51 protein-coding genes, 1 tRNA gene and 1 other RNA gene are annotated in these 57,671 nt (G+C 48.8%); 50 read left to right on the top strand and 3 right to left on the bottom strand.

What is annotated here, in order from left to right; translation table 11 throughout:
• The first annotated feature begins 58 nt into the window (after positions 1-58).
• The 20 genes from A4U59_RS01980 to A4U59_RS01885 all read left to right on the top strand — a co-directional run bounded on the left by A4U59_RS01980 (position 59) and on the right by A4U59_RS01885 (position 22,771).
• Positions 59-928, top strand: a complete 870-nt coding sequence (locus A4U59_RS01980; RefSeq protein WP_066175655.1) for a YitT family protein — start codon at positions 59-61, stop codon at positions 926-928.
• Positions 929-997: 69 nt separating this feature from the next.
• A complete protein-coding gene (gene cccB / locus A4U59_RS01975) occupies positions 998-1,426 on the top strand; it encodes a cytochrome c551 (RefSeq protein ID WP_066175522.1) in 429 nt (142 codons plus the stop codon).
• 296 nt (positions 1,427-1,722) lie between these two features.
• Positions 1,723-2,409 (top strand): cell division ATP-binding protein FtsE, encoded by a 687-nt coding sequence (ftsE, locus tag A4U59_RS01970; protein WP_066175519.1) that lies wholly within the window; start codon positions 1,723-1,725, stop codon positions 2,407-2,409.
• On the top strand, positions 2,399-3,292 hold the full coding sequence (ftsX, locus tag A4U59_RS01965; protein WP_066175516.1) for a permease-like cell division protein FtsX: 894 nt from the start codon (positions 2,399-2,401) through the stop codon (positions 3,290-3,292). Before ftsE ends, ftsX begins: the two co-directional genes overlap by 11 nt.
• A 76-nt stretch (positions 3,293-3,368) precedes the next feature.
• Positions 3,369-4,679 carry a murein hydrolase activator EnvC family protein gene (locus tag A4U59_RS01960; RefSeq protein ID WP_066175513.1) on the top strand — a complete coding sequence of 437 codons (1,311 nt, stop codon included), beginning with the start codon at positions 3,369-3,371 and terminating at the stop codon, positions 4,677-4,679.
• Between the two features lie 259 nt (positions 4,680-4,938).
• The gene (locus tag A4U59_RS01955; protein WP_066175653.1) at positions 4,939-6,402 is read left to right on the top strand and encodes a S41 family peptidase; all 1,464 of its coding nucleotides are present in this window, start codon (positions 4,939-4,941) and stop codon (positions 6,400-6,402) included.
• A gap of 275 nt (positions 6,403-6,677) precedes the next feature.
• Complete coding sequence (locus tag A4U59_RS01950) at positions 6,678-7,880, top strand: PDZ domain-containing protein (RefSeq protein ID WP_066175510.1); 1,203 nt, start codon at positions 6,678-6,680, stop codon at positions 7,878-7,880.
• Between the two features lie 51 nt (positions 7,881-7,931).
• On the top strand, positions 7,932-8,705 hold the full coding sequence (locus A4U59_RS01945; RefSeq protein ID WP_066175507.1) for an SH3 domain-containing protein: 774 nt from the start codon (positions 7,932-7,934) through the stop codon (positions 8,703-8,705).
• A gap of 850 nt (positions 8,706-9,555) precedes the next feature.
• On the top strand, positions 9,556-11,535 hold the full coding sequence (uvrB, locus tag A4U59_RS01940) for an excinuclease ABC subunit UvrB (RefSeq protein WP_066175505.1): 1,980 nt from the start codon (positions 9,556-9,558) through the stop codon (positions 11,533-11,535).
• A gap of 7 nt (positions 11,536-11,542) precedes the next feature.
• Positions 11,543-14,419: an excinuclease ABC subunit UvrA gene (gene uvrA / locus A4U59_RS01935; protein ID WP_066175503.1), complete on the top strand. Its 2,877-nt coding sequence runs from the start codon at positions 11,543-11,545 to the stop codon at positions 14,417-14,419.
• A 307-nt stretch (positions 14,420-14,726) separates the two neighbouring features.
• Positions 14,727-15,569: a pyrroline-5-carboxylate reductase ProI gene (proI, locus tag A4U59_RS01930; protein ID WP_066175501.1), complete on the top strand. Its 843-nt coding sequence runs from the start codon at positions 14,727-14,729 to the stop codon at positions 15,567-15,569.
• 419 nt (positions 15,570-15,988) lie between these two features.
• On the top strand, positions 15,989-17,095 hold the full coding sequence (locus tag A4U59_RS01925) for a DUF4097 family beta strand repeat-containing protein (RefSeq protein ID WP_066175498.1): 1,107 nt from the start codon (positions 15,989-15,991) through the stop codon (positions 17,093-17,095).
• Between the two features lie 58 nt (positions 17,096-17,153).
• On the top strand, positions 17,154-17,357 hold the full coding sequence (locus A4U59_RS01920) for a PspC domain-containing protein (protein ID WP_066175497.1): 204 nt from the start codon (positions 17,154-17,156) through the stop codon (positions 17,355-17,357).
• The gene (locus tag A4U59_RS01915) at positions 17,354-17,713 is read left to right on the top strand and encodes a phage holin family protein (protein ID WP_066175494.1); all 360 of its coding nucleotides are present in this window, start codon (positions 17,354-17,356) and stop codon (positions 17,711-17,713) included. The genes A4U59_RS01920 and A4U59_RS01915 overlap by 4 nt, the downstream gene beginning before the upstream one ends.
• A gap of 453 nt (positions 17,714-18,166) precedes the next feature.
• Positions 18,167-18,547 carry a hypothetical protein gene (locus A4U59_RS01910; RefSeq protein ID WP_066175491.1) on the top strand — a complete coding sequence of 127 codons (381 nt, stop codon included), beginning with the start codon at positions 18,167-18,169 and terminating at the stop codon, positions 18,545-18,547.
• A 246-nt stretch (positions 18,548-18,793) separates the two neighbouring features.
• Positions 18,794-19,729 (top strand): HPr(Ser) kinase/phosphatase, encoded by a 936-nt coding sequence (gene hprK, locus A4U59_RS01905; protein WP_066175488.1) that lies wholly within the window; start codon positions 18,794-18,796, stop codon positions 19,727-19,729.
• A gap of 53 nt (positions 19,730-19,782) precedes the next feature.
• Positions 19,783-20,595 (top strand): prolipoprotein diacylglyceryl transferase, encoded by an 813-nt coding sequence (gene lgt, locus A4U59_RS01900; protein ID WP_066175485.1) that lies wholly within the window; start codon positions 19,783-19,785, stop codon positions 20,593-20,595.
• A gap of 83 nt (positions 20,596-20,678) precedes the next feature.
• Positions 20,679-21,620 (top strand): nucleoside recognition domain-containing protein, encoded by a 942-nt coding sequence (locus A4U59_RS01895; RefSeq protein WP_066175483.1) that lies wholly within the window; start codon positions 20,679-20,681, stop codon positions 21,618-21,620.
• Positions 21,610-22,275: a pyrophosphatase PpaX gene (gene ppaX, locus A4U59_RS01890; protein WP_066175481.1), complete on the top strand. Its 666-nt coding sequence runs from the start codon at positions 21,610-21,612 to the stop codon at positions 22,273-22,275. Before A4U59_RS01895 ends, ppaX begins: the two co-directional genes overlap by 11 nt.
• Entirely contained in the window at positions 22,253-22,771 is a 519-nt protein-coding gene (locus A4U59_RS01885; protein ID WP_066175478.1) for an acyltransferase, read from the top strand. Before ppaX ends, A4U59_RS01885 begins: the two co-directional genes overlap by 23 nt.
• Positions 22,772-23,225: 454 nt before the next feature.
• Here A4U59_RS01885 and A4U59_RS01880 read toward each other — a convergent pair whose 3' ends face one another.
• Positions 23,226-24,068 (bottom strand): DegV family protein, encoded by an 843-nt coding sequence (locus tag A4U59_RS01880; protein ID WP_157888113.1) that lies wholly within the window; start codon positions 24,066-24,068, stop codon positions 23,226-23,228.
• Positions 24,069-24,517: 449 nt separating this feature from the next.
• Here A4U59_RS01880 and A4U59_RS01875 point away from each other — a divergent pair, with 449 nt between their 5' ends.
• From A4U59_RS01875 to A4U59_RS01800, 15 genes are all read left to right on the top strand, one after another.
• Positions 24,518-25,702, top strand: coding sequence for an ATP phosphoribosyltransferase regulatory subunit (locus A4U59_RS01875; protein ID WP_066175470.1), 1,185 nt, complete (start codon positions 24,518-24,520; stop codon positions 25,700-25,702).
• Positions 25,702-26,343, top strand: a complete 642-nt coding sequence (gene hisG / locus A4U59_RS01870; RefSeq protein WP_066175467.1) for an ATP phosphoribosyltransferase — start codon at positions 25,702-25,704, stop codon at positions 26,341-26,343. The genes A4U59_RS01875 and hisG overlap by 1 nt, the downstream gene beginning before the upstream one ends.
• The gene (hisD, locus tag A4U59_RS01865) at positions 26,340-27,635 is read left to right on the top strand and encodes a histidinol dehydrogenase (RefSeq protein WP_066175464.1); all 1,296 of its coding nucleotides are present in this window, start codon (positions 26,340-26,342) and stop codon (positions 27,633-27,635) included. The genes hisG and hisD overlap by 4 nt, the downstream gene beginning before the upstream one ends.
• Positions 27,622-28,212 (top strand): imidazoleglycerol-phosphate dehydratase HisB, encoded by a 591-nt coding sequence (gene hisB, locus A4U59_RS01860; RefSeq protein ID WP_066175650.1) that lies wholly within the window; start codon positions 27,622-27,624, stop codon positions 28,210-28,212. Before hisD ends, hisB begins: the two co-directional genes overlap by 14 nt.
• Positions 28,213-28,851: an imidazole glycerol phosphate synthase subunit HisH gene (hisH, locus tag A4U59_RS01855; RefSeq protein WP_066175461.1), complete on the top strand. Its 639-nt coding sequence runs from the start codon at positions 28,213-28,215 to the stop codon at positions 28,849-28,851.
• Positions 28,848-29,585: a 1-(5-phosphoribosyl)-5-[(5-phosphoribosylamino)methylideneamino]imidazole-4-carboxamide isomerase gene (gene hisA / locus A4U59_RS01850; RefSeq protein ID WP_066175457.1), complete on the top strand. Its 738-nt coding sequence runs from the start codon at positions 28,848-28,850 to the stop codon at positions 29,583-29,585. Before hisH ends, hisA begins: the two co-directional genes overlap by 4 nt.
• Entirely contained in the window at positions 29,582-30,340 is a 759-nt protein-coding gene (gene hisF / locus A4U59_RS01845) for an imidazole glycerol phosphate synthase subunit HisF (protein WP_066175453.1), read from the top strand. The genes hisA and hisF overlap by 4 nt, the downstream gene beginning before the upstream one ends.
• Complete coding sequence (gene hisIE, locus A4U59_RS01840) at positions 30,337-30,993, top strand: bifunctional phosphoribosyl-AMP cyclohydrolase/phosphoribosyl-ATP diphosphatase HisIE (protein ID WP_066175451.1); 657 nt, start codon at positions 30,337-30,339, stop codon at positions 30,991-30,993. The genes hisF and hisIE overlap by 4 nt, the downstream gene beginning before the upstream one ends.
• Before the next feature lie 583 nt (positions 30,994-31,576).
• Positions 31,577-33,193, top strand: a complete 1,617-nt coding sequence (locus A4U59_RS01835) for a tetratricopeptide repeat protein (RefSeq protein ID WP_066175448.1) — start codon at positions 31,577-31,579, stop codon at positions 33,191-33,193.
• Between the two features lie 128 nt (positions 33,194-33,321).
• Positions 33,322-34,278, top strand: coding sequence for a thioredoxin-disulfide reductase (trxB, locus tag A4U59_RS01830; protein WP_066175445.1), 957 nt, complete (start codon positions 33,322-33,324; stop codon positions 34,276-34,278).
• Positions 34,279-34,615: 337 nt separating this feature from the next.
• Complete coding sequence (locus A4U59_RS01825) at positions 34,616-35,074, top strand: NUDIX hydrolase (protein WP_066175442.1); 459 nt, start codon at positions 34,616-34,618, stop codon at positions 35,072-35,074.
• 182 nt (positions 35,075-35,256) lie between these two features.
• Complete coding sequence (gene rapZ / locus A4U59_RS01820; protein ID WP_106406279.1) at positions 35,257-36,138, top strand: RNase adapter RapZ; 882 nt, start codon at positions 35,257-35,259, stop codon at positions 36,136-36,138.
• On the top strand, positions 36,135-37,115 hold the full coding sequence (locus A4U59_RS01815; protein ID WP_066175437.1) for a gluconeogenesis factor YvcK family protein: 981 nt from the start codon (positions 36,135-36,137) through the stop codon (positions 37,113-37,115). Before rapZ ends, A4U59_RS01815 begins: the two co-directional genes overlap by 4 nt.
• A gap of 26 nt (positions 37,116-37,141) precedes the next feature.
• On the top strand, positions 37,142-38,086 hold the full coding sequence (whiA, locus tag A4U59_RS01810) for a DNA-binding protein WhiA (protein WP_066175434.1): 945 nt from the start codon (positions 37,142-37,144) through the stop codon (positions 38,084-38,086).
• A gap of 425 nt (positions 38,087-38,511) precedes the next feature.
• Complete coding sequence (locus A4U59_RS01800) at positions 38,512-38,778, top strand: HPr family phosphocarrier protein (RefSeq protein WP_066175429.1); 267 nt, start codon at positions 38,512-38,514, stop codon at positions 38,776-38,778.
• Between the two features lie 39 nt (positions 38,779-38,817).
• Here the strand turns inward: A4U59_RS01800 and clpP are convergent, their stop codons facing one another.
• Positions 38,818-39,420 (bottom strand): ATP-dependent Clp endopeptidase proteolytic subunit ClpP, encoded by a 603-nt coding sequence (gene clpP / locus A4U59_RS01795; RefSeq protein WP_066175426.1) that lies wholly within the window; start codon positions 39,418-39,420, stop codon positions 38,818-38,820.
• Between the two features lie 390 nt (positions 39,421-39,810).
• Between clpP and A4U59_RS01790 the strand changes: the two genes are divergently transcribed.
• From A4U59_RS01790 to ssrA, 15 genes are all read left to right on the top strand, one after another.
• Positions 39,811-39,886 (top strand) — tRNA-Arg (locus A4U59_RS01790).
• Positions 39,887-40,306: 420 nt separating this feature from the next.
• Positions 40,307-40,516 carry a hypothetical protein gene (locus tag A4U59_RS21590; RefSeq protein WP_169823891.1) on the top strand — a complete coding sequence of 70 codons (210 nt, stop codon included), beginning with the start codon at positions 40,307-40,309 and terminating at the stop codon, positions 40,514-40,516.
• A 681-nt stretch (positions 40,517-41,197) separates the two neighbouring features.
• Positions 41,198-42,514, top strand: a complete 1,317-nt coding sequence (gene rpoN / locus A4U59_RS01780) for an RNA polymerase factor sigma-54 (RefSeq protein WP_066175422.1) — start codon at positions 41,198-41,200, stop codon at positions 42,512-42,514.
• 372 nt (positions 42,515-42,886) lie between these two features.
• Complete coding sequence (locus tag A4U59_RS01775; RefSeq protein ID WP_066175419.1) at positions 42,887-43,138, top strand: glutaredoxin family protein; 252 nt, start codon at positions 42,887-42,889, stop codon at positions 43,136-43,138.
• Between the two features lie 148 nt (positions 43,139-43,286).
• Positions 43,287-44,315, top strand: coding sequence for a sugar-binding transcriptional regulator (locus tag A4U59_RS01770; protein ID WP_066175417.1), 1,029 nt, complete (start codon positions 43,287-43,289; stop codon positions 44,313-44,315).
• A 62-nt stretch (positions 44,316-44,377) separates the two neighbouring features.
• A complete protein-coding gene (gene gap, locus A4U59_RS01765; RefSeq protein ID WP_066175414.1) occupies positions 44,378-45,385 on the top strand; it encodes a type I glyceraldehyde-3-phosphate dehydrogenase in 1,008 nt (335 codons plus the stop codon).
• 146 nt (positions 45,386-45,531) lie between these two features.
• A complete protein-coding gene (locus A4U59_RS01760; protein ID WP_066175411.1) occupies positions 45,532-46,716 on the top strand; it encodes a phosphoglycerate kinase in 1,185 nt (394 codons plus the stop codon).
• A gap of 26 nt (positions 46,717-46,742) precedes the next feature.
• Positions 46,743-47,498, top strand: a complete 756-nt coding sequence (gene tpiA / locus A4U59_RS01755; RefSeq protein WP_066175408.1) for a triose-phosphate isomerase — start codon at positions 46,743-46,745, stop codon at positions 47,496-47,498.
• Entirely contained in the window at positions 47,498-49,033 is a 1,536-nt protein-coding gene (gpmI, locus tag A4U59_RS01750; protein ID WP_066175406.1) for a 2,3-bisphosphoglycerate-independent phosphoglycerate mutase, read from the top strand. The genes tpiA and gpmI overlap by 1 nt, the downstream gene beginning before the upstream one ends.
• Positions 49,034-49,075: 42 nt before the next feature.
• Complete coding sequence (gene eno / locus A4U59_RS01745; protein WP_066175404.1) at positions 49,076-50,362, top strand: phosphopyruvate hydratase; 1,287 nt, start codon at positions 49,076-49,078, stop codon at positions 50,360-50,362.
• 335 nt (positions 50,363-50,697) lie between these two features.
• Positions 50,698-50,931, top strand: coding sequence for a preprotein translocase subunit SecG (gene secG, locus A4U59_RS01740; RefSeq protein WP_066175647.1), 234 nt, complete (start codon positions 50,698-50,700; stop codon positions 50,929-50,931).
• A 673-nt stretch (positions 50,932-51,604) separates the two neighbouring features.
• Positions 51,605-52,348: an alpha/beta hydrolase gene (locus A4U59_RS01735; protein ID WP_066175403.1), complete on the top strand. Its 744-nt coding sequence runs from the start codon at positions 51,605-51,607 to the stop codon at positions 52,346-52,348.
• A 65-nt stretch (positions 52,349-52,413) separates the two neighbouring features.
• Positions 52,414-54,759, top strand: coding sequence for a ribonuclease R (gene rnr / locus A4U59_RS01730; RefSeq protein ID WP_066175402.1), 2,346 nt, complete (start codon positions 52,414-52,416; stop codon positions 54,757-54,759).
• Between the two features lie 223 nt (positions 54,760-54,982).
• The gene (smpB, locus tag A4U59_RS01725) at positions 54,983-55,453 is read left to right on the top strand and encodes an SsrA-binding protein SmpB (protein ID WP_066175400.1); all 471 of its coding nucleotides are present in this window, start codon (positions 54,983-54,985) and stop codon (positions 55,451-55,453) included.
• A gap of 162 nt (positions 55,454-55,615) precedes the next feature.
• Positions 55,616-55,969, top strand: a transfer-messenger RNA (tmRNA) gene (gene ssrA / locus A4U59_RS01720).
• 1,146 nt (positions 55,970-57,115) lie between these two features.
• On the opposite strand, the gene A4U59_RS01710 is transcribed toward ssrA, so the two are convergent.
• A complete protein-coding gene (locus tag A4U59_RS01710) occupies positions 57,116-57,457 on the bottom strand; it encodes a cupin domain-containing protein (RefSeq protein WP_066175396.1) in 342 nt (113 codons plus the stop codon).
• Positions 57,458-57,671 lie beyond the last annotated feature (214 nt).

Below are 57,671 nucleotides of genomic sequence, written 5' to 3'. Positions count from 1 at the left end.
ATATAGTAGCAAAGGTTAAAGCTACAAATAATGTCGAAGAAAGAGTGTATGCATAATGATGATGGTGAAAAACTATAAGAGGCACGGGGTTGATCCAAAGCTCCAGCTTGCCCTTGATTATTTGTTTGTCCTTATCGGATCCAGTCTGGTGGCGCTGGCGTTCAATTTGTTCCTGCTGCCGAATCGCGTTGCTTCAGGCGGTGTTTCGGGAATCAGTACGATTACAGATGAACTGTTTGGGTTTGAGCCGGCGTATGTTCAATGGGGCTTCAATATCCCGCTGTTCATTTTAGGTGTGGTGCTGCTTGGCCGCCAGTTCGGGATGAAAACGTTCGTCGGCACGCTGTTTTTGCCGTTTGTCGTATACCTGAGCCGAGATATGGAGGCTGCCACTCTCAATCCCCTTCTTGGCGCCCTGTTCGGCGGCATTGGTGTCGGGCTTGGGCTCGGTATTGTATTTAAGGGGAAAGCATCGACAGGCGGAACGGATCTGGCCGCACAGATCATCCATAAATATACCGGCATTTCCCTCGGCGCAAGTGTGGCGGTTATTGACGGCATCATCGTGACCACCGCTGCGGTCGTGTTTGATATCGAGCGGGGGCTGTATGCACTGATCGGGCTGTATGTGACGAGCAAAACGATCGATCTTGTCCAGGTAGGTTTCGGCTATACAAAAATGGCGATGATCATCACCGGCAAAGAGGAAGAAGTCCGGATGGGCATTTTAAATGAAATCGACCGGGGCGTGACCCGACTGTCCGGATATGGCGGCTTCACAGACGATGAGCGCCCGATTTTGATGTGTGTTGTGGACCAGACGGAATTCACAAAATTGAAACAATTGGTTAAAAGTATTGACCCATCAGCATTTGTCGTGGTGATGAACGCAGCTGAAGTGCTCGGTGAGGGTTTCAATCGGTCCTGACATGGTTATACTTAAACAGTAGGAATGGAAAGTTTCACTAAAATCATCCATAGTTAGGGGGAAAAGCGAGTGAGTAAAAAACTATTGGCAATCCTGTTCGGTTCGATGCTTGTTCTAGGTGCCTGCGGCGGCGGAGAAGAGAATGCAGATGAACCGGCAGAGAACAATGAACCTGCAACTGAAGAACCTGCAGAAGATGAAGGAACGACTGATGAAGGAACAACTGAAGAAGGCGGAGAAGAAGGTGCAGAAGAAGGCGAAGGGACAGCTGCTGTAGATGAAGAGGCAGCTGCTGAGCTGTATGCACAGAGCTGTGTCCAATGCCACGGCCAAAACCTTGAAGGGCAAGTAGGACCGGCCTTGAATGAGGTTGGCAGCAAGCTTTCCAAGGATGAAATTTTAGATATTATCGAAAATGGCCAGGGGTCAATGCCGGGCGGACTGCTTAAAGGTGACGATGCTGATATGGTCGCAACCTGGCTCGCAAATATGAAGTAATTTTCTTATTTGGAAAGCGAATGGAAATTGCATGAGTATGAGGAGTTTTCTGTTTTATTACAGAAAACTCCTTTTTTGTTACATACATAACAAATATTGTCAATAATTCTGTTTTTTGAAACATAATTGTAATGTGAAAATAGCAGATTATGACTTAAAATGGCGAATGTTGATGTTATAATAAATGAGTCAAAAACAAAGCGAACGAGCATCGTACTCTAAATAGACAGATAAACACAAGAATGGCAGCAGGAATAATTCGTTTGACAACAACAAAGTGTTTAGGTGGGTTGATTATGATTGAAATGAAGGAAGTATACAAAACCTATCGGAATGGTGTAACTGCGATTAACGGCATTGATGTCACCATTGCGGACGGGGATTTTGTTTACATAGTGGGCCCGAGCGGTGCCGGCAAGTCCACTTTCATTAAAATGATGTACCGTGAAGAGAGGCCGACAAAGGGGACAATCTTATTCAACGGCATTGACCTGTCGAAGATAAAAGAACGGAAAGTTCCGTTTGTCCGCAGAAAAATCGGGGTCGTATTCCAGGATTTCAAGCTTTTGCCGCGATTGACGGTTTATGAAAATATAGCATTTGCATTGGAAGTCATTGAAGAAAATCCGAAGACGATCAAGAAAAAGGTCATGGATGTCCTTGATCTTGTAAAATTGAAACATAAGGCACGCATGTTTCCGGACGAGCTTTCAGGCGGCGAACAGCAGCGGATATCCATTGCCCGTTCGATTGTGAACCACCCGAGTGTCGTAATTGCAGACGAGCCAACCGGAAACCTTGATCCGGAAACGTCCTGGGATATCATGAACACATTTGAAGAAGTCAATAATATGGGAACTACCATTATTATGGCTACCCATAATCGTGAAATCGTAAACACCATTCGCAAACGTGTCATAGCCATCGAAAATGGCCAAATTGCCCGCGATGAGTCGAAGGGGGAATATGGCTATGAAATTTAATACGATCGGCCGCCATTTCCGTGAGGGCTTTAAAAACATCAAACGAAACGGCTGGATGACATTTGCTTCAGTCAGTGCAGTGACGGTTACACTGCTGCTGGTCGGCATTTTCCTTGTCATCATGCTGAACTTGAATCATCTTGCTTCCCAGGTGGAAAAGGATGTCGAAATCAGAGTGCATGTCGGCTTGACGGCATCACCTGAACAGCAGGCAAAGCTTGAAGACCGGATTAAAGGTATTTCAGAAGTCTCGAATGTCACCTATTCTTCCAAAGAACAGGAACTCACAAAAGTAATCGAGAGTTTTGGGGAAGAAGGAGCCGCATTCGAGTCGCTCCAAAAAGAGAATCCATTAAATGATGTTTTCATCGTAAAGACAACGAATCCTAAGGATACACCTGAAGTTGCAAAACAAATTCAGGATATGGAATTTGCATCAAAAGTCAATTATGGACAGGGGACGGTTGAAAAGCTCTTCTCGGTCGTTGAAGTGGCCAGAAATGCCGGGATCATTCTAATTGCCGGCCTGCTTTTCACAGCCATCTTCCTGATCTCGAATACGATTAAAATTACAATCGTAGCCCGCCGAAAGGAAATCGAAATCATGAAGCTTTGCGGAGCCACAAACGGGTTTATCCGCTGGCCGTTTTTCGTTGAAGGCGCCGTATTGGGCATCATGGGTGCTGTCCTGCCGATTGCGGCAGTGGCCTTCGGTTATGAGTATCTATACGACATCATCACACCAAGACTTGAAACAACATTTTTCAGTTTGCTGACATTCAGTCCATTTGTTTATGAAATAGCGGGGATCCTCGTGTTAATGGGTGCGTTCATCGGCATATGGGGAAGCACGATGTCTGTTCGTAAATTCTTGAAAGTTTAAATCTATCAATCTCATATATAGAAAAGCTAGAGATACAGCCGTTCGGCTGAAAGTACCAGAAGGGGGAAGTTGCGTCTTGAAAAAGAAAATTGTTGCATTCGGTCTGGCGATTGCGCTGGGAGCAGGAAGTGTATTAGGGTATGCAGGAACGGAAACCGCTTCGGCACAAAATTTTGATAAGCAGATTAAAGAATATCAAAGTAAGCAGTCTGATGTTGGAAAAGAACAGCAAAAAACCGAAGCGGAAATCCAGAAGGTGCAGGAAGAGCAGAAAAAGGTGGAAGCAGAAATCCAGCGCCTTGATGCAGCAGTAGAAGAAACGCTGGGGAAAATCCGCACAAAAGAAAAGGAAATTGCCCAAACACAAAAAGAAATTGAGCAGCTAAAAGTAGAAATCAAAGCACTCGAAAAACGCATTGCCGAGCGCGATGAGCTGCTGAAGACCCGTGTCCGTTCCGTTCAGGAGAACGGCGGTACAATCAGCTATATGGATGTTCTTCTTGGGGCTCAGAGTTTCGGTGATTTCATCGACCGCATTTCTGCTGTGACAACAATTGTCCAGCAGGATAAGGATATTCTTCAACAGCATCAGGATGACAAGGATGCGCTTGAACAAAAGAAAGCGGAAGTAGAGCAAAAGCTTGCCGATCTTGAGAAGAAGATGGAAGAACTGAAAGGTTTGAAAGCTGAATTGGAAGGTCAGGTGGCCAAAAAGAATCAGCTGATGAAAGAACTCAAGCAAGAAGAAGAACATCTGGAAGATCTGGCGATGGACCAGCAGGAAGAAATGGAAAACCTGAAAGCGCAGGAAGCAACTGTCCGCCAGATGAAAAAGGAATATGAAGCGGAACAGGCACGGATTGCACGTGAAAAAGCAGAAGCAGAAGCAGCAGCCAGAGCTGCGGCAGCGAAGAAAGCCAAGCAATCAAGCAGCTCGACTCCAAGCCATACATCTGCCCCGGCTCCTAAGCCTGCAACATCAAGCGGTGCATTCACAACACCGGCTGCCGGCCCGATCACATCGAACTACGGCCAGCGCTGGAGCAAACTGCATGCGGGGATTGATATCGGTAAACGCGGTACAAGCGTGCCGATTGTAGCGGCAGCGAGTGGGACAGTATTCCGTTCCTATTACTCTTCGTCTTATGGCAACGTCGTATACATTACGCATTATATTAAAGGCCAGCTGTACACAACGCTCTATGCGCATATGGAAAACCGCATGGTAAGCACAGGCCAGAAGGTCAGCAAAGGCCAGATGCTCGGATACATGGGCAACACCGGCCGTTCATACGGTGCGCACCTGCACTTTGAACTGCACAAAGGCCCATGGACTGCCGACAAAAGATACGCAGTTGACCCAAGGCCGTATATCCCTGGCTGGTAATAAGCTCATAACAGCTTTAGCATAATCCGTACAAGCATTTCATAGTATGAGATTGAAGAAGGCATCGCACTCTTCCCAGTGTGGTGCCTTTTCTGTAAAGTTGGATCCTTTTGGAACTGCAATCGATACGCGTTTTCCCGGCTGCTGATCATGACTTTTTGCAGCGGCCAGGGGTGCCCGCAATGGCAAAGTCACCCCGTTATCGTTTAAAATGGCTTTAATACAGACGCGAAGGGATATGAGGTGAGGCAGTGTGTTTTTGAAAAGTCGTGCTGCAGCGGTGCTGGCAGCTGTTTCCTTGCTTATAGGAGCAGGCGGAACGTATGCAGGAATGACATACCTGGATGAAGAACAGAAGCCGTCGTTGATCCAAAGTGAATTGCAGCAGAACCTGGCTTCCGGCAAGGGAGATTCTAAAAACATCGAAGACGTAGAGAAGATCGAGCAAACGCTCGACTTGATTTCAGACCGGTATGTGGAAGAAGTGGATAATGACAAGCTTGTTGAAGGGGCCATCCAGGGGATGATCGATACACTGGAGGACCCGTATTCGGTCTATATGGATAAAGATACTGCGCACCAGTTCACCCAATCGCTCGATTCTTCATTTGAAGGCATCGGGGCCGAGGTGAGCATGGTGGACGGCAAGGTTACGATCGTCGCTCCGTTTAAAGATTCACCGGCTGAAAAGGCGGGCCTAAAGCCGAATGACCAGATTTTGAAGGTTGACGGCAAAAGCATCGCCGGACTCGATTTATATGAAGCGGTCTTGAAAATCCGCGGTGAAAAGGGTACAACTGTGACACTTGAAGTCAATCGTCCTGGTGTGACCGGCAATTTGTCCATTGACGTGAAGCGTGATGAAATACCGATTGAAACGGTATACTCCGATATGATTGAAAGGGACGGCAAGAAAATCGGAATTCTCGAGGTCACATCTTTTTCCGAGAACACGGCGGCTGACTTCAAGAAAGAGCTGAAAAAGATGGAAGACGAAGGAATCGCCGGGCTGGTTATTGATGTCCGCGGCAATCCTGGCGGCTACCTGGAAAGCGTTGAAGAGATGTCCCGTTTGATCATCCCGGAAGATAAACCGTTTGTCCAAATTGAAAACCGTGATGGCGAAAAAGACCGTTTCTTCTCGACGCTGAAGTCGAAGAAAGAGTATCCGATTGTCGGCCTTATTGACGGCGGCAGTGCCTCGGCCTCCGAAATCCTTGCAGGAGCCTTGAAGGAAGCGGGCGGCTACGAGATTGTCGGCCAAAAAACATTTGGTAAAGGTACGGTCCAGCAGGCGATTCCGATGGAGGACGGCAGCAATATCAAGCTGACGCTGTTCAAATGGCTGACTCCAGATGGCAACTGGATTCATAAAAAAGGCATAGAGCCGACGGTTGAAGTGAAGCAGCCGGAATACTTTTATGCTAATCCGATTCAGCTTAAAGAAGGGCAAGTGCTTGAGTATGATATGAATTCCGAACAGGTTAAAAATGCCCAGGTTATGCTGAAAGGCCTCGGATTTGCCCCTGGCAGGACTGACGGTTACTTCAACAAGCAAACAGAGACTGCTGTAAAAGCGTTCCAGGAACGGAACGATTTGAAGGCAGACGGTAAAATTGATGAGAAAACGTCTGCCAAAATTCAAGAAAAAACAGTTGACAGCATTAAAGAACAGAAAAATGACCTCCAGCTCCAGACAGCTGTTAAGATGTTGTTAAAATAGGCGGGAAAACCGGGCAGGACTCCACCTGCCCCTGTCGAAAGTATATCCGTGAGCCGTGCGCGGATATGCTTTTTTTGTTGCGTTGCGGTGCACATCAAGGGATGCCGCCGGACGAACATTTTGGAGATGAACCATTTGTCCGCTTTTCCCGAAACGGGAGTCGTGATATGTTTAAATCAGCTGTTTCCGGTTTCCTCAGGCACAGGCTTATTTGTCCTGCTTCGCATTATTATCTTTACTTCTTCAACGAAATAACATAACGGGGGATTACTTATATGATCGCAGATTGGTTTTTGGAGCTGGCGAGGGCGGCGGGCCGCCTTTTTATGCAGCCCCAGCTTTATCTATTTATACTGGCTGCCTTTTTGCTCGGGAAAAGGAGGGTAAAACGGGAACGCCTCGATTTTCATACCCGTGTCCATGACGTTGTTGCTGATCTGAAGGCACTGTTCCAGGGCGTCCTGTTCGGCATGGCGGTTTCTGTCTTGACGTTCGGGCTGGGATTGGCCCTGCCTTTAGGTGTGCTGGCTTTACTTGCTGTTTTATCCATTGTGCTGGCAGTTACCCTGCAAGTCCGCTGGCTTTCTCCGGCTTATCTTTTCAGTTCCGTCATCCTCGCTGCCCTTTTTTTGCCCGAAATGGAAATTCCGAACTCCTTCATGAACTCGCTTTTGCAGGATATTTATGAAGCATCGGTGCCTGGCCTTGCTGTTATGATGGGAATTTTGATTGTTACGGAAGGCCTGCTGATCATATACAAAGGCAGAAATTGGAGTTCACCGCAGCTTAAGATGGGCAAACGCGGGAAAACGATTGGAAGCCATAGCATGAAGCGGCTCTGGCTGCTGCCGGTTTTGCTGCTTGTTCCTGCAGAAGGAATCACGCCAGCTGTTGAGTGGTGGCCGGTGATTACTGTCGGGGGTACTGCTTTTGCTTTCTGGTTTGTTCCGTTTGGCATCGGTTTTTCGCAGCGGGTACAGGGATCGCTGCCGGAGGAAAGTGTCAGGGTGACAGGCCGCAGGGTAACTGCGCTTGGTGTACTGGTTACAGCGGTTGCCGTTTCAGCCATCTGGTTTCCGTTAATGGCTGCCGCAGCTGCCGGAACCGCTTTGCTCGGCCGCGAGTTTTTGACTGTCCGGCAGCGGCATAATGATGATCAGAATACGACATACTTTTCACGGCGGGATCATGGCCTGGTCATCCTCGGTGTCTTGCCTGGTTCGCCTGCCGATAAACTGAATCTTCATGTTGGGGAAATTGTGACGATTGTGAATGGCAATGAAGTCCATACGGAAGAAGGGTTTTATGAAGCACTTCAGCAAAATCTTGCATTTTGCAAGCTGGAGGTTCTCGACCATAACGGGGAAGTGCGGCTTGTCCAGCGGGCAATCTATGAAGATGAACACCATGAACTCGGCTTGCTGTTCGTGCAGGATGAACGGGAGATGAGATTGGAAGAGGCTGCAAACCAGTCTTGACGCCGGGATGGGAGTCATGGGCTGCAAAGGAAAAAAACGGGGGGACGTACCATGAAAAAATGGATCGTTGTATTACTGGCGTCATTTATTGTACTTGCCGGCTGCGGAACGGAAGAAAAAGCGGAGGATGTCAAAGGAGCTTCATCAGATAAAAAAGAAGAAGCTGCTGAAGAGCCGAAAAGTGCTGAGAACAGTGAGCCGATTGGAGTAAGAGTTCCATTTGACACGCAGGACGAAAGTGATCAGGATGCAGATCTCAAAGATGCGATCGGCAAGGTAAAAACCGCAGTGCAGGCAAAAGATACGGATGCCCTGCTCGAAATGGTCAGTGAGGATGTAACGTCTTCCTTCGGCAGCGACGGCGGAAAGGAAGCATTTATGGAGGAATGGCAGCTGGATGCTGCACCCGAAGGCTCACCTTTCTGGAATGAAGCAGCGGATATTCTGGAACTTGGCGGGGCGTTTGTGACGGAAGGCCGCGGGTCATTTTTGATGCCGTATGTGGCGGCAAGGTTCCCTGCTGAATATGATCCGGCGGTATACAGTGTTGTAAACGGAACGGATGTGAATTTGCGCAGTGAGCCGTCTGTTGACAGTGAAGTCATCCAGCCGCTTTCGAATGAGCTGGTGAAAATGGGCGATCCGATGGAAGAAACCTATGAAATGAACGGACGCCAATATCACTGGGTGCCGATCGAAACGACATACGGAACAACCGGGTACATGGTTGAAAAATTCGTCCGCAGCCCGATGGATTACCGGATGGAATTCAGCAAGATGGACGATGGGGCCTGGAAAGTCACTGCATTTGTGAAGGGTGATTAAACAACATGGAAAGAGGTTGGGACATAACTAAATAAGTCATGCTTAGAGACGAACAATATATTATTCAACGTAATACTGTTTACTAATAATCAGTTAAGCTGAAAAAACTTGCGCTGCAGACACTCGCTTTCCACGGGGAGGAAGCTGAGCCTACTCGGCTGCGCCTGCGGGTCTCAGCCTTTCCTCTATCCCCAGTAGGACTTTGAAAAAGCTTCTTTGAAATAACACCGCACGAAGAAAATGGGTTTTTATTTTCGAAGAGTCGAGTGTCCTCCGCTCCATTCCACTCGTTTTTAAAAATAGTATGCAACATCAAAAGATTTATTGAAGAGAGTAAATAAAGACCCGAACGGTCAGGTGAAAGATTCATGGAAATCTTTCTCCTGACCGTTCGGGTTTATCATTAGCTGAAATACTTATGTCCCAGCCTCTTTTTCTGTTTTTAGAGGGCAAGTATACTTCATCTTTTTAAAATCGCACCTGCCAATCAACCTTAACGCATGGAAGAAACTAGTATGTTTCGAAACTGTTCCCGGCAGGCTTTTCTATTCGAATGATGGTATCCTTATTTGCAAGTGTTCGGAATGCTGTTTTTTTGTCATGACTCGAATATATCGTGCGAGTCGCTGCACCCCGCGAATCCCTGCCAGACAGGTTTGAGTCCGGCGGTAATCGTGTATTCTATTGGTAGTGGACAGAACCGGAAATTTGAGGATAGATTGCCTGGCAATTGCCAGGCAATTCCCAGGCACTTTTATCGAATATCCGTTCGCCTTTATGTTATAATTGCGTTATGGTTTTTTAGGACGTATTCAGGAATGTGGTGCCATTATGGAATGGGGGATAGACATTGAAGGATCAATTTGAGATTGTGTCGGATTATCAACCGCAGGGAGATCAGCCGAAAGCCATTCGGCATCTTGTCGATGGCCTGAATAACGGGAAGCAGCACCAGACGCTGCTGGGAGCGACGGGTACCGGCAAGACGTTCACCGTTTCCAATGTGATCAAAGAGGTGAACCGTCCGACGATTGTGCTTGCCCATAACAAGACACTGGCCGGCCAGCTGTACAGCGAGTTTAAGGAGTATTTTCCAGACAATGCAGTTGAGTATTTTGTTTCCTACTATGATTACTACCAGCCGGAAGCTTATGTTCCGCAGACTGATACATTTATAGAAAAAGATGCCAGCATCAATGATGAAATCGATAAACTGCGGCACTCCGCCACATCGGCGCTGTTCGAGCGCCGGGACGTACTCATTGTAGCGAGTGTTTCCGCCATCTACGGCCTCGGTTCTCCGGAAGAGTACCGGGAGCTTGTGCTGTCTTTACGGGTCGGAATGGAAAAAGAACGCGACCAATTGCTGCGTGAACTGGTCGACATCCAGTATGTACGCAACGACATCGACTTTCAGCGCAATACGTTCCGGGTGCGGGGCGATGTTGTGGAAATCTTCCCGGCATCCCGTGACGAACATTGCATCCGTGTCGAGTTTTTTGGTGATGAAATCGACCGGATCCGTGAAGTCGACGCCCTTACAGGTGAAATCATGGGGGACCGGGAGCATGCTGCCATTTTCCCGGCTTCCCACTTCGTAACCCGCGAAGAAAAGATGAAAGTCGCGATTAAAAATATCGAAGCCGAGCTTGAAGAGAGACTTAAGGAATTGAAAGAGCAGGATAAGCTGCTTGAAGCGCAGCGGCTGGAGCAGCGGACCCGCTACGATCTTGAGATGATGAACGAAATGGGATTTTGCTCGGGCATCGAGAACTACTCGCGCCATCTCACATTACGGCCCCCTGGTTCAACGCCGTATACGCTGCTCGACTATTTTCCGGATGATTTCCTGATTGTTGTGGACGAGTCCCACGTCACGCTCCCGCAGATCAGGGGGATGTACAACGGGGACAGGGCCCGCAAGCAGGTGCTTGTCGATCATGGCTTCCGTCTGCCTTCGGCGCTGGACAACAGGCCCCTGACGTTTGAAGAGTTTGAGAAGCATATCAATCAAATCATTTACGTCTCGGCGACACCTGGCCCATATGAAGAGGAGCACGCGCCGGAAGTGATCGAGCAGATCATCCGCCCGACCGGATTGCTTGATCCGACCATCGATGTCCGTCCGATCGAAGGCCAAATCGATGACCTGCTTGGTGAAATCAATAAGCGGGTTGATAAAAATGAGCGTGTACTCGTCACGACGCTTACGAAAAAAATGTCCGAGGACCTGACAGATTATTTGAAGGAAATGGGCGTCAAGGTATCGTACTTGCATTCTGAAATCAAAACTCTTGAACGGATTGAGATCATCCGCGACCTGCGCCTCGGCAAATACGATGTCCTTGTCGGAATCAACCTGCTCAGGGAAGGGCTCGATATTCCGGAAGTGTCGCTTGTCACGATTCTCGATGCCGATAAGCAGGGTTTCCTCCGCAGTGAACGGTCATTGATCCAGACGATGGGACGGGCGGCCCGTAATGCGGGCGGCCAGGTCATCATGTATGCGGATAAGATGACGGATGCGATGGAAGCGGCGATTTCCGAAACAGAACGCCGCCGTTCGATCCAGGAAGCATACAATGAAGAACACGGCATCGTGCCGCAGACGATCAAGAAGAAGATCCGCGACAGCATCCGCGCTACACAGGTGGCCGAAGACGGTGAAGCGTATGAAGAAGCGCCTAAGCTTTCGAAGCTGAACAAGAAAGAGCGCGAGAAGATGATCGAGAATATGGAAAAAGAAATGAAAACAGCCGCCAAAGAGCTTAATTTTGAACGGGCCGCCGAGCTGCGCGACCTGATACTCGAGTTAAAAGCGGAAGGATGACAGCAATATGTCAGTTGACCATATACATGTAAAAGGGGCCAGGGCCCATAACTTGAAAAACCTTGATATCTCCATTCCAAGGGACAAGCTTGTCGTGCTGACCGGGCTCTCCGGCTCCGGCAAGTCTTCTCTTGCGTTTGATACAATTTATGCAGAAGGGCAGCGGCGCTATGTCGAGTCGCTGTCTGCCTATGCCCGCCAGTTCCTCGGGCAAATGGATAAGCCGGATGTCGATTCGATTGAAGGGCTGTCACCCGCGATTTCGATCGATCAGAAAACAACGAGCCGCAATCCGCGTTCGACGGTCGGGACGGTGACGGAGATCTATGACTACTTGCGGCTGCTTTTTGCACGTGTCGGCCGGCCGGTGTGCCCGAAGCACGGAACCGAAATCTCATCGCAGACAATCCAGCAGATGACTGACCGGATTCTGGAATATCCGGAACGGACGAAGCTGCAGGTGCTGGCGCCGCTCGTTTCCGGTCGCAAAGGCGAGCACGTGAAAGTATTTGAAGAGATTAAAAAGGAAGGCTACGTCCGTATCCGTGTCGATGGTGACATGATGGAAGTGACCGATGACATCAAGTTGGAAAAAAACAAGAAGCATTCCATCGAAGTCGTAATCGACCGGATTGTCGTGAAGGACGGAATTTCTTCGCGTCTTTCTGATTCACTTGAAACGGCACTGCGGCTTGGTGAAGGCCGTGTGTTAATTGATGTCATCGGCGAAGAGGAGCTGCTGTTCAGTGAACATCATGCTTGCCCGGAATGCGGATTTTCCATCGGCGAGCTTGAGCCGAGGATGTTTTCCTTCAACTCGCCTTATGGCGCCTGTCCGACGTGTGACGGACTTGGCACAAAGCTTGAAGTCGACCTTGACCTAGTGATTCCTGATTGGAGCAAGACGCTGCGCGAGCATGCGATCGCACCATGGGAGCCGACAAGCTCGCAATACTATCCGCAGCTGCTTGAAAGTGTCGCCAACCATTACGGCATTGATATGGATATGCCGGTGAAAAACCTGCCGAAGAACCAGATGGATAAGATTTTATACGGAAGCGGCAAGGATAAAATCCATTTCCGCTACGAGAATGACTTTGGCCAGGTCCGTAATAATAACATTTATTTTGAAGGCGTCATCGCCAATGTGGAGCGCCGCTATAAAGAGACGGGCTCCGATTATATCCGTGAGCAGATGGAAAAGTATATGGCGCAAAAAGCATGTCCGACCTGTAAAGGCCATCGCCTGAAGAAGGAAAGCCTTGCAGTTAAAATTAACGGAAATCATGTCGGTGAAGTTACCGCGCTTTCGATCCAGGAAGCGAAGGACTTTTTTGAAAGCGTCGAGCTGACTGAAAAAGAACGGCAGATTGCCCGCCTCATTTTACGGGAGATCAATGAACGCCTCGGATTCCTTGTCAATGTCGGGCTTGATTATTTGACACTGAGCCGCTCAGCCGGCACGCTGTCCGGCGGGGAAGCGCAGCGGATCCGGCTTGCAACCCAAATCGGCTCCCGCCTGACCGGGGTGCTGTACATTCTCGATGAACCGTCGATTGGTCTGCATCAGCGTGACAATGACCGGCTCATCAATACTTTGCAGAATATGCGCGATATCGGCAACACACTTATTGTCGTAGAGCATGATGAGGATACGATGCTCGCTGCCGACCATTTGATCGACATCGGTCCGGGTGCCGGTGCGCATGGCGGAGAAATCGTTGCGGCCGGTACGCCGCAGGAAGTGATGGAAGATGACGATTCCCTGACAGGCCAGTACCTTTCCGGTAAAAAGTTCATCCCGCTGCCGGCCAAGCGCCGCAAGCCTGACGGCAGGTATGTGGAAGTGAAGGGCGCAAAGGAAAACAACTTGAAGAACATCAACGTCAAGTTTCCGCTCGGCATGTTCACGTGTGTGACCGGTGTATCGGGATCCGGGAAAAGTACGCTCGTGAATGAGATTTTATATAAAGGGCTCGCCCAGAAGCTTTATCGGACAAATTTGAAGCCGGGTGCCCACCGGGAAATGAAAGGCCTCGATTATCTTGATAAGGTAATCGATATCGACCAGTCTCCGATCGGCCGGACGCCGCGTTCCAATCCGGCTACGTATACAGGTGTTTTCGATGATATCCGTGATGTATTCGCCCGGACGAATGAAGCGAAAATGCGCGGCTATAAAAAGGGGCGCTTCTCCTTTAACGTGAAGGGGGGGCGCTGTGAAGCATGCCGCGGCGACGGGATCATCAAAATTGAAATGCACTTCCTCCCGGATGTGTACGTCCCGTGCGAAGTATGCCATGGGAAACGGTATAACCGCGAAACGCTGGAAGTCCGCTACAAGGATAAAAACATTGCGGATGTACTTGAGATGACGGTCAATGAAGCGCTTGACTTCTTCGCGAATATCCCGAAAATCAGGCGCAAGCTGCAGACGATTGTTGATGTCGGGCTCGGGTACATTCATCTCGGGCAGCCGGCGACGACGCTGTCCGGAGGCGAGGCGCAGCGCGTTAAGCTTGCTTCTGAACTGCACCGCCGCTCCACCGGCCGCTCGTTCTACATTCTGGACGAGCCGACAACCGGTCTTCATGTGGATGATATCGCACGCCTGCTGAAAGTGCTGCAGCGGCTAGTCGATAACGGTGATACAGTCATTGTCATCGAGCATAACCTTGATATCATCAAAGCGGCCGACTATTTGGTCGACCTTGGCCCTGAAGGCGGAGACAGGGGCGGAACCTTGATCGCTTCCGGCACGCCGGAAAAAATCGCCAAAACCGAAGATTCCTACACCGGCAAATACCTTGGCCCAATCCTCGAACGCGACCGGAAACGCATGGAAAACCGGCTCAAGGAAAAGGAATCTGTCGGAAATAAATAACCTCTCTGCTCTTTACGAGCATGGAATCGGCTAACATAGACTCCCGTACCACATATTAGATGGTGCGGGAGTTTTTTGTATGCAGAAAGACGGGGTGCCAGGGAATTGCCAGGGAATTGCCAGGCAATTGCCAGGCAATTCCCTGGCACGGATTCCTGCCCCATTTTTTGGTGAAATGGATTTCTTTGTTGACATGTACAATCGACAGCACGCATAATAGCATAAATAAACAGAAAATTCTTTATAATGACGAACCGGTGTCAGGCATTTCAGATTGCGAGGCCGGCAAGCAGGAGGAGTGGAACAAATGGAAGTGAAAAAAGTCAGCGTACTGGGTGCCGGCTCAATGGCAGAAGCGCTCATATCCGGGTTTTTGGCGAAGGATCTTTATGAACCGCAGCAGCTCATGGCTGCAAACCGGAGCAACAGTGATAGGCTTTCTGAATTAACGAGGCTGTACGGCATACAGACGACACATGACAGGGAAACGTTAATGAAAGACGCCGATATTTTAATCCTCGCGGTAAAACCGAAGGATACGGCGAGTGCGCTTGAGACGATCAAGCCTTACATTAAACCTCATCAGCTCGTCATTTCTGTACTTGCAGGTGTGCATACGGAAACGATTGCTGATCTGCTCGGAAAAGCGGTCCCGGTTGTCAGGGCCATGCCGAATACATCGGCAGCCATCGGCATGTCAGCAACTGCCATCGCCCCTGGCGAACATGCGGAAATCCGCCATGTCCTCACGGCTGAGAAGCTATTCGAGTCAGTCGGCCTCGTTTCAATTGTGAGCGAACACGATATGGATGCAGTGACAGGATTATCAGGAAGCGGTCCTGCATATGTGTATTATCTGGTTGAAGCAATGGAAAAGGCGGCGGAAAAAATCGGCCTCGAACAAAAGGTCGGAAAGGATTTGATCCTGCAGACAATCATCGGTGCAGCGGAAATGCTGAAAACGAGCCCGAAGCACCCTTCACAGCTCCGCAAGGAAGTCACAAGCCCCGGCGGCACGACCCAGGCCGGTCTCGAAGTGCTCGAAGCCCAGAAGTATCAGGAAGCGATGATCGAATGCATTAAGGCTGCAGCCAACCGTGCCACCGTAATGGGCGAAGAATACAAAAAGGCACTGAATAATACAAAGTGACAAGAATCCGGAGCATCTTGCTCTGGGTTTTTTCATGTGCTCTTCGACCGGTGCCTGTCACTCGTCGTATTTCGTCGCTTCTCGTCGTTATTTGTGAAACACAAACGATACCACTCATTTCCGCTGCCGGGTTGATTGCAGAAAAGCAGCTTCCTCAAAAAATCCCTCAATAACGAATCTTTTTCACGGGCCCATCCGTATATATGAGAGGAATACAAGCCTGTTTTATGGAATATATAAGGAGGCAGGAGCATTGGGGAGAAGGGATTTGTTCTTTTCATCGGCTTTTCCGTTTATCGTGTGACTGTACAGTTATTCAGCCGCCAGCATGAAGCCCCATCAGTGATTCATCGATTTGTTGCAGGGTTTTATCTTTTTGACGCGTCTAAACAAAGTAAAGGACAGGAGGCGGTTTTTTTATGAATGAGGAGAAAAGACGAATTTTAAAGCTTGTTGAGGAAGGGAGCCTGAAAGCGGAGGAAGCGGCAATTCTGCTTGAAGCGCTCGAGTCAAAGAAGGAGCAGCCCGGTGAGCAAGAGAAGGAAGAGCCTGCCGACAGTACGCTTTCAACACATGTTGATCCGGCAAGCAAACAGGGCGGGAAAAGCTATAAACAGTCGGCGACGGTTGATCGTTTCTTTGACTTCATCGACACAGCTGTGCAGAAAATAAAAGATTTTGATTTGGACTTCAATTTTGGCCAGGCATTTGAGGTCAACCATACGTATCAGCATAAGGATGTTTATTTACAGAAGATCAATATTGACCTGTCAAACGGTGATGTCAAACTAATTCCGTGGCAGGAGAAGGATGTAAAAGTCGAGTGCCAGGCAAAAGTGTACCGGGTCCGCTCACAAGAAGAAGCCCGGAAGACGTTTATGCAAAGTGTCGACTTTTCGATCAGCGGCAGTTCGCTTCATTTCGGCACCCAGAAAAAACAGATGAAGGTATTTACAACAATATATATTCCGGAAGCGCACTATGAGGATGTGTCGGTGCGCATGTTTAACGGGGCAGTCACCGGGAACAATATTAGCGCCGATTCAGTTAAGGCGAAGACTGCAAACGGCAATCTCACTTTCTCGGGATTAAAAGGGAAAGAAGTGGAGCTGGAAACAGCGAACGGCCATATTGCAGTAAAAGAAAGCAGCGGAACCGAGCTTGAGGCCGAAACGCTGAATGGAAAAATTACGATGGACGCATCCTATGTTAAAACGGACTTGAACAGTCTGAACGGCGATATTGTGTGCAGGCTTACCGATGCAAGGCCTGAGCGATTGTTCATCCGCACAACGACAGGAAATGTCGATCTCTTTGTCGATGAGGAAGCAATGGTTGACGGCAGCCTGAAGTCGATGCTTGGCGGCTTCAAGTGTGATTTGCCTGAAGTGAAAGTGATGGAAGAGCAGAAGGATGTCGTTCAGAAGTCATTGCGCTTCAAGGCGAATGAAGGTAAGCCGACAACCCTGTTTGTGGAAGCTGAAACGAAAACGGGCTCGATTGTCCTTAAAAACAGGACTGAATAGCAGCAGCCTTTTTTCAGCACGTCATTGAAATAATCATACCTACCAGGGAGGAATAGAAATGAAAAAGTTGTATCGTTCCCGCACAGACCGCAAAGTGGCAGGGGTCCTTGGCGGCCTGGCCGAATATTTGAGTGCTGATCCGACCATTATCCGGATCATTTTCCTGGTGCTCTTGATCGGTACCGGATTTTTCCCGATGGGGCTCCTCTACATTTTGAGCATTTTCATCATTCCAAATGAAGAGGAAGTCATCAAAGAATGAACTGGATCATTAACTTGATTGTGAATACCATTGTGTTAATGGTAGTCGCAGGATATTTCGAATCCTTTCATCTAGAAGGGTTTGGAGCGGCTGTTTTGGCGAGTATCATTTTATCGATCCTGAATGTGATCGTGAAACCTATTCTCGTCATTCTTACATTGCCGGTCACGATCATGTCGCTCGGCTTGTTCCTGTTTGTCATAAATGCCGTAACGCTTTATTTGACACAGGCTATTATGGGTGACTCCTTTATTATCGAGGGATTCGGGTCGGCGATTGTCGCAGCAATTGTCATTTCGCTGCTGAACCTGCTGATTCAAAACTTTATCGTAGAACCGCTCCGTGATCGAAAGTAACAGAAATGTCTCAACCGGTTCGGTTGAAAGGGAGAAAACAAAAAAGCATACTTTTTGGAGGTGGAATTAGCACGTAATTCGCACCTCCTTTTTATTGGCATTTAGGGTGTTAATAGTAAAATGAGAGATAAATACAGGGACCACGATGAACCCTTTAATGGAATATTTCTTGAATATGATAGTGCTTATTCTGGATTTTATCCGTTCTTTCCGCTGCAGGCATTCGCTTTCCGCGGGGCGACCGGGAAGCGTCCTCGTCGCTGCCGCTCCTGCGGGGTCTTCCCTGTTCGCTTCTCCCGCTGAAGTCTCATGCCTCCCGCTTCAATCCACTCAGTTGCAATACCCTTATCCACAAAAAGCCTTAATTTTGATTCTTGATACTTTTTTGATATTCATCACCGCTTGTCCTTCCCATTTTAGATATAATAGAAAATGGTAAAAGGGGGATTGATGATGAAAAAAGCGATGGCTTTATTGTTTTTTGCTTCGCTCTTTCTGCTGGCAGGCTGCGCCGGCAAGGAAGAACTGTATTTTGAAGGGGAAAGCGAGAGCTGGTTCGGCCAGCTGACGGTGACGCAGCTTGATGAAGAACAATACACGGAGGCGGTTTTGCGCTTCCAGGGAGATAAAAGCAAACACCTTGCAGACGTAGACTATGAGATTAAAGGCCCTTCCTTCATGATGGGCGGCACGGAAAATACGGTAACGAATGCCACTATCCCAAAACGTTCGTCCTGTACGGATTGTCCAGAAATCGAAGGGGGCGGGGAGTATACGGTTACAATCAAATGGGATGGGCAGGTTGAGACATTCACGATGAAAGAAACGGACTAAACCGATTAAATAAACGTTTGTTTAATGCGGATTGAGTTTTTGCAGAAGCCTTTGAAGCGGGTAATTAAACGTTTATTTAACATATTTGGCCTGCCTGGCGGGCGCATGTCCTTCTGCCAGCTGTACGTCCCTTGAACTGTGGCTTAAAACGTATCGCCTGTTTCATTTTATCGGGCAAACCATGCTACAATAAAAGACGGACTATCTTTTATCATGACCTCATATGAGAAGCAGGAGGGGACGAATGTGCCAAAAGTGCGTACACAGGATTTGATTAAACGATTCAATCTTGAATTGATTGCTGGTGAAGAAGGGATCGGCCGTCCGATTACGACGAGTGATATTTCGAGGCCCGGCCTGGAAATGGCGGGCTACTTTGCATATTATCCAGGCGACCGGCTGCAGCTGCTCGGCAAAACGGAGCTTTCATTTTATGAAGGTCTTCAGCATGCTGAAAAAGCAAACAGGATGGAGCGGCTCTGCCAGGACGTAACACCGGGCATTATCGTATCAAGGGAACTGGACGTGCCGGAAGAGCTGATTGAAGCATGCGAGCGTGAAAGTGTGCCGCTGTTGCGCTCAGCGATGAAAACGACGAGGCTGTCCAGCCATATCACCAATTATCTTGAAAGCAGGCTTGCGCCGATGACTGCCGTGCATGGCGTGCTTGTTGATGTGTATGGTGTAGGTGTGATGATCACCGGTAACAGCGGTGTTGGTAAAAGTGAAACAGCGCTTGAGCTTGTTAAGCGCGGCCATCGGCTAGTCGCAGATGACAGTGTGGAAATCCGTCAGGAGGATATCAATACACTGGTGGGAACGCCGCCGGAACTGATCCGCCATCTCCTTGAAATCCGCGGACTGGGCATTATTAATGTCATGACTCTGTTTGGAGCGGGGGCGGTCCGAAATTATAAAAAAATTTCGCTTGTTATGAATCTGGAATTATGGGATCAGAACAAGCAGTACGACCGGCTTGGGCTTGAAGAGGACAAGATGAAAATTATTGATACCGAAATCACAAAGATGACTGTTCCGGTCAGGCCGGGACGAAACCTTGCTGTCATTATTGAGGTGGCGGCGATGAATTTCCGTTTGAAGCAGATGGGGATGAATGCGGCCGAAGAATTTTCCGCCCGTCTTACCGATGCGATCAATGACCGGGACCAGGATGACTTTTAATGAAATGTGGACGTTTGCCTGCGGCAAGCGGATAACTGTTGGGAGTGAATGAAATGGAACAGCAAATACAGCCTCTTGACCGGGTCTTTTTGGATCTCGGTCCATTTACGATTTACTGGTATGCGGTCTTTATTTTATCGGGGGCGCTGCTTGGGCTGTGGGTGGCGACCCGTGAAGCGAAACGGCGCGGAATGGATTCGGAAGTGTTCATCGATCTGGTCATGTGGGCGATTCCGATCGCAATTTTATCGGCACGCCTTTATTATGTTCTTTTTAAGCTCGGCTACTATATCGACAACCCGGGGCAAATTTTTGCAATCTGGGAAGGCGGCCTGGCCATCCACGGTGCGCTCATCGGAAGTGTTGTCACGGCTATTGTGTTTGCCAAAAAACGGGGGCTCTCATTCTGGAAGCTTGCAGATATCGCTGCGCCAAGTATTATTTTAGGGCAGGCGATCGGCCGCTGGGGCAATTTCATGAATCAGGAAGCGCACGGCGGCGAGGTCTCCCGCGCATTTTTGGAAGGGTTGAATCTTCCGCAGTTCATCATCGATCAAATGTATATTAATGGCACATATTATCACCCTACTTTTTTATACGAATCGATATGGAACCTGCTTGGATTTGTGCTTTTAATCCTGCTGCGAAAGGTCAATTTGAAGCGCGGTGAGTTGTTCCTGTCATATGTAATTTGGTATTCGATTGGACGCTTCTTTATTGAAGGCATGCGGACAGACAGCTTGATGCTGACCGACAGCCTGCGCATTGCCCAGGTCATTTCCCTTGTCCTGATCGCCGGTGCGGCATTGCTGTGGTGGTACCGCCGGGCAAAAGGATATGCCGATAAGCGGTACTTGGAAGACTAGTAAGTGGATTGACAAAGACAGATAATGGATGTACGATGATTTAATATTTGAGATGAACTTATAGGGTTAAGGGAGAGTCGGTTGTGCAAACATTAAAGAGAGGGCTGTTTGTCGGCCTTAATACGACATGGACGCTCGGAAAAGTCATTTTTCCGATCACGCTGATCGTCACGCTTCTCCGTTATACACCGGTTCTGCCGTGGGTCATCGCCAGGCTAGAACCGCTGATGGGCTGGCTGGGTTTATCAGGGGATGCCGCCATTCCGCTCGTCATCGGCAACTTTTTAAATCTGTATGCGGCAATCGGGGCGATTTTGACCCTTGATCTGACGGTAAAAGAAGTATTCATTCTTGCTGTCATGCTGTCGTTTTCCCATAATCTGCTGATCGAATCGACGGTTGCAGCCCGGGTCGGCATCAAAATATGGGTGGTCACGCTGGTCAGGATTTCGCTTGCTGTCTTTTCAGCTGTCATGATCAATATTGCCTGGTCCGGAGGCGGGGAGCTCGCGCAGTACGGACTTGTCCAGTCAACTGAGGCGGAAGTTTCCGGCTGGTTCAATATTTTGCTTCAAGGAATTGAAAAAGCATCACTCGGCATTATCCAGCTTGCTTTGATCGTCATACCGCTTATGATTGCCATTCAGTATATGAAGGAAAAAGACTGGCTTGATGCTTTTTCCCGCCGGCTCGCTCCGTTCACCAGAATGCTCGGCATGAAGGAAAATACGTCAATGACACTCGTTGCCGGCCTTACAATCGGTCTCGCATATGGGGCAGGTGTGATGATTCAGGCTGTAAAAGAAGACGGTGTTGAAAAACGCGATTTGTATCTCGCCTTCATTTTTCTAGTATCTTGCCATGCGGTCGTGGAAGATACACTTATCTTTGTGCCGCTCGGCATCCCGGTCTGGCCGCTGCTTGCCATCAGGCTTGTGACGGCAATCCTGCTGACGATGGCGGTCGCATTCTTCTGGCCGCGATTTGAAACAGCTCATAGAAAGGAAGCAACTTATGAAAATTGATACGGTGCTGTTTGACCTAGATGGAACGCTGATCGATACAAATGAATTGATCATTTCGTCGTTCATGCATACGCTGAACCACTATTATCCTGGACAGTATGGCAGGGAGGACTGCCTGCAGTTCATGGGGCCACCCCTGAAAGAGAGTTTTTCCTCTCTCGACCCTGACCGGGTGGATGAAATGGTGGATACGTACCGGAAACATAATATTGAAAATCATGATAAGTACGTGGAAGCGTTTGATGGTGTCGTCGAGACGCTTGAAACGCTTCATAAGCATGAATATAAACTTGGGATTGTAACCACAAAGATGAGGCAGACGGTGAAAATGGGAATGGAATTGACCGGCATCGACCGTTTCTTTGATGTTGTTGTCACGCTTGATGATGTGATAAATGCCAAGCCCGATCCGGAGCCGGTTGAAAAGGCGCTGTTCCAGCTCGGCAGCCGGCGCGAGCATGCAATCATGATTGGAGACAATCACCATGATATCGTGTCCGGCCAAAACGCGGGAACGTATACAGCAGGTGTCGCCTGGACCGCAAAAGGGCGCAAACATCTTGAAGCCTACGATCCCGACTTCATGCTTGAAAACATGCAGGATTTGCTGAAGCTGATCGGAGTGGGTAACCGTGAGAAGGACCGAACGCTATAAAGTATCGGAAGCCAATTCGCTCTGGGGCGTTTATAAAACTGTCCCATTCTGGAAAGTCGTCAAAAATTTTGTGGTCATCCAGGCTGCCCGCTATACGCCGTTTTTACCGGTGAAAAATTGGCTGTACCGGACGTTTTTGCGGATGAAGGTCGGCGACCAGACTGCATTTGCCCTGATGGTGATGCTAGACATCATGTTTCCGGAACGGATATCGGTCGGCCGCAACAGTGTGATCGGCTATAATACGACCATCCTCGCCCATGAATATTTGATTGAAGAATATCGGCTCGGGGATGTAGTGATCGGCGATGAAGTGCTGATCGGTGCCAACTCGACAATTCTGCCCGGCGTCCATATCGGCGACAGGGCTGTCGTATCGGCAGGCACGCTCGTCCATAAGGATGTTCCGGCCGGCGCCTTTGTCGGCGGAAATCCGATGCAAGTGATTTATACAAAAGAAGAGATGGAAGCACGGAAGCGAGAAGAGGAAGGCTGATCCCGATGGGGGTTGGTCTTTTTTTGTTTAGGCTTGGCGGGTTAGATGCGGGGTGAGCGGAATCCGGAGCGGCGGGCAGGAGCAGTTTTGCGCTCGCGGAGGTGGTGGATTGTTCAACTGGACAATTCTTTGGGCTGGCGGTTAGTGCATGTTCAGGAAATGGCGTGAAAATCCGTGGGATTTGATTGTAGGGAAAAGAAAATAAAATCGGCTGAAATGAATGAAAAACCGTTAAATTTTAACGTTCTATCAGGGTGGAGGCGAAGGCGGAATGATTGCTGCCGGTGTTCTGCCGCATTTTCATGGAGGGAGTGTATTTTTTGAAAAACCGAGGGCTTTTTCGCGGCTTGGATTGAAAAATTGTGCGCAGGGACCGAACGGCAGCGGCCACTAAAAACGTTTCATAGTGACCGGCTTACCTGGCCAAAACCTCCTATATGCCTGGTTCCATCTTTTAATTGAACCAGCTCAACGCAACCGTCCCCTCGCCGGTATGTACGCCGACCGCCGGTGAAAGGTCTGAGATTGAAATATCCATTTCCGGTAGGGTCTCCACTATTTCTTGCTTTAACTTCTGTGCTTTCTCTATCGAGTTAACATGAAGAATATAAGCCCCGCTCACCCCGTAGTCATTCCTGCATTCTGCCAGCCGGGCAATCATCTTTTTCCAGGCACGCGGTTCCGTCCTCACTTTTTCTTTGATCTCGAGCTTGCCGTCCTCCAGTCCAATAATCGGGGTAATCTTTAAAAAGCTGCCCAGAAAATAGCTGATGCTGCTGAGCCGGCCGCTCCTGTATAGCTGCTCAAGGTTTCCGACCGATACATACGTTTCATTGAGATCCGCCAGCCTTTCGAGCTCCTCTTTTATCTCAATGACGCTCATGCCATCGGAAAGAAGTTTGATCCCGCGATGGATCAAGACTGCAAGTGGTTCTGAAATCAGCTTGGAATCGACCATTTCAACGGGAAATCCCGCGATTTCTGCCCCCTGCCTGCTCGTTGCGAACGTACCGCTCAATGCAGCGGATAAGTGGACGGCAATCGCTCCGTCGTAATCTTGCTGAAGCTTTTCATAGGCATCAGTGAATTCACCGATGGAAGGCTGGGACGTTTTTGCGACCACCCCTTCCGGCAGCCGTTTCATCTTTTCATATAATTCTTCAGGGCTGATATCAACCCCATCCCGGTAAGTGTCATCACCGGCAATAATATGAACCGGAACGGAATAAATATGATGTTTCTTCATAAATTCTTCAGTCAAATTGGCAGTACTGTCCGTAATCCAGGCAATCCGCATCTCTCTTCCTCCCCCGGGCATTTTTACTAGTTTATTCGAATGGTTTGTAGAGAAGTACTTAATAAGGGGCAGTGTGCCTGGCAATTGCAAGGCAATTGCCAGGCACTAAATCCTGCAAACTTTTTCGGTTGACGTATGATGTTTGTAAAGTTACACTCATTATAACTTTATTTTATTATCGTATTAGCGAACTAAAGCGTTTTGTTATCCAGACGATAGTATTTACGTTAATTCAGCATCTGCCGCCTTATTTCCTTCAAGGATGTTAATAATAATGCAAAATACTGGATTACGGGGGATTAGCCAAAGGCACAAAATTTGTGGTGTTTAGGTTTCGGATTTGGTTTTGGCTGCCTGGCAATTGCGAAGCAATTGCCAGGCAATTCCCACAGGAATTATCGGCGATTTAGCGAAGGTAGTAAGACAGCGAATTGATATTTGGAGGGGAAATGATGTCTAAGCCGTTTATGTTTGAGAAGCCGCTCGGCATGAGGGATACATTGCCGCTTTTATATGAGACGAAGCAGAAGATTCGCCGCTCTATTGCGGATGAGATTGGGTGCTGGGGGTATCAGCATGTGGATACGCCTACGCTTGAATATTATGAGACGGTTGGGAATGCGTCGGCAATATTAGATCAGCAGCTGTTCAAGCTGCTCGACCAGCAGGGGCATTCGGTTGTGCTGCGCCCGGATATGACGGCGCCGATCGCCCGGGTTGCGGCGTCAAGGCTCCGCGGCAACAGCCTGCCGCTCCGCCTTGCGTATGATGCCAATGTGTTCCGGGCCCAGCAGCGAGAAGGCGGCCGCCCGGCAGAGTTTGAGCAGATCGGCGTGGAGTTGATCGGGGATCCGACGCTGAGTGCTGATGCGGAAGTGATCGCACTCATGACGGCTGTTCTGGAAAAGGCCGGCCTGTCAGATTTCACAATCGCAATCGGCCATATCGGTTACGTCAATGCCCTGTTTGTCGAAGTGCTCGGCAATGAGGAGCGGGCCGAAGGGCTCCGCCGTTTTCTATATGAGAAAAATTATGTCGGCTACCGCGAACATATCCGGACGCTCGGCCTTTCGTCAATCGACGAAAACCGCCTGCTGAAACTGCTCGAATTAAGAGGAACACCTGAAAAGATAGATGAAGCTGCCGCACTTGTCCAATCAGAAGAAGGAAAACAGGCAGCCGGCAGCCTGAAAAAACTGTGGGATATTCTTGAGAGCCACGGCGTGACCCGATATGCCCGGCTTGATTTAAACCTCGTCAGCCATATGAGTTACTATACAGGCATTACGTTCGAAGGGTACGCAGATAAAATCGGTTCCCCGCTTTGCAACGGCGGCCGTTACGACCAGCTGATGGAGAAATTCGACCGTCCGGCGAAGGCGACGGGCTTCGGCATCCGGATGGACCGCCTGCTTGAAGCGGCCGGGACTTCTGAAGAAACGCCGGAAGTTCACTGCATCCTCTTCAGTGATGAACAGCGGAAACAGGCACTCGAAGAAGCGGGGCAAAAACGTTCCGAAGGTCTGCGCGTCATTTTGCAGGACATTCACGGAGTTGAGGACGTCGACCGTTTTACGTCCCGTTATGATTCAGTCAGCTATATGCTCGGAAACGGAAAAGGGGGTCGCCCATAATGGACGAAAAACTGACAATCGCCCTGCCGAAGGGGCGGATCTTCAAGGATGCTGCAAGGTTGCTCCAGGATGCGGGTTACGAGCTGCCGCCGGATTTTTCCGATACAAGAAAACTGATCATCGAATCGGAGAAGGACGGATTCCGCTACATCCTGGCCAAACCGATGGATGTTCCTACATATGTGGAATACGGGGTCGCCGATGTCGGGATTGCCGGAAAAGACGTCATGCTTGAAGAAGAACGCGATGTGTATGAAGTGCTTGATTTGAACATCAGTCCATGCCACCTCGCTGTTGCGGGCGTTCCCGGCACAAAGTTAGGCAGCGTGGCGCCGAAAGTGGCGACGAAATACCCGAATATCGCCTCCAGCTACTTCCGCCAGCAGGGCGAGCAGGTTGAAATCATCAAACTGAACGGATCGATCGAGCTCGCACCGCTTGTGGGGCTTGCTGAGCGGATCGTCGATATCGTGTCGACCGGGCAGACGCTGAAAGACAACGGCCTCGTGGAAATGGAACGGATCGTCGGCATCACTTCACGCTTCATCGTCAATCCTGTGAGCTATCGGACGAAAGACAGCATCATTGATGATATGACGAGCCGGCTTGCCCGGGCAGTGAAAGGGAGTGTCGGCAAGTGAAAATAACGAGAGTGAAAGATGCTATTTCCTTGAAACGATCGCTCGATTCGGGAACAGAGGATCAGCGCAAAACGGTCCTTTCCATTATTGAGGACGTCCGGCTGAATGGCGACGGTGCCCTCCGCCGGTTCACGGAAAAATTCGATAAGGTCGCGCTGGACAGCATCCGGGTCAGTGAAGAGGAAATCAACGGAGCATACGAAAGCATGGAGCCGGAAATTTTATCGGCATTGAATGAAGCTGCTGAAAATATCCGGGACTACCATGCCCGCATGGTCCAGCAGTCCTGGATGACAACAAAGGAAGACGGCACGATTCTCGGACAGAAAATCACACCGCTTGATGCAGTAGGTGTTTACGTCCCGGGCGGAACGGCAGCGTATCCATCATCTGTCCTCATGAATGTCATACCGGCCCAGGTTGCCGGGGTGAAAAAAATCGTGATGGTGTCGCCGCCGCAAGCTGACGGAAAATTGCCGGCAGGCGTGCTCGCCGCTGCGAAAGAGCTCGGCGTCACTGAAATTTTCAAAGTCGGCGGGGCCCAGGCGGTTGCGGCCCTCGCTTATGGAACGGAATCGATTCCGGCGGTCGACAAAATCACCGGCCCAGGCAACATTTTTGTGGCGCTTGCCAAGCGTGAGGTATTCGGGGATGTGGCGATTGACATGATTGCAGGCCCGTCGGAAATCGTTGTCCTGGCCGACCGCACCGCCAATCCAACATACATCGCAGCTGATCTATTGTCACAGGCAGAGCATGATGAGCGTGCCTCAAGCATCCTTGTCACGGACAGTGAGGAACTGGCATCCGATGCCGCAAAAGAGGTGGAACGCCAGCTGCAGACACTTCCCCGCAAAAAGGTGGCGGAAGCCTCCATCCGTGATTACGGAATGATTTATGTTACAGAAACCATGACGGAAGCAATCGAAGCCGTCAACAGCCTTGCACCGGAACACTTAGAAATCGTAACCGAAGAGCCGATGCAGGCCCTCGGAAAAATCCGCCATGCCGGTGCCATCTTCCTCGGCCCGTACAGTTCTGAACCGGTCGGCGATTATTTTGCCGGGCCTAACCATGTACTGCCGACAAACGGTACGGCCAGATTCTCAAGCCCATTATCGGTCGACGATTTTGTGAAAAAATCAAGCATCATTTCATACAGCAGGACAGCGCTCAAGGAAAACAGCGGAAAAATTGCCGCGCTTGCCCGCCTTGAAGGACTGGAAGCGCACGCCAGGGCAGTTGAAGCAAGGGAGGAAGAAAACGATGGAACAACAGATGGAACCGCGTAAAGGAAGCATCCGGCGCAAAACGAACGAAACCGATATCTCTCTTAAGCTCAGCCTTGACGGCGAAGGCACCAGCAGGCTCGAGACCGGTGTGCCTTTTTTGACCCACATGCTCGACCTTTTCGCAAAGCATGGCCAGTTCGACCTGGATGTTGATGCGAATGGCGACACGGAAATTGACGGCCATCATACGACAGAAGATATCGGAATCTGTCTCGGACAGGCTTTTGTTGAAGCGCTTGGCGACAAAAAGGGAATCCGCCGTTTCGGCAATGCGTTCGTGCCGATGGATGAAGCCCTCGCCCAGGTTGTTGTCGACTTGAGCAACCGGCCGCATTTCGAACTCAAAGGGGAATTCCCGGGTGAGCGCATCGGTGATTTCGATGTTGAACTTGTTCATGAATTTTTATGGAAGTTTGCACTGGAAGCACGGATGAATTTGCATGTGATCGTTCATTACGGCAGAAACACACATCATATGATAGAAGCGGTATTCAAGGCGCTTGCCCGCGCGCTTGATGAAGCGACGATGCAGGACCCGCGCATCAAGGGGGTCCCGTCAACGAAAGGGATGTTGTAAATGATCGGCATTATCGACTATGGAATGGGGAATCTGTTCAGCGTCAGCAAAGCGCTCGAACGGATGGAAGTCCCCTTCTTCCTGTCAGGTGACATAGATGAACTGAAAAAAGCCGACGGCCTGATTTTACCGGGTGTCGGGGCATTCCGGGATGGGATGAAGTCGCTCAATGAAAGCGGGCTGACGGAATTCATCCTTGCTGAAGCTGAAAACGGCAAGCCGCTTTTCGGCATTTGCCTCGGCATGCAGCTGTTATTTGAAGAAAGCGAAGAAAACGGGCTGACAAAAGGCCTCGGGATATTACCCGGGCGGGCTGTCCGTTTCAAAGGGCATACGAAAGCGGGCCTGAAATACAAGGTGCCGCACATGGGCTGGAATCGGCTTGCCTACCATGCGCCCGATTCGCCGCTGCTGAAAAACATCCCTGAAGACTTCGTCTATTTTGTCCATTCCTATTACGTTGAGACAGACCGGCATGATGTCGTGCTTGCCAGTGCGGACTATGATGTGGAAGTGCCGGCAGTTGTCGGCCGCCTGAATATTTTCGGAACCCAGTTCCATCCGGAAAAAAGCGGCAGGGCCGGCCTCGCTATTTTAAAACGATTCACGGACATTGTGAAAGGAGCGGAAAGTGTATGAGCAGCTTCACGATTTATCCGGCGATCGATATCCGGAACGGCAAATGCGTGCGTCTCCTGCAGGGCGATTATGATAAGGAAACGGTTTTCAGTGATTCGCCGCAGACAGTCGCCCAGCAGTTTGCCGATCAGGGAGCCGAGTGGATTCATATGGTCGACCTTGACGGTGCAAAAGAAGGAAAGCCTGTGAATGAGAAATTGATTTCTTCCATCGCTTACAATTCAGGGCTGAAGATTCAGGTCGGCGGGGGGATTCGCACGAAGGAGGACGCGGAGTATTATTTCAATCGCGGTGTGACGCGGGTAATCCTCGGAAGCAGTGTCCTTTCCCGTCCTGATTTCGTCAAAGAGATGCTAGCTGAACATCACGGCCGGATTGCCATTGGACTTGATGCGCGCGACGGGTATGTGGCGACGGAAGGCTGGACAGAGACATCGAAAGTGAAAGCGGAGGATATCGGCAAGGAACTGGCTGCAGCCGGCGCCGAGACGTTCATTTTCACTGATATCGCAACTGACGGAACGCTGTCCGGGCCTAATATTGATGCATCAATCCGGCTTGCTGAAGCGACAGGGAAAGAAGTGATCGCATCGGGCGGTGTCAGCAGCCTTGCCGATCTCCGGAATCTAGCGGAACGCCGCAGCGAGGGAGTTGCCGGTGCGATTGTCGGCAAAGCGCTGTACGCGGACCGGTTTACGCTTGCTGAAGCGTTGCGGGAGGTGGGCAGCCTTTGATTTCAAAACGGATCATTCCATGCCTTGATGTGAAGGAAGGCCGGGTCGTGAAGGGCGTGCAGTTCGTCGAGCTCCGGGATGCCGGGGATCCGGTTGAACTGGCGCAGTTTTATGATGAGGAGGGAGCGGACGAGCTTGTTTTCCTCGATATTTCCGCTTCGCACGAAGGCCGGGAAACGATGGTCGAAGTTGTGAGGGATGTCGCATCAGAGCTTGCCATTCCGTTTACAGTCGGCGGCGGGATATCATCTCTTGAGGATATGAAACGGATTTTGCGGGCCGGGGCCGATAAAGTGTCGCTTAATACGGCGGCCGTGAACCGCCCGGAATTGATTACCGAAGGCGCCGATTATTTCGGGACGCAGTGTATTGTCGTGGCGATCGATGCCCGGTACGATGAGGAGTTGGGTTCGTGGCGGGTCTACACCCACGGCGGACGCACCCCGACGGAGTGGGAGGTCGTGGACTGGGCCAGGGAAGTGGTGGACCGCGGTGCCGGGGAAATCCTGCTGACGAGCATGGACCGTGACGGTTCCAAAAACGGTTTTGACCTGGCGCTTCTCGAGAAGGTGAACGATGCGGTTTCGGTACCGGTCATCGCATCGGGCGGAGCCGGCAGCTCCGAGCATTTCAATGAAGTATTCAAGCATGAAGTGGCCGATGCGGCGCTGGCCGCTTCGATTTTCCATTATAAAGAGACATCGGTGAAAGAAGTGAAACACGCATTGAAGGAAAAGGGGGTGCTGGTGCGATGAATGTATCTGACATCAAATTCGATGAAAAAGGGCTTGTGCCGGCGATCGTACAGGATGCTGCCAGCAAAGAAGTGCTGACACTTGCTTATATGAACAAGAAGTCGCTGGAAAAAACAATCGAAACCCGGGAAACGTGGTTCTACAGCAGGTCACGCCAGGAATTGTGGCATAAAGGCGAGACTTCCGGCAATACCCAGAAGGTGACCGGACTCCGCTATGATTGTGACCAGGATGCTGTTCTCGTAAGTGTCGAACCGTCAGGGCCCGCCTGCCATACCGGCAGCTACAGCTGTTTTGGCAAGCCGCTCATGGAGGAAGGTGAAGCCCCTTTTGCAGACAGGGGAAACCGGTTCGCCATCCTGAACGAACTGGAACGGATCATTGCTGAACGGGAAGCGGAAATGCCGGAAGGATCCTATACAACGTATTTATTTACAGAAGGTGTCGATAAGATATTGAAAAAAGTAGGCGAGGAAGCTTCCGAGGTCATCATCGCCGCGAAAAACCGCGACTCCGAGGAGCTCAAATGGGAAGCAGCCGACCTCATTTTCCATCTCATGGTCCTCCTTCGTGAACAAAAACTCCCGCTCGATGACGTGCTCGCTGTCCTTCAGGAACGGCACAGCACCCAAAAATCTGAATCCGGAAAATGATCCGGGAAGAAATGCCTGAGAAATGCCTGGCAATTGCCAGGCAATTCCCAGGCATTTTCTTTTTCTCTGTTAAGGAAATTATAAAATGTAAGCATTATGGATAAAAAGCCAGGAGGGAATCGTCCAGCTCCAGGCGTCAGCGGCTATCGTCATAAGCGGTGATCCCCTCCGGGAGGAAAGAGCGCCTCCCTGCGGGTACCCCCGCTTATGCGTACGCCGCTAAGCGGGCGCCTTGTGCATTTGTTCCTCCACCCTGGGGACATCGCTTGTTATAGTCTGTTTCCGGCGCCTGTGTTACACTGAAATCGAAGAAAATTGTCCGGTTTTTAACTGCTTTATTTCAACAGGTCATTGCCGGAAAACATGGGTGCATTTTCATGCGATGAAGGTGAAAACGGCAGAAGGTGAGGTGCTGTTCGCCATTTCGATGCTGATCTGTGATAAAACGATTAACTTTTTCACATATCTTCTTCATACATAAGACAATGTGCAAAAATTTACAGCCAATCAGTTGCAAATGTGTTATACTCAGATTCGTTGAATAATGGACGGAATGATTCCCGGGGGAGACTGGAGGATGGATATGGGAAAAGAACATAAAGCACAAAAACATCAAGGGCAGGTTATCCCGTTTATCCAAGACGGTGAATACTTTTTTAATAGGGGACTGAAAGCATATCATCAGCAAGATTTGCGGAGAGCGGAAAAATACTTGCAGCGTGCGGTCCGGTTTGAACCCGAAGAGCCGGTTTTCGCTGTCCAGTATGCCGTCATTCTTTCTGAACGCGGAAATTATGACGAGTCCAACCGCCAACTGACCCGGGTGCTCGATGAACTCGATCCGGATATGGCGGAATGCCGTTACTTCCTGGCCAACAATTTTGCCCATCTCGGCCTGTTCCAGGAAGCTGAAAAGAATGCGAAGCTCTATATTAAAGCGGCGCCGAACGGTGAGTTTGTTGACGATACTGTGGAACTGCTCGATTTATTGGGAATTGAAAATGATGAATTCGGAAACAGGGACTTTGATATACAAGATGACTTGCTGTTAAAGCAGGAACAGGCCCGCTCGTATTTGGAAAAAGGGGATTTTGAAAAAGCGATTAAGTCGCTTGAGGATATCATCACCGATTATCCTGAGCTGTGGTCCAATTACAATAACCTGGCGCTGGCCTATTTTTACTCGGGTGAAACGGAAGAGGCCCTCGAGGTTATTGATGATGTGCTTGAAAAAGACCCGGGAAATCTCCATGCCCTTTGTAATCTGGCTGTGTTTAGCCATTACCTGGGGGTGGAAAATAACGTACAGGATGTCATCGGACAGCTTATGTCCGTATATCCGATAAGTGCTGATCACCGCTTCAAACTCGGCGCGACTTTTGCGCTGACAGGGTATCACGAGCAGGCATACAGGTGGCTGCGCTGGCTTGATAAACATGGATATGAGGGTGACGGCAGCTTTTATTATTGGCTGGCGGTTTCATCACACCGAACAGGCAATGAGAATGTAGCTGAACGTGCCTGGAAAGCAGTGACGGAATTAAACCCTCAAAAAGCCGGCAAAGAACCGTGGAAAAAGCATGAAGATAGCCGGGAAACAACTAAAAAAGACTTTCACGGCTTTACGTTTGAAGACTTGAAAAAACATGAAACGTTCCGGAATATGCTTTCGGAAGCACTTGGCGCCGGCGAAACGTTTGAAACAAAGCTGTACGCCCTTTACATTTTGAAACGCATCGATGACGACCGGGCTTACCGGGTGCTCAGGGATTTCGCCGAAGAAAGCAGCCAGCCGTTCATCTTAAAAGAGTTCGCGGCCCATATGATGCTCGAGCTGAAACCGAATAAAACGGTTTCCATTGTGCACAATGATGGAGAGAAACAAGTGAAAAAGGTGAAAACCCGGGCAGTACTTCAGCTTGCCAGAACAGCCGAACTGATTTGCAGCAAAAATGTGAAGCAGCTGGCGATGCCGGCGCTGCATGAATTGCTCGTCAGCTGGTCCCAGCTGGCAGCGGAAATGCTCGACATGGAAAAGGTCCGGCACACGAATGCGGAAGCACTGGCGGCCGCGCTTGAATATGTATGGAATTTAGATAAAGAACAAAAACTAACACAGAATGCAGCTGCTCAAAAGTACGGAATTTCACCGGGAACGGTCAGTAAATATGTCAAATTGGTGAATACCCTTTTATCGTGAGCAATTTAATGGATTTTGTGACTTTCGTTTTATAGGATAGACATTGTGGAATAATCAAATATAGTCAGAGATGCATATACTGGTATAGGTATATGAGTTATCGGATTCTCGAAAAGGAGTGAATTTCTGTGAGTGAAGAAAAAATTTATGATGTCCTAATCGTCGGGGCTGGTCCTGCAGGCATGACTGCTGCTGTATACACCTCCCGCGCAAACCTGTCCACGCTGATGGTTGAACGCGGAATACCGGGCGGACAGATGGCAAACACCGAAGACGTTGAAAACTATCCGGGCTATGAGTCCATCCTCGGACCTGACCTTTCCAATAAAATGTTCGAACATGCGAAAAAGTTCGGTGCCGAGTATGCATATGGCGATATTACAGAAATCGTCGATGGAAAAGAATATAAGACTGTCAAAGCAGGCAACAAAGAATACAAAGCACGGTCAATCATCATCGGTTCGGGTGCCGAGTACAAAAAACTTGGCGTTCCGGGTGAAGATGAACTGGGCGGCCGCGGTGTTTCTTATTGTGCGGTTTGTGACGGCGCCTTCTTTAAAGGAAAAGAGCTTGTCGTTGTCGGCGGAGGGGACTCCGCTGTAGAAGAAGGGGTATATCTGACCCGTTTCGCAAGCAAAGTGACAATCATCCACCGCCGTGATGAATTGCGCGCCCAGAAAATCCTTCAGGACCGCGCATTTGAAAACGATAAAATCGATTTCATCTGGGATACTGTCGTCAAGTCAATCAACGATGAAGGCGGGAAAGTCGGCAGCGTCACGATTGAAAACGTCAAAAGCGGTGAACAGAGCGAGTTCAAAACAGACGGTGCATTCATTTACATCGGCTTGATTCCGCTGAGCAAGCCGTTTTCCAATCTTGGCATCTTGAATGAAAATGGCTACATTGAAACGAACGAAAACATGGAAACGAAAGTACCCGGCATTTTTGCTGCAGGCGATGTGCGTGAAAAAATGCTCCGCCAGATCGTCACAGCTACCGGCGACGGCAGCATCGCGGCTCAAGCTGCACAGCACTATGTCGAGGAATTGATGGAAGAGCTGAAAGCACAGAAGCAGTCCTGAAAAAGCGTAACCCGCTTTTAACTCGTTTGTAACACAGGTGAAATATTTATGGGGTACTATATAAGTAGTAATTGACCCCCCTTTTATTTAATAGACGGTTTTTGACACGGGTATTCCCTTCCCGTGTCCTTTTTTTTGTTCTCAATCATGGACGGAGGGGCGGCGGATTCCCTGAACGTTCCGACCGGGTGTATGGAGGGTGTGCACGTTCACCCTGACGAAAGTCCGTTATGTATTGGATTGTGAGCCCTTATGAAAATATAGTATACTTAGGTGAAGAACCGGCAAAAACCGGCTTATGTCGAAGGGCAGGGTATGGCCTGGAAGAGGTGATATTGTGCAAAGGGTAACAAATTGTGTCCTTTTAAAAGGTAATGAAGTGCTGCTGCTGCAAAAACCGCGCCGGGACTGGTGGGTGGCGCCGGGTGGAAAAATGGAGCCTGGTGAATCCATCAAGGATTCCGTCATACGTGAATTTCGTGAGGAGACCGGCATTTATATCAAGAATCCGAACGTAAAAGGTATTTTTACGTTTATCATAAAAGAAGGGGACAAAGTCGTCTCTGAATGGATGATGTTTACATTTTTAGCGACTGAGTTTGATGGTGAAAGTGTTGATGAGTGCGAAGAAGGCATACTGAAGTGGCAGCCTGCCGATAAGGTGGCCGACCTGCCGATGGCTCCCGGTGACCACCACATCATCGAGTATGTACTGAAAGGCAGCGGTATGATCTACGGGACGTTTACGTACACTCCCGACTTCGAATTGATTTCTTACCGCCTTGATCCGTCTTGAATACCTGGTATCCTGTGGAAGATTATAAATAAATCACTGTTTTTTATAAAAAATAGCCTGGTTATATCCATTGCTGATTTTAAAAGGCAAGCGGAGCAAGTTTTTAAAGCGAATTTTGCAAGACATGCAGATAACTGAATAAGATGACAGTATAACAAGAGTAAGTAAGGGAGGCGGGAATGATGGCTGAAACATCAAACCAGATGGTTGTGATAACCGGCATGTCGGGAGCTGGAAAGTCGGTCGCCATGCAGGCGCTTGAGGACCTGGGCTTTTTTTGTGTCGATAACATGCCGCCGACACTGCTGCCGAAATTCCTTGAATTGGTGAAAGAGTCGCGCACAAAACTGAATAAAGTCGCCCTAGTCATGGACTTGCGCGGCCGTGAATTTTTTGAGAAGCTCAGCGAAGTGCTCGATGAAATCGAATCGGAAGAATGGATTCAGCCGCAAATCCTGTTCCTGGATGCGAATGATTCCGTCCTTGTCCGGCGCTACAAAGAGACACGGCGCTCTCATCCGCTGGCACCTGAAGGGCTGCCGCTTGAAGGGATCAGGCAGGAACGGGCCCTGTTAAGTGATTTGAAAGGAAAAGCCCAGCAGTCGATTGATACATCCGACCTGCGGCCGCGGCAGCTCCGTGAAAAAGTGTTAAAGCGGTTTGCGGACAGTGAGCGGTATAATTTCAATGTCAATATCGTATCATTCGGCTTCAAATTCGGCATTCCGCTTGATGCCGATCTTGTATTCGACGTCCGTTTCCTTCCAAACCCGCATTATATTGATGAAATGCGCCCGCTGACCGGCCTTGACGAAGTCGTCTCCAACTACGTGATGAAATGGCCTGAGACCCAGACATTCGTCAATAAGCTTCTCGATCTGCTCACGTTTATGCTCCCCGAGTACAAACGGGAGGGGAAGAGCCAGCTTGTGATTGCGATTGGCTGTACTGGAGGCCAGCACAGATCGGTGACGCTTGCTGAATATCTCGGGGATTATTTTTCCAAGGACTATGACACACATGTATCACACCGGGAGATGCAGCGGAAGGAACGCGCAAGATGAGCAATACTGAGAACCAGGGCCGAAAAGTAGTTGTAATCGGCGGGGGAACAGGGATGCCTGTTCTATTGCGCGGGCTGAAGGAATATCCATTGGATATTACAGCAATTGTCACGGTTGCTGATGACGGCGGCAGTTCCGGCCGGCTCCGCGATGAGCTTTTCATTCCGCCGCCCGGTGATGTGCGGAATGTGCTGATTGCACTGGCAGAGGTTGAGCCGCTGTTCGAAAGCCTGTTTCAGCATCGTTTTTCCCAGGGGAACGGCCTGTCAGGGCACGCCCTCGGCAATTTGCTTCTTGCAGCCATGACGAATATCACCGGTGATTTCGTCCATGGCATCCAGGAGATGAGCCGGGTTTTGAATGTGCGGGGGAAAGTGCTCCCGGCCGCCAACCAGAGCATTGTGCTGAATGCGGAACTGGAAGACGGGACGATCGTAAGCGGTGAATCGAACATTCCCGCCTCTGGCAAAAAAATTAAACGCGTGTTCATCACTCCTGAAGATGTGGAGCCTTTATATGAAACGCTGCAGGAAATCAGGGAAGCGGACATGATTTTGATCGGTCCGGGAAGCCTGTATACTAGTATCCTTCCGAATTTGCTCGTGCCTAAAATCGGCGAGGAGTTGACCGCCTCAAAGGCACGGAAGGTGTACGTGTGCAATGTCATGACCCAGGCCGGTGAAACGACGGATTACACCGCCAGCGACCATGTGAAGGCCTTGTATGACCATTTGCACCAGCCGTTTATCGATACAGTCATTGTCAACGATACGCTCGTACCGGAAGAAATTCAGGCCCTATATGCAGAAGAAGAGGCAAAGCCGGTGCTGAGCGATAAAAGTGGACTGCAGACGCTCGGCTGTGAAATCATCAGTGACGGTATCATCGAATATGACCGAAATGTCATCCGGCATGATGCAAAAAAAATTGCAAAGCTCATTTATGAAATGATTACAAAGGGAAGACCTGAGGGGTAACAGCTCTGTATAGAGGGGGTGAAAAGATGTCGTTTGCTTCAGAAACAAAGAAAGAACTGACAACGCTTGAACTGGATGAAAATTGCATGAAGCCTGAACTGGCGGCACTCATCCGCATGAATGGCTCCCTGTCATTCACGAACCAAAAGCTTGTCCTTGACGTACAGACGGAAAATGCGGCCATTGCCAGGAGGATGTACACATTGATTAAACGCGGCTACGGCGTTCCTGTCGAGCTGCTTGTCCGGAAGAAAATGCGGCTGAAGAAAAATAATGTATATATTGTCAGGCTGAAAGAACAGGCCCGGGAAATCCTTGAGGACCTTGCCATCCTTGAAGGGCAATTTTCATTCACCCATAAGATCCCTGCAAAGTTCACGAAAAAGAAAGCTTGCAAACGCGCCTATTTACGCGGTGCTTTCCTGGCAGGAGGATCCATAAACAACCCTGAAACGTCATCATACCATTTGGAGGTTTTTTCATTATATAGGGAACATAACCAGTCCTTGTGTGATCTCATGAATATGTTTGACCTGAACGCGAAAACACTTGAGCGGAAGAAAGGGTTTATCGTGTATTTGAAGGAAGGGGAAAAAATTTCCGAATTTCTGAATATCATCGGTGCCCACCAGGCGCTTCTCCACTTTGAAGATGTACGGATTGTCCGGGATATGCGCAACTCGGTCAACCGCCTTGTAAACTGTGAAACCGCAAATTTAAACAAAACAATCGGCGCAGCATTACGCCAGGTTGAAAATATAAAATTGATCCGGGATACGATCGGGTTTGAGGCTTTGCCTGACAAGCTCAGAGAAATCGCCCGGCTCCGCCTTGAATACCAGGATGTAACCTTGAAAGAACTCGGTGATATGCTCGAAAACGGAAAAATCAGCAAATCAGGCATCAACCACCGGCTGCGTAAATTGGATCAGATTGCCGAAAAGATAAGAATGGGTGAACCCATTTCTTGATGCTACGCGTATATAAAGGTGTGCACCATCAGAGATTGGCGGCTACAGCATCCGCTGACGAGTCTGATGATGCACGGTTTTCCGAAAAAAGACAGCGTTTTCTTTTAATGGGTAAGAAAGGTTTTAAGCACAATGTCCAGCTGCGAGCTCTAGCGGCTATCGTCGTAAGCATTGCCGCCCCATGAAGGGAAAAAGTGCCTTTCCTGGTGCGGCCCTGCTTATGCATACGCCGGTTAGCGGGCGCCTTGCACTTTTCTTGTCGAACTGGACAAAACCGCAAGACTTACACGGTGAAACGGCTGCAGAGAGCAAGCGGCTTTTAAGGCGTTTTATTCAGCTTTGACAGAGCCTTTATGGCAGTGGAATTTCAAATAGAAATAGATATTTTTGCATAGGCGGAGAGAATCGAAAGGGAGGAATCAGTGGTGGTTGAGAGACAAATTGTAGTTGAACTTGAATCGGGGCTTCAGGCCAGGCCGGCTGCACTGTTTGTACAGGAAGCGAACCGGTTTGATTCAGACGTTTTTGTAGAAAAAGACGGAAAGAAAGTGAATGCAAAAAGCATAATGGGCATCATGAGCCTTGCCGTTGCCTCCGGTGCGGAAGTCACCTTGCAGGCAGATGGAAAAGATGAGGAGCAGGCGGTCGAAGCCCTTTCGGCATTTGTGGAAAAGAAAGACTTGAAATCATAAATGCAAAAGCCCGGCGGGAAGGCCGGGCTTTCAGTTTGCTTACTTTTTGTCTTCAGTTGTCGGCGGGTTGCTGATGACTTTGTCGATCAAGCCGTATTCTTTTGCAGCCTCGGCTGTCATGAAGTTATCACGGTCTGTATCGCGTTCGATCACTTCAAGCGGCTGGCCTGTGCGCTCGGACAAAATCTGGTTCAGCTTTTCGCGCATTTGCAGGATACGCTTAGCGTGGATTTCAATATCGGCTGCCTGACCCTGTGTTCCGCCGAGCGGCTGATGGATCATGACTTCACTGTTAGGCAGGGCAAAACGTTTGCCCGGCTCGCCTGCTGCCAGCAAGAAAGCACCCATAGAAGCGGCCATGCCGATGCAAATTGTTGATACATTCGGCTTAATGTACTGCATTGTATCGTAGATGGCCATGCCGGCAGTAATCGAACCGCCCGGGCTGTTGATATAAAGAGAAATATCCTTCTCCGGATCTTCAGCGGCCAAAAACAGCAGCTGGGCCACAATCGAATTGGCAACATTGTCGTCAATTCCGCTTCCCAGCATAATGATTCGATCTTTCAACAGGCGGGAATAAATGTCATAAGCACGTTCCCCGCGATTCGTCTGTTCAATGACTGTAGGAATCAAATTCATATTCCTCATCCTCCTAACACCTTAGTTTTTAAGTGAAATCCGCTATGTACTTTGGATGCTTACCTCCATCATACAATTTTGGTCAATAAAGGTCAAAAGAAACCGTTCGACCAAATTTTTAACCGGCAGCAACTGCCGGCCTGCCTAACCTATCAGCCGAAAACCTCCATATACTTACCTAATTCAGCATACCCTCTCGCACCCGATTTAAACGTGGAATTGTTGCTGTACTGCAGGATATGCCCGGGTTGGATTCGGGGAGGCACGGTAATTGCCTGGCAATTGCCAGGCAATTTTATCCGCCAGGAATCAAATTGAAAATCCCCCTTGCAAAGGGCTGGTATTTTTACTATAATAAATGAGTCGCTGGATTTCCGAGTGACATAGTTTGCCCCCGTGGTGTAGATGGATAGCACGCGAGATTCCGGTTCTCGTAGGGTGGGTTCGAATCCTGCCGGGGGCGCCATACTACATATAACAAACAGCTGCCGATTGGCGGCTTTTTTTATTGGCACGGAGATAAAAAGCCAGACGGGGATTGTCCAGTTCCAGCGGCTATCGTCATAAGCGGTGATCCCTCCAGAAGGAAAGAGCACCTCCCTGCGGGTATCCCCGCTTATGCGTACGCCGCTAAGCGGGCGCCTTGCGCATTTGTTCCCATATAGGGAGTATAAATTGTCAGCAAGGGAGTATTTCGATGCAGCGGTCAATTTTAAGAATATAGATAAGGGCAACTACGCCTCTGTCTTCGCCTAAAGACTCGCCAATCGGCGAGTTTTCTTTATAGGAACGTCTTGATTGCCGGGCAAGGCGGGGATTGCCCGGGTGCCCGGCCGGGAACCGCATGAAAAGGAACCGGTTCGGCGTGAAAAGTCTGGAGTATGGCGTGAAAGCGGCGGTTTGGCGTGAAAATCACGGTATTGCGCGTGAAAGGGCCGGGTGCTGGCGTGAAATGTTGGCGGTTTGGCTTGAAAAAGAGGGCATGTGGCGCGAAAGCTATCAATTTCGAGAAAAACGATGGATGATTTCTGCTTGCTTCCCCTCATACTCACTCTTATTCCGGAAAAAGTCATGCAAATTGAGCTTTATCCGCTAATTTTCATGTTATGGGACGCTTAAAAACCAGCAATTTATTTGAAAATAGGCTCGTCCCCCTAGCATTCCCATTTCTAAAACCAGCAATTTATCTTTTCCAATGTTCCCCGATCACAGAACCGCATATAATACCGCCGCACGATAATCTATCATACTGCAACGCGAAACAGTACAAAAGCACCATTCCTGCGAGTCCAACTATAAAAGATATGCATATTCACCTTCAGATATCCCGCATGAGCCCTACTTTGTGAATTTTTTAACTTTTTTATCGGAAACGGTTGCAATCCAAAAGTCCCTGTTATATAATTCATTCAAATATAACCTAACCTCTTGTGCGGATGTGCAGGGGGTTTTATTTTTTCTGAAGGCAGCATCGGATAACCGGTGCTGCTTTTTCAATGTGTTCTGGATAAAAAGCGAGAAGGGAGTCATCCAGCTCCATGCGCCAGCGGCTATCGTCATAAACGGTGACCCCCTCCCAAAGGAAAGGCACCTTCCTGCGGGTGCCCCCTTATGTGTACGCCCTAAGCGGGCGCCTTGCACATTTGTTCATTTCTGAGCGGTCGAATATGCAGTTCTTATATACACCAGAGGGTAAATCTTCACACTTCCTCAATCATTTCCATTCAAACTATACATAAAATAGTGTAAAATAGAGGTCGGATGGGGAGGTTATTGTATGGATTTAGGTCTATTTCAACAACAGACGCTTAAGCTTGTTATGACGAATGAGTTACGGCAGGCAATCACGCTTCTTCAGTATTCTGCAGTCGAGCTGCAGGAGTTTGTTGAGGAGCAGGCGCTTGAAAATCCTCTGATCGATCTGGCGGAGCAGGCATCTGCGGCTGAACCGGTTTCTATGGGCAGCTACAGCGGGAACGGGCGTAAGAGCGAACAACATAATCCTTTTGATTTTATAAGCAGCAACGAAACAAGCCTCCGGGATTATTTGCAGGAGCAGATTTCCTATCAGAAACTTTCAAGTGATATAAAGAAAGCGCTGTCATTTTTGGTGGATTCATTGGATGAAAACGGGTACTTATCTGAACCGCTTGAAACCGCTGCCGCCAAAACAGGCGTTTCTATGGAAGATACAGAGGCTGCGCTTGAGATTTTGCACACGCTTGAGCCGGCCGGTGTCGGTGCGCGTGATCTGGGCGAATGCCTTTTTATCCAGCTTAAGCAGCTTTATCCGCGGCATTATCTTGCTGAAAAAGTGGTGTCGGAACATCTTCAGGACTTCGCTTTTAAGAAATGGCGTGAATTGGCGAAGAAGCTGGATACTGACCTGCAGGCGCTTCAAGATGTGTATGATGTAGTCCAGGGTCTTAATCCGAGGCCGGGTGCCCTATATGCCGGCGACAAGCCGAGATATATCGTGCCGGATATAACCGTGCGCCGAAACGGTATGCATTATGAAATCACAATGAACGACCAGTATACACCGCAAATCAATATAAACAGGCAATATCAAAATTACATTCACGATAACAGCAAGTCAGAAGAAGCGAAGTATATCCAGAATAAATTCCAGCAGATGGTCTGGCTGATTAAATCGATTGAACAAAGAAGATCGACACTCCTCAAAGTGATGTCCGTCATCCTTGAGCGGCAGGAAGACTTTTTTGAAATCGGTCCTCAGCATTTAAAGCCGATGACGCTACGGGAAGTAGCTGAAGAGGCAGATATCCATGAGTCGACGGTCAGCCGCGCGGTTAAAAACAAATATGTCCAGACACCGCACGGGTTGTTCGAACTGAAGTATTTTTTCACAGCCGGATTGAAAACGGCTACTGGAGCAGAAGCCTCTGCTGAAGTTGTTAAAGAGATGGTCAAAGGATTAATAGATAAAGAGGATGCGAAAAAACCTTTTTCAGACCAGAAGCTGGTTGAAGCACTTCAAAAGGAAAAAGGGATCGTCGTTTCCCGTAGGACGATTGCGAAATACCGGGAACAAATGAATATCCCGTCCTCATCGAAACGGAAACGATTTTAAAAAAACCCGCATTAAAAGAAACGGGTTGAATGGCAAAAATTCAATACACGGCGGAAATTTTAGGTCTTAGCAAGCTCGGAGTATTGAAAACCTCCGAGCTTTTTATATATTGAGATAGTTAACATTAGACCCTTTTAGGCAATAAATCTGGAGGGGCTCGCTTTCCGCGGGCGAAAACGTGATGTACCAACTGAGTGGATTGGAGCGGAAGGCATGGACGCTTCGAAAAGCTCCGCACTTTCTTCGTTGGAGGATAATTCGAAGGTTCCTACTATTCAATACTGCCCGATATAACCTGAAGTCCGAACTGGATTACATCTATAATAAAAGGTAAAATGAAAAACAGGTGATTCCGGAAAGAGAGGGGCTCATATGGCTGTTCCGCACGTTATTTTATATACGAGAGAAAATTGCCCGTTATGTGATGGGGCAAAACGGGTAATAGAAGAATTGTACGAAGAAGTCCCGTTTACGCTGGATATAACAGACATCCATTCCGACGACCGTCTGCTGGAAACGTACCAGTTGATGATTCCTGTCGTGAATATCGACGGTCGCGATGCCTTTTTTGGCAAAGTTGTGAAAAGCGAAATAAGAAAGCGTTTGCTTACAAAACAACAGTAAATAATGATTGAATAGCCAAAGGAACGGTGTTAGAATACATTTTGTAAGAACGGTATATTTTTTTCGGCTAATCGGGACACAATATGACTTGCCGGGACATTTTAAGTCCAAGGGAGCAGGCCAGTTAACCAGTAAGGAGTCATTGATTATGCGCTCACTGATTGACATCCAAAAAAAATTATTGCCTGATTTGCTGAAGGTTATGCAGAAGCGTTATCAGATTCTTCAATATCTGAAGTATATGCAGCCGATCGGAAGGCGGGCGCTGTCGATAAGCCTTGGGCTGACAGAACGGACGCTGCGCGGCGAGGTTTCTTTCTTAAAAGATCAAGGGCTCATTTCTGTCGCTGCCGGAGGCATGACGATCACGGCAAGCGGCGAAGAAGTGCTTGATGAGCTGGAAGAGACGATGCGGGAAGTGGCTGGCATTGGAGCGCTTGAATCAAGAATTAAAGAGCTTCTCGGTCTGGCTGAAGTGACGGTAGTACCCGGAAACAGCGATGAAGCCCCGTGGGTCCAGCAGGAAATGGGCAGAGCTGCAGTAGGCCGAATGAAAAAGAGGCTTAAAGCGGATGATATTGTAGCAGTAACAGGCGGGACAACAATGGCAGCGGTGGCTGACATGATGACGCCTGAAACAATTGCCGGCGATGTCTTGTTCGTGCCGGCGCGCGGCGGGCTTGGGGAAGATGTGAAAAATCAGGCCAACAGCATTTGCGCGCAAATGGCTGAAAAGTCGGAAGGTCATTACCGTCTTTTGCATGTGCCTGAACGCGTCAGTGATGAAGCGTATCGCTCAATGATTGCCGAACCTTCAATAAAAGATGTGTTAGACCTTATTAAATCGGCAAATATGGTAGTGCACGGGATCGGCGATGCCATGATGATGGCAAAGCGGAGGAAGGAGCCGGCCGATACGCTGCAAAAGCTTCAAGACAGCCGGGCTGTCGGGGAAGCATTCGGATATTATTTTGACCGGTCGGGCAGGATTGTCCATAAAGTAAGGACAATTGGAATGCAGCTAGATGACCTGGGCAAAGTAGATAATGTCATAGCAGTCGCAGGCGGCACATCAAAAGCAGGTGCTATTGCAGCCTTCATCAAACAGGGCCAGAATTCTTCCCTCGTCACGGACGAAGGGGCAGCAAAAGCGTTATTAAGGGAACTTTCCCTTTAATATAGAATCAAATCTTTACCCTCAAAAAATAACCTACAGGTGCATTTAAGGAGGAATTTTAAATGGCAGTAAAAGTTGGTATTAACGGTTTTGGACGTATTGGACGTGTTGTTTTCCGCGCAGCGCTTAACAATCCGAACGTAGATGTGGTTGCTGTGAACGACCTTACAGATGCAAACATGCTTGCACACCTTCTGAAGTATGACTCAGTTCACGGAACTCTTGATAAAGAAGTATCTGTAAACGGAAGCAATATTGTTGTGGATGGAAAAGAAATCAAAGTAACAGCTGAACGCGATCCGGCACAGCTTCCTTGGGGAGACCTCGGCGTGGAAGTTGTTGTGGAATCAACAGGCCGCTTCACACAGCGTGCAGATGCAGCGAAGCACCTTGAAGCAGGGGCAAAGAAAGTTGTCATTTCTGCTCCGGCAAAAGAAGAGGACATCACAGTGGTGATGGGCGTAAACGAAGACAAGTACGATCCGCAAAACCACCATGTCGTTTCAAACGCTTCTTGCACAACAAACTGCCTTGCGCCGTTTGCGAAAGTGCTTAACGACAAGTTCGGCGTGAAGCGCGGCATGATGACAACTGTTCACTCTTATACAAATGACCAGCAGATCCTTGACTTGCCGCATAAGGACTACCGTCGTGCCCGTGCAGCAGCTGAGAGCATCATTCCGACAACAACTGGCGCTGCAAAAGCGGTATCCCTCGTTCTGCCTGAACTTAATGGCAAGCTGAACGGTATGGCTATGCGTGTTCCGACTCCAAACGTTTCCCTTGTCGACCTTGTTGCCGAGCTTGACAAGAACGTGACAGTCGAAGAAGTGAACAGCGCGCTTAAGGAAGCTGCAGAAGGCGGCCTCAAAGGCATCCTCGGCTACAGCGAAGATCCGCTTGTATCCCGTGACTACAATGGAAATACTTACTCTTCCACAGTAGATGCGCTTTCCACTATGGTGATTGAAGACAACATGGTGAAAGTCATCTCCTGGTATGATAATGAAACGGGCTATTCAAACCGTGTAGTCGACCTTGTGGACTACATCGCCCAAAAAGGACTATAATAAAAAATAGTTTAACACCATCTTTTTAGGGGAGAGGGGATATATCCCCCTCCCCTTAGGTATGCATTGCCTGTCAAGTGCCAGGCAATTGCCAGGCAATTCCCCGGCACGTGCCGGGCACTCTCGAACAAGGAGGCCAATTTCGCATGAACAAGAAAACGGTAAAAGACATTGATGTAACAGGTAAACGCGTATTTTGCCGGGTGGATTTCAACGTCCCGATGGAGCATGGGAAGATTACAGATGACACCCGTATCCGTGCGGCTCTTCCTACGATTCAGTATTTGAGCGAGCAAGGTGCGATCGTCATTCTGGCCAGCCACCTCGGCCGCCCGAAAGGAGAAGTCGTCCCTGAGCTTCGCCTTGATGCTGTTGCCCAGCGTTTGAGCGATCATCTTAACAAAGCAGTCCTGAAAACAGATGAAGCTTATGGTGATGAAGTGGACAAAGCAATTTCCGGAATGACAGGCGGCGATGTGCTGCTGCTGGAAAACGTCCGTTTCTATCCGGGTGAAACGAAAAACGACAAAGACCTTTCCAAGAAATTTGCAGATCTTGCTGACATCTATGTGAATGACGCATTCGGCGCCGCACACCGTGCTCACGCATCGACAGCGGGCATTGCCGAGCATATTCCTGCAGTCGCAGGTTTCCTGATGGAAAAAGAGCTTGAAGTACTGGGCGGAGCCCTTTCCAATCCGGAACGTCCGTTTACGGCGATCATCGGCGGTGCGAAAGTCAAGGACAAAATCGGCGTGATCGATAATCTGCTTGAGAAAGTGGACAACCTGATCATCGGCGGCGGCCTTGCTTATACGTTCATCAAAGCCCAGGGCTACGAAATTGGTAATTCACTGCTTGAGGAAGACAAAATCAATCTAGCGAAAACGTTCATGGAAAAAGCCGAAAAAGCCGGCGTGAACTTCATAATGCCGGTTGACGCGGTTGTTGCTGACGATTTCGCGAATGATGCAAATACGAAGATTGTAGATATCGATAACATCCCGGCTGATTGGGAGGCACTTGATATCGGTCCGAAGACAATTGAAAAGTACCGCGATGTGATTCTAGGATCCAAGCTGGTCATCTGGAATGGTCCGATGGGAGTCTTTGAATTAGAATCGTTTGCCAGTGGTACGAAAGAAGTCGCGAAAGCGCTGGCTGACGCGAAGGATACATTCACCGTCATCGGCGGCGGCGATTCTGCTGCTGCGGTTGAGAAATTCGGCTATGCGGATGCGATGAGCCATATGTCAACGGGCGGCGGCGCATCGCTTGAATTCATGGAAGGCAAAGAGCTTCCAGGCGTAAAAGCACTTAACGACAAGTAATACCTGATTAGGAAGGTGAAAGCGAAATGCGTAAACCGATCATTGCAGGAAACTGGAAAATGCATAAAACACTGGGTGAAGCTGAAAGCTTTGTGAGCGAAGTAAAGGGCCAGATTCCGTCTGCAGACAAAGTGGATGCGGTTGTCTGTGCACCTGCCCTGTTTTTGAACAAGCTTGTTGAAATGACAAAAGGCACTGACCTTCGTGTCGGCGCCCAAACCATGCATTATGAGGAAAGCGGTGCGTTCACGGGTGAAATCAGCCCGGCGGCATTGAAAGACCTCGGCGTGCAGTATGCGGTAATTGGACACTCTGAGCGCCGCGAGATGTTCAATGAGACAGATGAAACGGTGAATAAGAAGACGCATGCAGCATTCAAGTATGGCATCACACCTATCGTCTGCGTCGGTGAGACACTTGAACAGCGTGAAAGCGGACAAACAAAAGATGTTGTGACCGGCCAGGTCAAAAAAGCGCTTGAAGGCCTTACAGAGGATCAGGTGAAAGAAACCGTCATCGCTTACGAACCAATCTGGGCGATCGGAACCGGCAAGACAGCATCTTCCGAAGATGCCAATGAAGTATGCGGACAAATCCGCACCCATGTTGCCGAAATCTTTTCACAGAGTGCAGGCGATGCAGTCCGCGTTCAGTACGGCGGCAGCGTAAAACCTGCTAACATCAAAGAGTTGATGGAACAGCAGGATATCGACGGTGCGCTTGTCGGCGGGGCAAGCCTTGAGCCGCAATCCTTCCTGCAGCTTTTGGAGGCAGTTAACTAATGGCAAAAAATCCAGTAGCACTTATTATTCTCGACGGCTTCGGCTGCCGCGAAGAAACAAAAGGAAATGCTGTCACCCGGGCGAACAAGCCGAATTTTGACCGCCTGTGGAAAAGGTATCCGCACAGCCAGCTGACGGCACATGGCGAGGCGGTAGGCCTTCCGGAAGGGCAAATGGGAAACTCGGAAGTCGGCCATCTGAACATCGGAGCCGGACGCATTGTGTATCAGAGCCTGACAAGAGTGAACCTGTCCATCCGCCAGGGGGAATTCGAAGAAAACCCGACATTCGTAAGGGCGATTGAAGATGCGAAAAACAAGGGAAAAGCCCTCCATCTGTTCGGATTGCTGTCCGATGGGGGCATTCACAGCCACATCAACCATATGTTCTCCCTGCTCCGTCTGGCTGCCGAACATGGCCTGAAAAAGGTGTACGTCCATGCATTCCTTGACGGGCGCGATGTCGGCCCGCAAACAGCAGGCACCTATATCAAGCAAACAGAAGAACTGATGGCAGACCTCGGTGTCGGCGAAATTGCAACAGTATCCGGCCGTTACTATTCCATGGACCGCGACAATCGCTGGGACCGGGTCGAAAAAGCGTACCGCGCGATGGTATACGGAGAAGGCCCTTCTTACAACACGCCGATGGAAGTCATCGAGGATTCCTATGAAAATGGCATCCATGATGAGTTCGTCCTGCCGTCTGTCATTAAAAAAGAGGACGGGACACCGACAGGAACAGTAGAAGACGATGATTCAGTCATCTTTTACAATTTCCGCCCGGACCGGGCCATCCAGATATCGACCGCATTCACGAACAAGAACTTCAAAGATTTCGACCGCGGTGGAAAACATCCGAAGAACCTCCATTTCGTCGCACTGACCCATTTCAGTGAATCTGTCCAGGGTTATGTGGCATATGAGCCTGTCAACCTTGACAATACGCTCGGTGAAGTACTGTCCAGAAACGGCAAAAAGCAGCTCCGCATCGCGGAAACTGAAAAATATCCGCACGTCACGTTCTTTTTCAACGGCGGCCAGCATGTTGAATATGAAGGGGAAAACCGGATCCTGATCGATTCTCCGAAAGTGGCAACATACGACTTGCAGCCGGAAATGAGTGCCTATGAAGTGACAGATGCATTGGTGAAAGAAATCGAGGCGGAAAAACACGATGCGATTATCCTGAACTTTGCAAATCCGGATATGGTCGGCCATTCCGGCATGATGGAACCGACTGTCAAAGCGATTGAAGCGGTGGACGAGTGTCTTGGCCGTGTCATTGACGCCCTTGAAGCAAAAGGCGGAACAGCCATCATCACAGCCGACCACGGCAATGCCGATGAAGTGATGACGCTTGAAGGCAAGCCGATGACAGCCCACACGACATCACCGGTTCCGGTCATCGTGACGAAAGAAGGAATCGAGCTCCGCAATGACGGCATTCTCGGCGACCTGGCCCCGACGATTCTTGAACTGCTTGGCATAGACAAACCGGAAGAAATGACCGGTAATTCGATCATCAAAAAGTAAGTGTACAAAATCATTTTTTCATAAAAAAGGAGAGATTGAAGCATGTCTGTAATTATTGATGTATATGCACGCGAAGTCCTTGACTCCCGCGGCAATCCGACAGTTGAAGTTGAAGTCTATACGGAAACCGGCGCAATGGGCCGCGCCCTTGTCCCAAGCGGCGCGTCAACTGGTGAATATGAAGCAGTTGAACTCCGTGACGGCGACAAAGGCCGTTACCTTGGCAAAGGCGTATCCCAGGCGGTAGCCAACGTGAACGAAAAAATCGCTCCTGAACTGATCGGTTATGACGCAATCGACCAGGTTGCAATCGATAAAATGCTGATCGACCTCGACGGATCTGAGAACAAAGGCAACCTCGGCGCCAATGCCATTCTTGGCGTGTCCATGGCGGTTGCACGCGCAGCTGCGGACTTCCTTGAACTGCCATTGTACCAGTACCTTGGCGGCTTCAATGCAAAAACATTGCCGACACCGATGATGAACATCCTGAACGGCGGCGAGCATGCGGACAACAACGTCGACATCCAGGAATTCATGGTCATGCCTGTAGGCGCTCCGACATTCAAGGAAGCACTTCGTACAGGTGCGGAAATCTTCCATGCGCTGAAATCTGTCCTTAAGAGCAAAGGATACAACACTGCAGTCGGTGACGAAGGCGGCTTTGCCCCGAACCTCGGCTCGAACGAAGAAGCTCTTTCTACAATCATTGAAGCGATTGAAAAAGCCGGCTATAAGGCAGGGGAAGAAGTTATGCTGGCAATGGATGTCGCATCTTCAGAGCTTTACGAAGACGGCAAGTATAACTTCAAAGGTGAAGGCGTGACCCGCACTTCTGAAGAAATGGTTGATTTCTATGAAGAGCTTGTCAACAAATATCCAATCATCTCCATTGAAGACGGCCTTGATGAAAACGACTGGGACGGCCACAAAATGCTTACCGAGCGCCTTGGCAGCCGCGTACAGCTTGTTGGGGATGACCTGTTCGTCACGAACACGAAGAAACTCGAGCAAGGTATTGAAAACGGCGTCGGCAACTCAATCCTCATCAAGGTCAATCAGATCGGTACACTTACTGAAACATTTGATGCAATCGAAATGGCCAAGCAAGCCGGCTATACAGCTGTCATCTCCCACCGTTCCGGTGAAACGGAAGACACAACGATCGCCGACATCGCAGTGGCAACGAACGCTGGCCAGATCAAAACAGGGGCACCTTCCCGCACAGACCGCGTAGCCAAATACAACCAGCTGCTCCGCATCGAAGACCAGCTCGGTGAAATGGCCCAATACCTCGGCAAAAAAGCATTCTACAATGTGAAACAGTAATTGCATTACTTAACCCCCGCTCCGGTGGGGGTTTTGTTTTGTAATTGTGACCTGGAATAACCTCCAGAACAGTCAAAATGCCAGGCATTAACCCACTAGATGACCCCCCAGAGAATGCCTGGCATTAAAAGAGCACCAACCAAAAGCCGGCAAACCAGCCTCCCAGCTCGATTCACCACTGCAGTAACACATTGCCTGGCAATTGCCAGGCAATAAAAAAGCACTGAATCCCGCCGGTGTGCCCGTGCACGGCATACTTTCCCTATTGTCCTTGCACCCATAATATGCTACATTTATTGTATGGTATTGTGCGCATTTAGGAGGTGTAGGTTGTGCTGCATACGATTTCAGTCATCCTTTTAGTATTGGTCAGCCTGGGGCTGATCACGATAGTTCTATTGCAATCCGGTAAGAGTGCCGGCCTTTCCGGAGCGATTTCCGGCGGTGCAGAGCAATTATTCGGCAAGCAAAAAGCACGCGGCATTGACGCTGTGCTTCATCGTATAACAATTGTTTTATCGGTATTATTTTTCGTTCTCACAATTGCAGTAGCTTATTTTGGTGCATAACTAGAGACGGACAGCAGGGCGATTGCCCTGCTGTTTTTTCGTTGCCAGATAAAACCGGAGGTGACGTGCTGTGGCATCTACGGGAGCGGGTGCACCGTTTTAAAATGTTTCACTTCCGCGTGAAAACGGCCCTGAATGGCGTGAAAACTTGTATACGGCGTGAAACCCATCCGTTTTGGCGCGTAAATGCAGTGACTTGGCGCGAAAAATGAACCAATCGGCGTGAATATTGATGCATTTGGCGTGAAACCCGGGGCAAACGTTTTTGATTCAACTCACGAGTAAGCTTGGTTAGAACCTATGCAGCCTTTCACATACATTTTGCAGATTTTTTACTGATTTTCACCCCTTTTCAACGATAAAAAAGAGTGAATTTGCATGCGAACGTTCGCAATGAGGCTGATAGTGGGTTCAAAACATCAAATCAGGGAGCCGCCGTACGGTGAAGTTTTTTAACATCAATGTTTTGAGCAGAGGACTTAAGCTGCAAACGTAAAAACCGTGCTTCTTATACATACCTTAACGATTATATCAGCATGTTTTCGGGAATAGTTGGTAAAGGGAAAACGGACGGTACAAGTGTATCTTTAGACGCTGTTTTACATGAAAGGTACAATTGATAATTAGAGACTAAACATGCATTGATTCACGAAAAATAAGGAGACGAGTTGTTATGAAAATTGTTGCACCTAAACCATTTACATTCGAAGGCGGCAAGCGCGGGGTGCTGCTTCTTCACGGTTTTACCGGCAATACCGCTGATGTGCGGATGCTCGGGCGCTTTTTGCAGAAAAAAGGCTATACGGCACATGCCCCTCTCTACAGGGGTCACGGTGTTGAACCGGAAGAGCTGGTGAAGTATACTGCCGAAGACTGGTGGCAGGATGTACTTGACGGCTACAATCATCTGCAGGAAACCGGGCATGAGGAAATTGCTGCTGTCGGACTGTCTCTCGGCGGTATTTTCTCTTTGAAACTGGGTTATTCTAAACCTGTGAAAGCTGTCATTCCGATGTGTTCACCGATTACGCCGAACTATGACCGCATGACAGGCGGAATTCGCCGCTTTGCACAGGAGTATAAAAGCAAGGTCGGCAAAAGTGAAGAGGAAATCAAAAAGGAAATGGAAGCATTCGAGGGAACAGAGGAAGAGACGCTGAGAAGCCTGGATGAACTTATCCGTGATGTCCGTTCCCATATCGATATGATTTACGCACCGACATTCGTGGTGCAAGGCAGGCTCGACCATATGATCGATCTAGACAGTGCGAATATCATCCATGATGAAGTCGAGGCGCACAATAAGAAGCTCAAATGGTACGAAGAGTCCGGCCATGCCATCACGCTTGATAAACAGCGGGATGAAGTTGAACAGGATGTATATGAGTTTTTGGAAGAATTGGACTGGTCTGAATAAAGGCCGCAGGCTGCCGTCTTAAAATCGTTGCGGCAGATCTCCAATTTACATAAGGAGGGAAGCTAATGGAGACAGATCAGCGTATTGAACAGCTGTTATCGTTTATGAGAGAAGAAGCATATAAGCCCCTGACTGTGCAGGAGCTTGAAGAAGCGTTTGGCATTGAGGACGCTGCTGAGTTCAAGGAATTTGTAAAGGTGCTTGTCCAGATGGAGGAACAGGGGCTGATTGTACGGACGAGGAGCAACCGCTACGGCATTCCGGAAAAGATGAACCTTCTGCGCGGAAAAGTCATCAGCCATGCCCGCGGTTTTGCGTTTGTAAAGCCTGACCAGGAAGGGATGGAGGATATTTTCATTCCCCCGAATGAAGTGAACAGCGCCATGAACGGTGACAAGGTCCTTGTGCGTGTGAGTCCGCGCCAGTCGGGTTCGAGGCAGGAAGGCGTCATTATCCGGATTCTTGAGCGCGGTGTTAAGCAGGTTGTCGGAACCTACCAGGAAAGCCGCAACTTCGGGTTTGTACTTCCGGACGACAAACGGATCACAAATGATATCTTTATTCCGAAAGGATCTACGAATGGAGCCGTTGACGGCCATAAGGTAGTTGCCAAACTCGTCAGCTATCCGGAAGGGCGCATGAGCGCGGAAGGGGAAGTCATCGAGGTCCTCGGCCATAAAAACGATCCCGGCATCGACATTTTATCGATAATCTACAAGCATGGGCTTCCGGGAGAATTTCCGGAAGAAGCGATTGAACATGCGAATTCTGTTCCGGAGGAAGTCCCTGAAGAAGAAATGAAAAACAGGCGCGACCTCCGCGACCAGACCATTGTCACAATCGACGGGGCAGACGCTAAGGATCTCGATGATGCCGTGACGGTGACGAAGCTTGATAACGGGAACTATAAGCTCGGCGTCCATATTGCCGACGTATCCCATTATGTGAAGGAAGGCTCGCCGATAGATGTGGAGGCATACGAACGCGGCACGAGTGTTTATCTCGTCGACCGCGTCATCCCGATGATTCCGCACCGGCTTTCCAACGGCATCTGCAGCTTGAATCCGAAAGTGAACCGCCTGACGCTCTCCTGCGAGATGGAAATCAATCCGCAGGGCGAAGTCGTCAATCATGAGATTTTCCAGAGTGTCATTAAAACAACCGAGCGGATGACCTATTCGAATGTGCGGAAAATTCTCGAGGACCGCGACGAAGAAGTGATGGAACAATATAAAGATCTCGTGCCGATGTTCGAACTTATGGGTGAACTGGCAGGTATCCTGACGAAAAAGCGGATGGCGCGCGGCGCAATTGACTTCGATTTTAACGAAGCGAAAATCATCGTCGATGAAGACAGCCATCCGACAGATGTGGTCCTGCGGGAGCGCTCAGTTGCAGAACGGCTTATCGAAGAGTTCATGCTGGCTGCCAACGAAACGGTAGCTGAGCACTTCCACTGGATGGACGTGCCGTTCATTTACCGTATCCATGAAGACCCGAAGGAGGAAAAGCTGCATAAGTTCTTTGAGTTCATCACCAACTTCGGCTATGTCGTGAAAGGCTCTGCCAACGACATCCATCCGCGGGCACTGCAGCAAATCATTGAAGAGATCGAGGGAACACCGGAAGAAACGGTCATATCGACTGTCATGCTCCGGTCGATGCAGCAAGCGAAGTACTCTCCGGAAAGCCTCGGGCACTTCGGGTTGTCAGCCGAATTTTACACGCATTTCACCTCGCCGATCAGGCGTTATCCTGACTTGATCGTCCACCGCCTGATCCGTGAATATCTTATCAATAAAAATGTTGATGAGAAGACGCGGAATCACTGGAACGAGAAGCTGCCGGAAGTCGCCGATCACACTTCGGAAATGGAGCGCCGTGCGGTAGATGCCGAACGGGAAACCGATGATTTGAAAAAAGCCGAGTATATGGAAGATAAGATCGGTGAAGAGTTTGACGGCATGATCAGTTCAGTGACCAACTTCGGGTTATTCGTCGAGCTGCCGAACACGATAGAAGGGCTTGTCCATGTCAGTTACCTGACAGACGATTATTACCGCTATGATGAGCAGCATTACGCAATGATCGGGGAACGGACCGGCAAAGTGTTCCGCATCGGGGATGAAATAACAGTCCGTGTCATCAACGTAAATAAAGATGAACGCGCAATCGACTTCGAAGTCGTCGGAATGAAAGGAACACCGAGGCGGCGAAGTGGAGAAGCGCCAAAAGTGATTCAAAGCGGAAAGCGCGGCAAAAAAGACGGCGCCAAGCCTGGAAACGGAAAAGAACCGGGCAAATCCAAGAAAGGCCGCGGGAAAGCCAAAGCGGCCCAGGGCAAAAAAGGCAGCGGCAACAAGCCGTTTTACCAGAATGTCGCCAAGAAGAAGAAGAAAAAGCGCAAGTAAATGGATGGAGCAGCTGATTGTGACGATCAGCTGCTCTTGTGTTTGGTATCACTTTTAAACAAACGTTTATTTAGCTGCCAGTCCCTTCAACCATCAAAGGCTGTATCATGTTTAAACAAACGTTTATTTAAGCTGTGAGAAAGCTCGCAGCCTGCGGTTTCCTTTCATTCAAGAACTCGTTTTGATATAATATAAGTTACGGTTAGACGAGGAGGCAGAAGACATGGCACGAGGAGATAACAATGTATTAGCGCAAAACCGTAAAGCGAGGCATGACTATCATGTTGAGGAAACGTTCGAGGCCGGCATCGTCCTGCAGGGAACCGAAATCAAATCGCTCCGGGCCGGAAAGGCGAATTTGAAAGACTCGTTCGCCCGCGTTGAAAACGGGGAAGTGTTCCTTCATAACATGCATATCAGCCCGTACGAACAGGGAAATCGTTACAACCATGATCCGCTTCGCACGCGCAAGCTCCTGCTTCACAAAAAGGAAATCAACAAGCTGATCGGGCTTTCGAAAGAAGAGGGGTACACACTCGTACCGCTTAAGATGTACATCAAGCACGGCTATGCGAAAGTGCTGCTTGGCGTCGCAAAAGGCAAGAAGAAATTCGATAAGCGTGAAGACTTGAAGCGCAAAGAGGCAAAACGTGAAATCCAGCGGTCTGTAAAAGAGAAGCTGCGCGGTCTGTAAAAAGGAATTTCCACTTATCGGCAGAAACTTTCCGCTTAAAAGACTTGAAAATAAGAACAAATGTGCTATAATAGGTATTGTCGTTGATATAAACAACGCGCATTGATAACCGAATATAGATCATAAGCTGATCTATCCGTTTCGGTTCTCCACTTCTATAATGGGGACGATCCGGATTCGACAGGGGTAGGTCGAGCTTAAGTTGCGAGCCGAGTCGGCAATCTCGTAAAACTGCCAACGCCTATAACTGGCAAAGAAAACAATTACGCATTAGCAGCGTAAGCTAGCTAATGGATCCTCCCTCCATCGCCCGTGTGGTAGGGTCAGGGTCCCAAATTAAGCGGGCTACGCCGGATTCCACCGTCTGAGGATGAAGGAAGAGAACAATCAGACTAGCTGCACGGAAGCCTGTCGATAGGCCGAAGTGTCAGTGAATCGCTAATATATCGACTACGCTCGTAGATACTTAAGTGCCGATGCTTCTGGACGTGGGTTCGACTCCCACCGTCTCCACCAAATACATATTTGGTGGTTTTTTATTTTGCACGCACGACTTTGATAATAAAGTGGACTCCTGGATCCTGATTGGCGGGATCTGCAAAAAGTTTAACCATAAAAATAGGCGATGTGAAATCACATCGCCCAAGTTCCATTGCTCAATCATAATCGGTTTGTGGCATCATTTTATTTACTTTTCGGCGGTGTCAATAAACATTGATATATGAATAAACCTTTACTTTTTAATAGCTTATTATACATGCTCCTTTGTGCACTGAGGCGCGGCACACACTGCTGTCTTTTTCTATAGAAAAACGTGTGAAAGCAAAAATCCAAAAAATACGAATGCCGTAATATAGTGAAATCTCCTTCTTCTCCCCGAAGCTTTCCATCTTCGTAACAAACCACTGTATAATAGAACGATGAGAATGCTGATTGCGACACTCCCGCTTATTGTTTTGGCTCTCCAAAGATGTTCCATATGTGCATACACCATAATCGCTGCATGAAATAAGATTAGCAAGGAAGCAGTTACTGCGATAGGGATATGATATGTCATCATTTTTTTAGAAATTTTCGCAAGCTTAACTTTCACATTTCTGATTTTGCTTTTTCGGATGAGGAGGAATACGAAATACATATTGATGTTTATTAGAATTAAAATAAATGCTATATGTGCAACTAATTTCCCTAACAATATAGCATTGGAATCATATCCTTGATACGTACTCCACAATACAATGATGAAGACCGTTATGATATTTATCGTTAGCCACCGTGCAATCATCATATCCCTCCGATTTTAATCCAATATAACACACTTAAAAGTAAGTTCCTTTTTCGGCTCATGAGACTTTAGGCATTAATCTTTTTTAGGATTGGAAGGAGGGTACACATAAATGGCTAAAAATTATGGATTGCATTGAGCATACCAAAAAAACCAACTGAAAATGGGTACTATAATAGGGTGAGCGAAGATACATGTATTCTCACCCTATTACTAAACAATGTTGTTTATACGAAGCAACATTGTGGCATTAGCTTTAAACCGGGGTGTTGATTTCTGCTGCAAGGGCTCGCTTTCCGCGAGGGGGGCGGGCGCTGAGTTATACTTTGCTGCTGAAAAACAACATTGAACTTTAACCAAACAATTAAATATGATTATTAAATATTTTGAGCGTATTGATCATTAGGGATTTTATTTAGCATGACATATAAGCTTACGTTTGATGAACCATTATTGGTAAATGCAAATTCTTCATTGCCATCAAAGACAAGGGCATCATCCTTTTGTGCAGGAACTTCTTTTCCGTCTATTGTAAATGCACCTTCCCCTTGTAAAACAAGTAAATAAACATTTGTGCCCGGATGCTTATGTGCAGGCAAAGATTGACCAGGCTCAAAGTTAAGAACAAATACAGTGCTTTCTTCTTCTTTAAAAATAATTCGTTTCGTAAACTTTTCGTTATTAAATTCAACATATTCGGTAAGGTTTTGTTTTTTCATTTTAAAATCCTCCCCATTAATAGTTTTAAAATTTTGAACTCTATTTCAGTATGTTTTTCCCGTCATAATGTAATTTAACCGTTTATTTACTGAAAGAGGTATAGTCGCGGTTACAACGTTAAGATTTTTGATACACTACAACGATACTGTTTTAGAAATAGGCTCTGTTAAACGTTAGTGTTGATTTCCGTTGCAGGTACCCGATTTCACCAAA

Source organism: Bacillus marinisedimentorum (assembly GCF_001644195.2).
In the GTDB taxonomy this organism is placed as follows: domain Bacteria; phylum Bacillota; class Bacilli; order Bacillales; family Bacillaceae_O; genus Bacillus_BL; species Bacillus_BL marinisedimentorum.
The sequence above is the reverse complement of the archived record's forward strand: the minus strand, read 5'-3'. Positions and strand labels throughout refer to the sequence as shown.

Coding starts and splice junctions, on each gene's coding strand:
- A4U59_RS01980 (WP_066175655.1), top strand. CDS start 59: ATGATGGTGAAAAACTATAAGAGGCACGGGGTTGATCCAAAGCTCCAG.
- ftsE (WP_066175519.1), top strand. CDS start 1,723: ATGATTGAAATGAAGGAAGTATACAAAACCTATCGGAATGGTGTAACT.
- ftsX (WP_066175516.1), top strand. CDS start 2,399: ATGAAATTTAATACGATCGGCCGCCATTTCCGTGAGGGCTTTAAAAAC.
- A4U59_RS01950 (WP_066175510.1), top strand. CDS start 6,678: ATGATCGCAGATTGGTTTTTGGAGCTGGCGAGGGCGGCGGGCCGCCTT.
- A4U59_RS01945 (WP_066175507.1), top strand. CDS start 7,932: ATGAAAAAATGGATCGTTGTATTACTGGCGTCATTTATTGTACTTGCC.
- uvrA (WP_066175503.1), top strand. CDS start 11,543: ATGTCAGTTGACCATATACATGTAAAAGGGGCCAGGGCCCATAACTTG.
- proI (WP_066175501.1), top strand. CDS start 14,727: ATGGAAGTGAAAAAAGTCAGCGTACTGGGTGCCGGCTCAATGGCAGAA.
- A4U59_RS01925 (WP_066175498.1), top strand. CDS start 15,989: ATGAATGAGGAGAAAAGACGAATTTTAAAGCTTGTTGAGGAAGGGAGC.
- A4U59_RS01920 (WP_066175497.1), top strand. CDS start 17,154: ATGAAAAAGTTGTATCGTTCCCGCACAGACCGCAAAGTGGCAGGGGTC.
- A4U59_RS01915 (WP_066175494.1), top strand. CDS start 17,354: ATGAACTGGATCATTAACTTGATTGTGAATACCATTGTGTTAATGGTA.
- A4U59_RS01910 (WP_066175491.1), top strand. CDS start 18,167: ATGAAAAAAGCGATGGCTTTATTGTTTTTTGCTTCGCTCTTTCTGCTG.
- lgt (WP_066175485.1), top strand. CDS start 19,783: ATGGAACAGCAAATACAGCCTCTTGACCGGGTCTTTTTGGATCTCGGT.
- ppaX (WP_066175481.1), top strand. CDS start 21,610: ATGAAAATTGATACGGTGCTGTTTGACCTAGATGGAACGCTGATCGAT.
- A4U59_RS01880 (WP_157888113.1), bottom strand. CDS start 24,068: ATGCGGATTGCCTGGATTACGGACAGTACTGCCAATTTGACTGAAGAA.
- A4U59_RS01875 (WP_066175470.1), top strand. CDS start 24,518: ATGATGTCTAAGCCGTTTATGTTTGAGAAGCCGCTCGGCATGAGGGAT.
- hisG (WP_066175467.1), top strand. CDS start 25,702: ATGGACGAAAAACTGACAATCGCCCTGCCGAAGGGGCGGATCTTCAAG.
- hisB (WP_066175650.1), top strand. CDS start 27,622: ATGGAACCGCGTAAAGGAAGCATCCGGCGCAAAACGAACGAAACCGAT.
- hisH (WP_066175461.1), top strand. CDS start 28,213: ATGATCGGCATTATCGACTATGGAATGGGGAATCTGTTCAGCGTCAGC.
- hisA (WP_066175457.1), top strand. CDS start 28,848: ATGAGCAGCTTCACGATTTATCCGGCGATCGATATCCGGAACGGCAAA.
- hisIE (WP_066175451.1), top strand. CDS start 30,337: ATGAATGTATCTGACATCAAATTCGATGAAAAAGGGCTTGTGCCGGCG.
- A4U59_RS01835 (WP_066175448.1), top strand. CDS start 31,577: ATGGGAAAAGAACATAAAGCACAAAAACATCAAGGGCAGGTTATCCCG.
- rapZ (WP_106406279.1), top strand. CDS start 35,257: ATGGCTGAAACATCAAACCAGATGGTTGTGATAACCGGCATGTCGGGA.
- A4U59_RS01815 (WP_066175437.1), top strand. CDS start 36,135: ATGAGCAATACTGAGAACCAGGGCCGAAAAGTAGTTGTAATCGGCGGG.
- whiA (WP_066175434.1), top strand. CDS start 37,142: ATGTCGTTTGCTTCAGAAACAAAGAAAGAACTGACAACGCTTGAACTG.
- clpP (WP_066175426.1), bottom strand. CDS start 39,420: ATGAATTTGATTCCTACAGTCATTGAACAGACGAATCGCGGGGAACGT.
- rpoN (WP_066175422.1), top strand. CDS start 41,198: ATGGATTTAGGTCTATTTCAACAACAGACGCTTAAGCTTGTTATGACG.
- A4U59_RS01775 (WP_066175419.1), top strand. CDS start 42,887: ATGGCTGTTCCGCACGTTATTTTATATACGAGAGAAAATTGCCCGTTA.
- A4U59_RS01770 (WP_066175417.1), top strand. CDS start 43,287: ATGCGCTCACTGATTGACATCCAAAAAAAATTATTGCCTGATTTGCTG.
- gap (WP_066175414.1), top strand. CDS start 44,378: ATGGCAGTAAAAGTTGGTATTAACGGTTTTGGACGTATTGGACGTGTT.
- A4U59_RS01760 (WP_066175411.1), top strand. CDS start 45,532: ATGAACAAGAAAACGGTAAAAGACATTGATGTAACAGGTAAACGCGTA.
- tpiA (WP_066175408.1), top strand. CDS start 46,743: ATGCGTAAACCGATCATTGCAGGAAACTGGAAAATGCATAAAACACTG.
- gpmI (WP_066175406.1), top strand. CDS start 47,498: ATGGCAAAAAATCCAGTAGCACTTATTATTCTCGACGGCTTCGGCTGC.
- eno (WP_066175404.1), top strand. CDS start 49,076: ATGTCTGTAATTATTGATGTATATGCACGCGAAGTCCTTGACTCCCGC.
- A4U59_RS01735 (WP_066175403.1), top strand. CDS start 51,605: ATGAAAATTGTTGCACCTAAACCATTTACATTCGAAGGCGGCAAGCGC.
- rnr (WP_066175402.1), top strand. CDS start 52,414: ATGGAGACAGATCAGCGTATTGAACAGCTGTTATCGTTTATGAGAGAA.
- smpB (WP_066175400.1), top strand. CDS start 54,983: ATGGCACGAGGAGATAACAATGTATTAGCGCAAAACCGTAAAGCGAGG.
- A4U59_RS01710 (WP_066175396.1), bottom strand. CDS start 57,457: ATGAAAAAACAAAACCTTACCGAATATGTTGAATTTAATAACGAAAAG.